This is a genomic window from Paenibacillus sp. FSL R5-0486 (assembly GCF_037975155.1).
Classification (GTDB): Bacteria; Bacillota; Bacilli; order Paenibacillales; family Paenibacillaceae; genus Paenibacillus; species Paenibacillus amylolyticus.
On record NZ_CP150237.1, the window covers coordinates 173,015 to 230,685 of the forward strand.

The 57,671-nt window shown below is 45.2% G+C and carries 48 protein-coding genes, 1 tRNA gene and 1 other RNA gene (2 of these 50 running past the window's edge); 40 read left to right on the forward strand and 10 right to left on the reverse strand.

The genetic code is table 11. The annotated features are described in order from the left end of the window. The 10 genes from MKY01_RS00845 to MKY01_RS00890 form a co-directional block, all read left to right on the forward strand. Positions 1-924, forward strand: the 3' portion of a protein-coding gene (locus MKY01_RS00845) for a tetratricopeptide repeat protein (RefSeq protein WP_339284997.1). Its footprint begins 810 nt before the window's first position; the window shows 924 of its 1,734 coding nt (coding positions 811-1,734); its start codon lies off the left edge, out of view; its stop codon occupies positions 922-924. 171 nt (positions 925-1,095) lie between these two features. Further along, positions 1,096-2,055, forward strand: a complete 960-nt coding sequence (gene trxB, locus MKY01_RS00850) for a thioredoxin-disulfide reductase (RefSeq protein ID WP_036674745.1) — start codon at positions 1,096-1,098, stop codon at positions 2,053-2,055. 162 nt (positions 2,056-2,217) lie between these two features. Continuing rightward, entirely contained in the window at positions 2,218-3,249 is a 1,032-nt protein-coding gene (locus MKY01_RS00855) for an AI-2E family transporter (protein ID WP_036616412.1), read from the forward strand. Positions 3,250-3,696: 447 nt separating this feature from the next. After that, positions 3,697-4,647, forward strand: a complete 951-nt coding sequence (locus MKY01_RS00860; protein WP_017691252.1) for an ROK family glucokinase — start codon at positions 3,697-3,699, stop codon at positions 4,645-4,647. 51 nt (positions 4,648-4,698) lie between these two features. Then, on the forward strand, positions 4,699-5,598 hold the full coding sequence (gene rapZ / locus MKY01_RS00865) for an RNase adapter RapZ (protein ID WP_017691251.1): 900 nt from the start codon (positions 4,699-4,701) through the stop codon (positions 5,596-5,598). A gap of 13 nt (positions 5,599-5,611) precedes the next feature. After that, positions 5,612-6,598: a YvcK family protein gene (locus tag MKY01_RS00870; protein WP_017691250.1), complete on the forward strand. Its 987-nt coding sequence runs from the start codon at positions 5,612-5,614 to the stop codon at positions 6,596-6,598. A gap of 6 nt (positions 6,599-6,604) precedes the next feature. Beyond that, positions 6,605-7,543 carry a DNA-binding protein WhiA gene (gene whiA / locus MKY01_RS00875; protein ID WP_036616210.1) on the forward strand — a complete coding sequence of 313 codons (939 nt, stop codon included), beginning with the start codon at positions 6,605-6,607 and terminating at the stop codon, positions 7,541-7,543. A 255-nt stretch (positions 7,544-7,798) separates the two neighbouring features. After that, positions 7,799-8,068, forward strand: a complete 270-nt coding sequence (locus MKY01_RS00880) for an HPr family phosphocarrier protein (RefSeq protein ID WP_017691248.1) — start codon at positions 7,799-7,801, stop codon at positions 8,066-8,068. Between the two features lie 156 nt (positions 8,069-8,224). After that, on the forward strand, positions 8,225-8,977 hold the full coding sequence (locus tag MKY01_RS00885; protein ID WP_282319731.1) for an SIMPL domain-containing protein: 753 nt from the start codon (positions 8,225-8,227) through the stop codon (positions 8,975-8,977). A 387-nt stretch (positions 8,978-9,364) separates the two neighbouring features. Continuing rightward, the gene (locus MKY01_RS00890; RefSeq protein WP_282319730.1) at positions 9,365-10,462 is read left to right on the forward strand and encodes a DUF4163 domain-containing protein; all 1,098 of its coding nucleotides are present in this window, start codon (positions 9,365-9,367) and stop codon (positions 10,460-10,462) included. Between the two features lie 167 nt (positions 10,463-10,629). Here MKY01_RS00890 and clpP read toward each other — a convergent pair whose 3' ends face one another. After that, the gene (gene clpP / locus MKY01_RS00895) at positions 10,630-11,226 is read right to left on the reverse strand and encodes an ATP-dependent Clp endopeptidase proteolytic subunit ClpP (RefSeq protein ID WP_017691245.1); all 597 of its coding nucleotides are present in this window, start codon (positions 11,224-11,226) and stop codon (positions 10,630-10,632) included. A gap of 176 nt (positions 11,227-11,402) precedes the next feature. After that, positions 11,403-11,477, reverse strand: a tRNA-Arg gene (locus MKY01_RS00900). A 426-nt stretch (positions 11,478-11,903) separates the two neighbouring features. Here MKY01_RS00900 and MKY01_RS00905 point away from each other — a divergent pair. The 12 genes from MKY01_RS00905 to MKY01_RS00960 all read left to right on the forward strand — a co-directional run bounded on the left by MKY01_RS00905 (position 11,904) and on the right by MKY01_RS00960 (position 28,077). After that, positions 11,904-12,929, forward strand: coding sequence for a sugar-binding domain-containing protein (locus tag MKY01_RS00905; protein ID WP_017691244.1), 1,026 nt, complete (start codon positions 11,904-11,906; stop codon positions 12,927-12,929). Between the two features lie 106 nt (positions 12,930-13,035). Next, positions 13,036-14,043 carry a type I glyceraldehyde-3-phosphate dehydrogenase gene (gap, locus tag MKY01_RS00910; RefSeq protein ID WP_017691243.1) on the forward strand — a complete coding sequence of 336 codons (1,008 nt, stop codon included), beginning with the start codon at positions 13,036-13,038 and terminating at the stop codon, positions 14,041-14,043. 151 nt (positions 14,044-14,194) lie between these two features. Beyond that, entirely contained in the window at positions 14,195-15,376 is a 1,182-nt protein-coding gene (locus MKY01_RS00915; protein ID WP_036616219.1) for a phosphoglycerate kinase, read from the forward strand. A 36-nt stretch (positions 15,377-15,412) separates the two neighbouring features. Beyond that, on the forward strand, positions 15,413-16,165 hold the full coding sequence (gene tpiA / locus MKY01_RS00920; RefSeq protein WP_036616221.1) for a triose-phosphate isomerase: 753 nt from the start codon (positions 15,413-15,415) through the stop codon (positions 16,163-16,165). Between the two features lies 1 nt (position 16,166). Then, the gene (gene gpmI, locus MKY01_RS00925) at positions 16,167-17,711 is read left to right on the forward strand and encodes a 2,3-bisphosphoglycerate-independent phosphoglycerate mutase (RefSeq protein ID WP_036616224.1); all 1,545 of its coding nucleotides are present in this window, start codon (positions 16,167-16,169) and stop codon (positions 17,709-17,711) included. A 239-nt stretch (positions 17,712-17,950) separates the two neighbouring features. Then, a complete protein-coding gene (gene eno, locus MKY01_RS00930; RefSeq protein ID WP_036616228.1) occupies positions 17,951-19,237 on the forward strand; it encodes a phosphopyruvate hydratase in 1,287 nt (428 codons plus the stop codon). 211 nt (positions 19,238-19,448) lie between these two features. Continuing rightward, positions 19,449-19,682 (forward strand): preprotein translocase subunit SecG, encoded by a 234-nt coding sequence (gene secG / locus MKY01_RS00935; protein WP_036616231.1) that lies wholly within the window; start codon positions 19,449-19,451, stop codon positions 19,680-19,682. A gap of 560 nt (positions 19,683-20,242) precedes the next feature. Beyond that, the gene (gene rnr, locus MKY01_RS00940; RefSeq protein ID WP_127546337.1) at positions 20,243-23,038 is read left to right on the forward strand and encodes a ribonuclease R; all 2,796 of its coding nucleotides are present in this window, start codon (positions 20,243-20,245) and stop codon (positions 23,036-23,038) included. Positions 23,039-23,298: 260 nt separating this feature from the next. Beyond that, positions 23,299-23,781, forward strand: a complete 483-nt coding sequence (gene smpB, locus MKY01_RS00945; protein WP_036674736.1) for an SsrA-binding protein SmpB — start codon at positions 23,299-23,301, stop codon at positions 23,779-23,781. Positions 23,782-24,369: 588 nt separating this feature from the next. Next, positions 24,370-24,734: a transfer-messenger RNA gene (gene ssrA / locus MKY01_RS00950) on the forward strand. Between the two features lie 200 nt (positions 24,735-24,934). Next, positions 24,935-25,399, forward strand: coding sequence for a hypothetical protein (locus MKY01_RS00955; RefSeq protein ID WP_127546340.1), 465 nt, complete (start codon positions 24,935-24,937; stop codon positions 25,397-25,399). A 1,055-nt stretch (positions 25,400-26,454) separates the two neighbouring features. Continuing rightward, positions 26,455-28,077, forward strand: coding sequence for an AlwI family type II restriction endonuclease (locus tag MKY01_RS00960; RefSeq protein WP_127546342.1), 1,623 nt, complete (start codon positions 26,455-26,457; stop codon positions 28,075-28,077). A 19-nt stretch (positions 28,078-28,096) separates the two neighbouring features. Here the strand turns inward: MKY01_RS00960 and MKY01_RS00965 are convergent, their stop codons facing one another. After that, a complete protein-coding gene (locus tag MKY01_RS00965; protein WP_127546346.1) occupies positions 28,097-29,209 on the reverse strand; it encodes a DNA cytosine methyltransferase in 1,113 nt (370 codons plus the stop codon). Positions 29,210-29,384: 175 nt separating this feature from the next. Between MKY01_RS00965 and MKY01_RS00970 the strand changes: the two genes are divergently transcribed. The 17 genes from MKY01_RS00970 to MKY01_RS01050 all read left to right on the forward strand — a co-directional run bounded on the left by MKY01_RS00970 (position 29,385) and on the right by MKY01_RS01050 (position 46,976). Beyond that, complete coding sequence (locus MKY01_RS00970; protein ID WP_127546349.1) at positions 29,385-30,191, forward strand: hypothetical protein; 807 nt, start codon at positions 29,385-29,387, stop codon at positions 30,189-30,191. Positions 30,192-30,239: 48 nt separating this feature from the next. Next, positions 30,240-30,674, forward strand: coding sequence for a restriction endonuclease PLD domain-containing protein (locus tag MKY01_RS00975; protein ID WP_127546352.1), 435 nt, complete (start codon positions 30,240-30,242; stop codon positions 30,672-30,674). Positions 30,675-30,873: 199 nt separating this feature from the next. Next, complete coding sequence (locus MKY01_RS00980; RefSeq protein WP_255319745.1) at positions 30,874-31,059, forward strand: hypothetical protein; 186 nt, start codon at positions 30,874-30,876, stop codon at positions 31,057-31,059. Between the two features lie 387 nt (positions 31,060-31,446). Next, a complete protein-coding gene (locus tag MKY01_RS00985) occupies positions 31,447-32,373 on the forward strand; it encodes a metal-dependent hydrolase (protein ID WP_164783172.1) in 927 nt (308 codons plus the stop codon). Positions 32,374-32,504: 131 nt separating this feature from the next. Further along, positions 32,505-33,212 (forward strand): uracil-DNA glycosylase, encoded by a 708-nt coding sequence (locus MKY01_RS00990; protein ID WP_127546358.1) that lies wholly within the window; start codon positions 32,505-32,507, stop codon positions 33,210-33,212. Between the two features lie 108 nt (positions 33,213-33,320). Next, a complete protein-coding gene (locus tag MKY01_RS00995) occupies positions 33,321-33,683 on the forward strand; it encodes a hypothetical protein (protein WP_127546361.1) in 363 nt (120 codons plus the stop codon). A 636-nt stretch (positions 33,684-34,319) separates the two neighbouring features. Next, a complete protein-coding gene (locus MKY01_RS01000) occupies positions 34,320-36,341 on the forward strand; it encodes a sensor histidine kinase (RefSeq protein ID WP_339285006.1) in 2,022 nt (673 codons plus the stop codon). Then, positions 36,332-38,095, forward strand: a complete 1,764-nt coding sequence (locus tag MKY01_RS01005; RefSeq protein ID WP_339285008.1) for a response regulator — start codon at positions 36,332-36,334, stop codon at positions 38,093-38,095. The genes MKY01_RS01000 and MKY01_RS01005 overlap by 10 nt, the downstream gene beginning before the upstream one ends. 152 nt (positions 38,096-38,247) lie before the next feature. Then, complete coding sequence (locus MKY01_RS01010) at positions 38,248-39,561, forward strand: extracellular solute-binding protein (protein WP_282319728.1); 1,314 nt, start codon at positions 38,248-38,250, stop codon at positions 39,559-39,561. A gap of 147 nt (positions 39,562-39,708) precedes the next feature. Then, the gene (locus tag MKY01_RS01015; RefSeq protein ID WP_339285010.1) at positions 39,709-40,578 is read left to right on the forward strand and encodes a sugar ABC transporter permease; all 870 of its coding nucleotides are present in this window, start codon (positions 39,709-39,711) and stop codon (positions 40,576-40,578) included. A 15-nt stretch (positions 40,579-40,593) separates the two neighbouring features. Next, positions 40,594-41,469: a carbohydrate ABC transporter permease gene (locus MKY01_RS01020; protein ID WP_339285012.1), complete on the forward strand. Its 876-nt coding sequence runs from the start codon at positions 40,594-40,596 to the stop codon at positions 41,467-41,469. A 3-nt stretch (positions 41,470-41,472) separates the two neighbouring features. Beyond that, the gene (locus MKY01_RS01025) at positions 41,473-41,610 is read left to right on the forward strand and encodes a hypothetical protein (protein ID WP_339285014.1); all 138 of its coding nucleotides are present in this window, start codon (positions 41,473-41,475) and stop codon (positions 41,608-41,610) included. 46 nt (positions 41,611-41,656) lie between these two features. After that, the gene (locus MKY01_RS01030) at positions 41,657-42,298 is read left to right on the forward strand and encodes a polysaccharide deacetylase family protein (RefSeq protein WP_339285016.1); all 642 of its coding nucleotides are present in this window, start codon (positions 41,657-41,659) and stop codon (positions 42,296-42,298) included. A gap of 148 nt (positions 42,299-42,446) precedes the next feature. Beyond that, entirely contained in the window at positions 42,447-43,700 is a 1,254-nt protein-coding gene (locus tag MKY01_RS01035; protein WP_221822323.1) for a mechanosensitive ion channel domain-containing protein, read from the forward strand. A 380-nt stretch (positions 43,701-44,080) separates the two neighbouring features. Next, positions 44,081-44,530 carry a hypothetical protein gene (locus MKY01_RS01040; protein ID WP_339285018.1) on the forward strand — a complete coding sequence of 150 codons (450 nt, stop codon included), beginning with the start codon at positions 44,081-44,083 and terminating at the stop codon, positions 44,528-44,530. A gap of 181 nt (positions 44,531-44,711) precedes the next feature. Further along, a complete protein-coding gene (locus MKY01_RS01045; RefSeq protein WP_339285019.1) occupies positions 44,712-45,956 on the forward strand; it encodes a macrolide family glycosyltransferase in 1,245 nt (414 codons plus the stop codon). Between the two features lie 165 nt (positions 45,957-46,121). Then, the gene (locus MKY01_RS01050) at positions 46,122-46,976 is read left to right on the forward strand and encodes an aldo/keto reductase (RefSeq protein ID WP_339285021.1); all 855 of its coding nucleotides are present in this window, start codon (positions 46,122-46,124) and stop codon (positions 46,974-46,976) included. Positions 46,977-47,093: 117 nt separating this feature from the next. Here the strand turns inward: MKY01_RS01050 and MKY01_RS01055 are convergent, their stop codons facing one another. Then, positions 47,094-50,267, reverse strand: a complete 3,174-nt coding sequence (locus tag MKY01_RS01055; RefSeq protein WP_127546385.1) for an alpha-mannosidase — start codon at positions 50,265-50,267, stop codon at positions 47,094-47,096. A 199-nt stretch (positions 50,268-50,466) separates the two neighbouring features. Here MKY01_RS01055 and MKY01_RS01060 point away from each other — a divergent pair, with 199 nt between their 5' ends. Next, positions 50,467-51,408, forward strand: coding sequence for an AraC family transcriptional regulator (locus MKY01_RS01060; RefSeq protein WP_127546388.1), 942 nt, complete (start codon positions 50,467-50,469; stop codon positions 51,406-51,408). Positions 51,409-51,531: 123 nt separating this feature from the next. Here the strand turns inward: MKY01_RS01060 and MKY01_RS01065 are convergent, their stop codons facing one another. The 6 genes from MKY01_RS01065 to MKY01_RS01090 all read right to left on the reverse strand — a co-directional run. Continuing rightward, positions 51,532-52,215 (reverse strand): ABC transporter ATP-binding protein, encoded by a 684-nt coding sequence (locus tag MKY01_RS01065; protein ID WP_036616278.1) that lies wholly within the window; start codon positions 52,213-52,215, stop codon positions 51,532-51,534. Then, complete coding sequence (locus MKY01_RS01070) at positions 52,215-53,336, reverse strand: ABC transporter permease (RefSeq protein WP_127546391.1); 1,122 nt, start codon at positions 53,334-53,336, stop codon at positions 52,215-52,217. The genes MKY01_RS01065 and MKY01_RS01070 overlap by 1 nt, the downstream gene beginning before the upstream one ends. A gap of 123 nt (positions 53,337-53,459) precedes the next feature. After that, positions 53,460-54,026: a TetR/AcrR family transcriptional regulator gene (locus tag MKY01_RS01075; protein WP_127546394.1), complete on the reverse strand. Its 567-nt coding sequence runs from the start codon at positions 54,024-54,026 to the stop codon at positions 53,460-53,462. 306 nt (positions 54,027-54,332) lie between these two features. Further along, a complete protein-coding gene (pdxA, locus tag MKY01_RS01080; protein ID WP_047841480.1) occupies positions 54,333-55,334 on the reverse strand; it encodes a 4-hydroxythreonine-4-phosphate dehydrogenase PdxA in 1,002 nt (333 codons plus the stop codon). Further along, complete coding sequence (locus MKY01_RS01085) at positions 55,331-56,626, reverse strand: four-carbon acid sugar kinase family protein (RefSeq protein ID WP_339285025.1); 1,296 nt, start codon at positions 56,624-56,626, stop codon at positions 55,331-55,333. Before MKY01_RS01085 ends, pdxA begins: the two co-directional genes overlap by 4 nt. A gap of 95 nt (positions 56,627-56,721) precedes the next feature. Continuing rightward, positions 56,722-57,671, reverse strand: the 3' portion of a protein-coding gene (locus MKY01_RS01090; protein ID WP_036616292.1) for a 2-keto-3-deoxygluconate permease. Its footprint extends 37 nt past the window's final position; 950 of the gene's 987 nt are visible here — the last part of the coding sequence; the start codon falls outside the window, past its right edge; it ends in the stop codon at positions 56,722-56,724.

Sequence of the window (57,671 nt, forward strand, 5' to 3'; positions counted from 1 at the left end):
GGCCAACACGATACGGCTTATGTTCACTTCCGGCGTTTGCTCAAGGACGAAGAGACAGCTGCTGATCCGGCACTTGCTCACTATGCAGCAGTGGCGGCTTATAATACAGAACGTTATGATGCTGCTGAGCGTTTATGGCATCATGTGTCCAAGCTTGATCCGGGTTCCGAAGTATCCCGGTATTATCTGTCAGGTCTTGAGGCTGTAAAACAAGGCGAGCAAGAGCCAGAGAAGCTGAGCTATCACTATCATCTGCCATTTGATGAGCAATTCAGACAGTGGGAGAACTACGGTAGTGGCATACCTGAAGAAATGAAGAATGATCCACTGATTCGCTCATCCTTCTTCTGGGCATTGCGTCATGGTGATCGGGCAACCAAGCTACAGGTTATTCATGCGCTTGGGATGATCGGTGACTATGAGGTGCAACAGGCTCTGCAATCCTTTATTGAAGAGACTGGAGAAGAAAAGGATCTGCTTGAGGCAGCACAAACTGTACTGAACGAATTGAAATCGGCTGAACATGAGGATCGGAATTCTCAGGTGGTTCGACCCTTTTCTCCTGTAGCCTTGAAGTCTATTGGGAAGGTTCCATCCACATCAGAGCAATTGGACACTGGTTCAACCTCCCATTGGCAGGCTGTTGTTGATCGTGCGTTACAGATGTCTGAAGCAAAGGCTGAGTTGCAGCAAGAGATGGAACGGCTCTGGACAGATTATGTATCCCGGGTACATCCGGAGGTTCCGGGTACGAAGCAGATTGAGGGTTGGGCTGCAGGACTTGAATATTTGGCAGCGAAGAATCACAGTCGGCCCGTTACCTATCAAAGCATTGCTGAGCGGTATGGGATATCGGCATCAACGGTTAGCAAGTATGCTAAACAGATTCATTCGGTTTGTAACAGCAAGCCACCACTAGTATAGAAAGTTCGCTTCAACTCGTTTTCAGAAAGACATCATCAGGTGAAGGATACAACAACCGGGAAAACGGGTAAACTTAACGAATGGGCTTTGTAAACGCCTGTAGGGTATCATCTTGGCAAGTTCATCGCTAGTACAACACATTCTCACCTTAATTAAGGAGGCTGTATCTATATGTCTAAATACAGAACGATTGTGATCGGAACGGGACCTGCGGGTCTGACAGCAGCGATATATCTGGCTCGTGCTAATCTGAAACCACTGGTTATCGAAGGTCTTCAGCCGGGTGGTCAATTGACGACGACAACGGAAGTTGAGAATTTCCCCGGTTTCCCGCAAGGTATCATGGGTCCGGAACTGATGGACAACATGCGTAAGCAAGCTGAACGTTTTGGAGCGGAATTCAAAAACGGTTGGGTGGAAGAGGTTGATTTCAGCAAACCACCCTTCAAGGTCAAAGTTGGAGGAATCGGTGAACTGGAAGCTGAATCGATCATTATCTCCACAGGTGCTTCCGCTCGTTATCTCGGTATTCCGGGCGAGCAGGAAAATGTGGGACGTGGTGTAAGTACATGCGCGACATGTGACGGCTTCTTCTTCCGAGGCAAAAAAATCGTGGTCGTGGGCGGTGGAGACTCCGCGATGGAAGAAGCGAGTTTCCTGACTCGTTTTGCAACAGACGTGACATTGGTTCACCGCCGGGATGAATTACGTGCATCCAAGATTATGCAGGATCGGGCTCGCAGCAATGAAAAAGTGAAGTGGGCACTGAACCGTACTCCACTCGAGGTCGTACCTGAAGCGCTTGGTGTCAAAGGGCTGAAAGTGCGCAACAACGAGACGGGGCAGGAAGAGTTGCTTGAAGCAGATGGCGTATTCGTTGCCATTGGTCACACACCGAATACCGGATTTCTGGGTAATGCGATCGCACTGGACGAACATGGCTATGTTGTCGTTAAACCGGGAACAACGGAGACCAATATTCCAGGTGTATTTGCCTGTGGTGATGTTCAAGATACGAAGTATCGTCAAGCTATTACGGCTGCAGGATCAGGATGTATGGCTGCGATGGATTGTGAGAAGTTCCTTGAAGGAAGCATTGTCCATGATTGGAGCGAAACGTTGGATAAATAAGCATTACATGCGTGAGGTTAGGCATATGCTGGGAATAAGAGACAACGGGAAGTCTCATGAAATGAGAGAAGCCGGAAGGCTTCTCTTTTTTTGAAACTACAGTGGGCATGAGATCGTATACATATAGGGCATATTAGCTGTGAGGTGAAGATTTTGGGGGAAATGATAAAAGATTGGTTACAGAATGCGACAGTGAGACGATTTTTGATCCTGCTCTTGTTCTGTTTAATTTTGTTCAGTATGGGGAGTATGCTGCACATGATTCTGCTGTTGTTCCTGGTTACGTATGTCATGAACAGGTTACAGCATTTCATTACAGGTGGTTTAAATCGGTTGTTTCCAATCAATTATAAAGTTGTAGTCATCCTACTCTATATGATTGTGATCGCAGTCATTGTGCTTGGCATTTCCAGATATTCACCACGGATCGTGGATCAGGTCGTTCAGTTGACAAACGAGATTATGAAATTTCTGGATAGTGCAGACGGTGATAATTTTGCGTCCAAAATTGCGGGTTATCTTCAATCCTTCGATATTAAAAATTACACCAATGATGCATTGAAATATATTTTCGCTTTGAGCAAATGGCTGGAGTTTATTCTGCTCGTCATCATTCTGAGTCTGTTCTTCTTGTTGCAGAAGCAGGAGATATCCAAGTTCACGTCCAAGTTCAAAACAAGTAAAATTGGATGGTTCTACAATGAAGTTGCTTATCTGGGAGACAAGTTCGTATCTTCTTTTGGTAAAGTCATTGAGGCACAGCTTCTTATTGCGGTGTTTAATACGGTACTGACGATACTGGGCTTATGGATTCTGGGTTTCCCGTATCTGTTCGCTCTGACCATTCTGGTGTTCATGCTTAGTCTGGTTCCCGTTGCGGGGGTTATCATCTCACTTGTACCGCTCTGTCTGATCGGGTATCAGATGGGTGGACTGAAATTAAGCATTATTGTGATCATCATGATTATTGTTATTCATGCTTTGGAGACGTACTTCCTGAATCCAAAACTGATGGCACACAAGACCAAATTGCCAATGTTCTACACCTTTATCGTACTAATTCTGTCGCAACACTTCCTGGGGATCTGGGGACTGATCATTGGTATTCCGATCTTTGTCTTCCTGCTCGATATTCTGGATGTGAACAAGATGGAGAAGACGGAAGAGCCGGTACGTGTGGAAACGAAGTTATAACGTAGAAAAATCAACTGAGTCAGCCCAATTTCTACAATTTCAGATTTTCATAAAAGTAAGGGAGCCTTCCTGTGGATGGAAGGCTCTTTTTTTGTTGGCAATATCGTCATTAGATAACTTTCTGCATGAGAATGGCAGGTGGCGGGGTGCATAAGATGAGTCACCTATATGAGGGGACGATGTTGATCTTTTATGAATGGAACGAGTGAAGATGCAATATCATGAGTTGAGGCTTCCTCTGTTATGGGGAGGAAGGAATAAAGCGTGCGTTTATAAATGAAGGTAATGAGGATGTATACGTATTCAAAAACGGTGCGTGATGTGGTTCACAACCCCGGCGGAGCAGGAGGTACTAGAGGTCTTCTCGTCTTGACCCAGGCGTATCCTTCAATTATAGTTGGTACGTAGGACTTAAACTATTTTAGATAGATAAAGGTGGCTTGCAGCATGTCTGAGAAAATCTACGTTGGGGTCGATCTCGGCGGAACAGCAATCAAGGTCGGTATATGCGATGAACAAGGTCAGCTAATGCATACGTATGAAGGACCGACTGAAGTGGATAAGGGCGTAGACACGGTCATCGCCAACATCGAGAAGTATGTCCGACATATCGTAGCCGAATCACCTTACAGTTGGGAACAGCTTGAGGGTGTAGGTGCTGGAGTGGCCGGTTTCACGAATGTACGCGAGGGAATTATCGTTCATGCCCCTAACATCGGATTTCGGAATGTGGCCATTCGTTCGATTCTGGAAGAACGTCTGGGCAAGCCAATCAAAATAGATAACGATGCAAACGTGGCTGCACTGGGTGAAGTCTGGGCAGGTGCCGGCAAAGGCGTAGACAACTGCGTATGTTATACACTCGGTACGGGTGTTGGCGGAGGCTTGATCCTGAATGGTAACATTTATCAGGGTTTCTCCGGTATGGCGGGAGAACTGGGTCATATCAGTGTTGTACCTGATCTGGAAGCCATCAAATGCGGTTGTGGTAAAATGGGATGTGTAGAAACAGTATCGTCTGCAACGGGTATTATCCGTATGGCAAAGGATGCCGTAGAGCGCGGGGATCATACGTCACTGGCACTCGTCGACAAGATTGCAGCCAAAGAAGTATTTGATGCTGCCAAGGCAGGCGATGAAGTGGCACAGCGCATTGTGAATCGTGCGGCCTTTTACCTGGGCAAGTCCATGGCTACTGTAGCAGCTGTCATTAACCCGGAGATGTTCATCATCGGTGGTGGCGTATCCAAAGCGGGCAATTTCTTGTTTGATGAAATCCGTACTGTGTTTGCTAAGCTGACGCCAGAACCGTTGCAAGATGGGGTTCAGATTCTGGAAGCTACACTTGGTAATAATGCAGGTATTGTGGGTGCAGCAGGTCTTCTCTTGCGTTCCTAGTATCCTCGTAACAATATATGAAGACAGCAATATGATAAGGAGGGGACATTTATGCTTGAAGGTGAAGGATCACCAGGCACAGGCGCCACGCTCATTATCATTACGGGCATGTCCGGAGCAGGTAAAACCATTGCAGTACAAAGCCTGGAGGATCTGGGTTTCTTCTGTGTGGATAATCTGCCGCCGGTATTGATTCCAAAATTTGCGGAACTAATTGAACAGTCAAACGGCAAGATTGGTAAGGTTGCATTGGTTATCGATCTGCGCGGGCGTGAATTCTTTACGGCTCTGTCCGAGTCTTTGAACTATATTAAAGATCATTTTACCATTCATTGCGAGATTTTATTCCTGGATGCTACAGATTCTGTACTTGTTCAGCGTTACAAAGAAAGCAGGCGCAGACATCCTCTCGCTCCTGAGGGCATGCCGCTGGATGGCATCCGACTGGAACGCAAGATGTTGGAGGAACTCAAAAACTCTGCGACTCAGGTACTGAATACAAGTACAATGAAGCCTGCTCAACTGAAAGAACGCATCATATCCCGTTTTTCTCATCTGGAAAGCCAAATGCTGTCGGTGAATATTACGTCGTTTGGATTCAAGTATGGGATTCCGATTGATGCTGATCTGGTGTTTGATGTACGTTTTTTACCGAATCCGCATTATATTGATCATTTGCGACCGAATACGGGACAGAATAGTGATGTGTATGAATATGTTATGAAATGGCCAGAGACACAGGCGTTTCTGACCAAGCTGCTGGATATGCTGCATTTCCTGATTCCGCAATACCGGAAGGAAGGCAAAAGCCAGGTTATTATTGGAATCGGCTGTACCGGAGGCAAGCATCGTTCGGTAGCAATATCGGAATATTTGGGCAAGATGTTGGGAAGCAGCGAGACAGAAGCTGTTACCGTGAGCCATCGCGACGCTGACCGGGACCGTCATTGAAGAGGGTGAAGGGATGAAAGAGGCCGGACCACGAAGAGAACGTCCGAGAATAGTTGTAATGGGCGGCGGAACCGGATTATCCGTGATGCTGCGCGGTTTGAAAGAGAAGCCGCTGGATATCACGGCCATCGTCACAGTTGCAGATGACGGTGGAAGTTCAGGCATCCTGCGCAATGAGCTACAGATGCCGCCTCCGGGCGACATTCGCAACGTGCTTACGGCACTGGCTGATGTAGAACCATTGCTTTCAGATATGTTGAAGTACCGTTTCAATACAGGCGCGGGGCTTGCAGGCCACAGCTTGGGAAATTTGATTTTGGCTGCAATGACGGATATTTCGGGCGACTTTGTGACCGCAGTGCGGGAGCTTAGCCGCGTGTTTGCCGTTCGAGGTGAGGTATTGCCAGCCGCAGGCCAGGCCGTCGTGTTGCATGCCGAGATGGAAGATGGGACAATTATTACAGGTGAGTCCAAAATCCCTGAGGCGGGTGGACGCATCAAACGTGTTTTCCTTGAACCGGATCACGTGGAGCCGTTGCCAGAGGCAGTAGAGGCCATTCGTCAAGCTGATGCTATTCTGATCGGGCCAGGCAGCCTCTATACAAGCATCCTTCCCAATTTACTCGTACCTAAGCTTGCAGAAGCTGTGGTAGAGGCTGATGCGGTGAAGATGTTTATCTGTAATGTGATGACACAGCCGGGAGAAACAGATAACTATACGGTAAGTGACCACCTTAAGGCGGTACACGAGCATATAGGTCATCAGCTCTTCGACTATGTTATCGTAAATAATGGTGATATTCCGCTGCAAGTGCAAAATAAGTATGCGGAAAAAGGAGCAAAACCGGTTGTACTGGATATGAATGTACTCGAAAGTGCCGGCTATCAGGTGGTTGCAGATACCCTTGTTCTGTTCAAAACCTATCTGCGTCATGATGCTGACAAGTTAAGTCATCACATCTACCAACTGGTACAAAATTGGATGTTACGGAAGAGGTGAAGTCCCATGTCGTTTGCAGCACAGACCAAAAAAGAATTAACCATGATCGAGAGCGAACCGTGCTGCGAAAAGGCGGAACTTTCAGCCCTCATCCGTATGCTTGGTGCAGTGCAGTTATCGAATAAAAAAGTGATCTTGGATATTTCGACGGAGAATGCCGCGATTGCAAGACGGGCATACTCTCTGCTTAAAAAGCATTTTCAAGTGCATACGGAATTACTGGTCCGCAAAAAAATGCGGCTGAAAAAGAACAATGTATATATTGTTCGTATTCCAACCATGGTACAGGAGATTCTCAATAGTCTTCATATTGTATCTGAGGGCTTTCTCTTTACCCCAGGGATCAGTACGGAATTGTTTCAGCAAAACTGTTGTAAACGGGCCTATCTTCGCGGTGCATTTCTGGCCGGTGGATCGGTTAATAATCCGGAAGGTTCCTCGTACCATCTGGAGATTGCGTCTATGTATGAAGAGCACTGTCAGGCACTGGTTGATCTGGCCAATGAATTTCATCTAAATGCCCGGTGTATAGAACGGAAAAAAGGATTCATCCTATATATCAAGGAAGGCGAGAAAATCATTGAGCTGCTTAGCATCATTGGTGCTCATCAGGCCTTGTTCAAGTTTGAAGACGTACGGATTATGCGCGACATGCGTAACTCCGTTAATCGGATTGTCAATTGTGAGACCGCCAACCTGAATAAGACCATCGGAGCGGCGGTGAGGCAAATCGATAATATCCGGTTGTTACAAAAGGAAGTTGGTCTGGAATCGCTGCCTGAGAAGCTTCGCGAAGTGGCGGAGGTTCGACTCGCTCATCCGGATATCAATTTGAAGGAAGTTGGCGAGCTCCTTAAAGGTACAGTTAGCAAGTCGGGAGTGAACCATCGGCTTCGTAAAATTGATGAGCTGGCTGAGAAAGTACGCACAGAACGTTATGGTTAAGACGGAGTAGGGTAAAGTAACAAGGTCGGCTGTTTCTGCTGAACAGAAAGGTCGGGAAAGTCAACCGTTAAGGATCTAGGGGACTTACTTAGGTCATTGGATGTGCTGTGCAAAAGATGAAATTAGGGCAAGATAATGTCCGTCAAAGCACCCTGAGTTTTTTCTTCTAGTGTCCTGCACGGGTTAATGGTATAATGTTGTTTAAATATAATTGTGTATTTAATGTCCAGATTTTATAATAGGGGGTAAGTTTCCATGACAAAGCACCCGGTAGTTGTCCGTTTGAAAACGGGTCTCCATGCCAGACCTGCGGCACTGTTCGTTCAAGAAGCGAATAAGTACTCGTCTGAAGTGTTCGTCGAGAAGGACGACAAAAAAGTTAATGCAAAAAGTATCATGGGGATCATGAGCCTTGCAATTAGCACAGGTACGGAAATCCAGATTAGTGCAGAAGGCGCGGATGCCGAACAGGCTGTAAACGCTTTAGTTAGTCTGGTAAGCAAGGAAGAGCTCGAAAACCAATAAGATATGATCAATCCAATGAAGAAGTCCCGAAAGGGGCTTTTTTGCGTTATTGACGTATTTGCTATCGTCAAGTGCAACATTATGGAATTTGTCCCGTCTGTTAAGGTATCAAATCGTTTAAAGTTTGAGATGTTAACACATAAGGAGGCTATCGTGATGGGTAAACAATGGATGAAACCGTTTGGTGCGGTGCTGGTGGCAAGTACGTTGCTTGTTGGAGGAACAGCATGGGTTGCACCAGGTAACTATGCTTACGCTGCAGAGGTTCAGGGAGTACAACAGAATGTGATTAATGTTGTGGGTAAAGGTGAGATTCAGGTGAAGCCTGATATCGCGTATCTGTCCATTGGTGTGAACAGTAATGCAGAGACAGCTGCATCTGCTCAAAAAGCGAATGCTGCCAAAGTTCAAAAAGTATCCAATTTGCTGAAGAATACGTGGAAGATCAGTGCAGACGACATTCAAACGAGTCAGTTCTCTGTACAACCCAACTATACGTATAGTGAAAAAGACGGACAACAAATTAAAGGATATACAGCGCATCATACGCTGACAGTCACATATCGTCAGATGGACAAGATTGGCGAGTTGCTCGATGCTGCTTCGGGTGCAGGTGCCAACAATATTGAAAACGTACGCTTTACTGTAGAAAATCCGGAAAGTTATGAATCCCAAGTGATTGAAAAAGCTGTTGCCAATGCAGATGTGAAAGCGGGCGCCATTGCAAAAGCAGTTAAACGTCAACTGGGTGCTGTTCTTTCCGTGAGCCAAGGTGATGCCGATGTGCCTGTATTCTATGCAAGCGAGGCGTTGATGTCCAAAGCACAAGATACAGCAGGTGGTACTGAGATTGAAACAGGCCAGGTTAAAGTAAGTACAATTCTGAATATCACGTATGAAATGAAATAAACAAGATCGAACTAAGGATTGTAAACTCAAGAACCTTTTTAAGTGTCATTTGAAGGGTACAACGAAATAATGACAAAGATTTTGTCCTGTGGACAGAGTCTTTTTTTGTTGGAAAAGCAAACTTTGATGAAGTTATATAGAAGGGTACCTTTTTGAAGCAACATGAAATGCTGTATATTGGTATCTTTTTTGTATAGTTGTTCGTGACAAAAAGGTCATATCCCCATATATTTTCCTACTGATATTCATCAACATTGTAACTCGAGCTGTAAACCTTTCCGAAATCGGGTTAATTATAATAGAGAGGTGAGCGTATGAGATATGCGATCAGGTCAGGATTACATACGCAATGATCCCTAATTGTGAATTCAGAGAGGAGTTTTATATATGACATCATGGAAAAAATGGACAAGTGCGTTGCTTGCAACAGGAATTATTGTAGGTAGCGGTTCGGTGTGGCAGGACAGTTCGGTTCAGGCGGCATCGGTATCCTCGAAAGTGACAACCACAGCTGAGGTGACCCTGAAGTCGGGTGGAAAAACACTGACTCAAAAAGGACTTCTTCAAGGTGGTTCAACTTGGGTATCTCTTACGGCAGTTAAAGATGTGGCAGGTGGAACGCTGAAATATGATGCGAAAACCAAGTCATATACGGTAACAGCAGCCAACAATGCGATGACCGTTAGCCTGATGGATGGACAGCCAAACGTTTATATTAACGGTTATTACCCTCAGGTGGAAGCGAAATTGATTCAGGGTCGATTGTATATCCCATTCTCGGCAATGAGAGATTATCTGGGTGTACAGGGGAATTGGGATGCCAAAACCAAAACGTTGACACTCAGCAAGGTGAAACAAAATAGCGTTAAAATTAAAGCGGCAACAGTTAATGTTACTGTAAAAAATGCTGAAGTAGATGTTCAATATCCGCAAGTGAGTGGACTTGCCAGCAAAGAAGCTGAAGCGGCGATCAACAAAGTGTTGAAAGATGAAGTGGATGCGTATGTAGCTGACTTCAAGAAACAGACATCTGAATTCGGCGGTGCAACAGCCAACCGTCCATATGCATTTGAGAGCTCCTATGTAGTGACGTACAACGAAAAAGGCGTGCTGGGACTCATTACACAACGATATGAGGATTATGCTGGCGCTCATGGCATGACATACCGTACGGGACACACCTTTGCACTGGACACAGGCAAGGAGCTTACGTTAGATGATGTGCTGCAAAATAACAAAACCATGCGCGAGACGTTGAGTAAAAAAGTGGGTGAACAACTGAAAGCCCGCGGTGGATACCTCGACGGTTATAAAGGGTTGAATAAAGATCAAGATTTCTATGTGACACCAACGGGTGTAGTTGTGTTCTTCCAGTTGTATGAGTATACGGCGTACGCAGAGGGATTCCCTGAAATGCCATTTACGTATAAAGAGCTTCTCCCTAAAGGCACGGAACCTTTCAGTAATGTATCTGGAACCAAATAAAGAATCATTATTGTGCACTCTTAAGTTTTCTTCCTTATAAAATGAAAAAAGAAGCCCCCATCATAATTATGATGAGGGCTTCTTCTCGTATAGACAACACAATTATATGTTGCTGATTACGTTAGGTGTTGATTATGTTAACGCATAGACCGTGGTCTACGTCACACTTAGATGCCTTGTGATCCTACGTTTTCGATGACTTTATCAATGATACCGTAATCGGCGGCTTCAGCAGCACTCATGAAGTAGTCACGATCTGTATCTTTCTCAATCCGCTCCAGCGGTTGACCTGAACGCTCAGAGATGATGCGGTTCAACGTATCACGCATTTTCAAAATGCGACGAGCGCGGATTTCGATGTCAGAAGCCTGACCTTGTGCACCACCAAGTGGTTGGTGAATCATAATTTCACTGTTTGGTAATGCAAAACGTTTACCTTTTGCACCGGCATTCAACAAGAATGCACCCATGGAAGCCGCCATACCTACACAGATGGTAGATACATCCGGTTTGATGAATTGCATTGTATCGTAAATCGCCATACCGGCTGTAATCGATCCGCCTGGGCTGTTGATGTATAAGTGAATGTCTTTCTCCGGATCTTCCGCAGCCAGGAACAACATCTGTGCCATAATGGCATTAGCCACTACGTCATTAACATCGCTACCAAGGAAAATAATACGATCCTTCAGCAATCTGGAGTAGATGTCGTAGGCGCGCTCACCCCGGTTGCTCTGTTCAACGACCATTGGAATAAAACTCACGTGAAAAACCTCCTTGGAATGTAAATGTTATTGGTGTTTATACTTAAACTGTTACCGTATTACCCACATAATAAACAATTCCAAACAAAAAGTCAAAGAAAGTCAAACTAACTTGCAAAAAAAAGAAACCTTTCCGGTTTCATTGGTTAAATGGGTTATGAGCTGTTAAATAAAAATGGCGCGCCCGCCAAGAATCGAACTTGGATCTCAGGCTTCGGAGGCCTACGTCATATCCATTGGACCACGGGCGCACATTATGTGACAGCAATAATGATTATAGCTCATGAAATATTTAATTGCAAGCAGTTCGTTGTCGTATTGGTTTGGATTAACCTAAAAATGATCATGATGAAGAAGAGTGGATAAAGAGTACATTTAAGTAAATGCTATTAGAGGTTTTGGACATGCCGTATGAAATGTGATTCTGAGCGATATGTAGATTGAATTCATTTGTTTCTTCTATATATGGTATGCGTGAGCTAGTCCTAGATCATGGAAGTCTAAGATTGTGAAAATAGGCGCGTACAAACGCTGCATGCGTGTCGAAATAACACGTTGAAACACTTGCATGTCACGTCAGTTTTAGGTAGAATAGACGTGGGACTTAAAAAGTTAACCCGGGACGTTTTAGGGCCATGAAAGAGAGCTTAGAACGAGAACTTGCGGGAGTGGAAAGCATGCGAACGATTTTAGAAGTACAAAAGCAGCTTCTGCCTGATCTCATGGATATCTTGAAAAAGAGGTATACGATTCTGCAACAGATCATGTTATCGGATGTGATCGGACGGAGAACGTTAGCTAATTCCATGCAGATGACCGAGCGGGTTCTGAGGGCTGAGACCGATCTGTTAAAGGCTCAGGGACTTATTGAAATTGACAGTGCAGGAATGAAGATCAGCGAGGCAGGGTATGATTTGCTGCAGCAGTTAGAGCCCGTAGCCAAAGAGTTGTTCGGATTATCCGAGCTGGAAGAGCGCATCAAGCAAGCATACGGTCTGCAAAAGGTAGTTGTGGTTCCTGGCGATTCGGACGTTTCTCCATTTGCCAAAAGGGAACTGGGCAGAGCCGGAGCGAAGGCTCTCGGCAATATCATGAGTGACAACGACGTTGTCGCCGTTACTGGCGGTTCAACAACGGCCGAAGTCGCAGAACAACTAAATCCGCCAACTTCGCTCAAAGGTGTCTGGTTCGTACCGGCACGCGGTGGACTTGGAGAAAGCCTTGAAATTCAGGCTAATACGATCGCATCCACAATGGCAAAACGGGTAGGGGCGCAATACAAACTCCTGCATGTACCGGATTTGCTCAGTGATCATGCCTATGAATCATTAATCCAGGACCCTAGTGTTCAGGAGATTCTGCAGCTGATCAGGCAATCACGGATTGTTATTCATGGAATTGGTGATGCCGTAGAAATGGCCAAAAGACGCAAACTTGCGACGGAGATTATAGATGAACTTCAGGAGCAAGGGGCCGTATCTGAATCTTTCGGTTATTACTTTAATGATCAGGGTGAGGTGGTACATACCATGCTTACACTGGGTATGCGACTTCAGGATATTGAACGAACCGATGTTGTGATTGGAATTGCAGGTGGCAAAAGCAAAGCTGCTGCAATACATTCCGTGTTACGATTTGGTCAGGAAGATATTCTGATTATTGATGAGGCTGCTGCCGAAGTCATCGTTGCTGAAATGGAATAAGGTTTTACTTTGTATCACAACTATTGTTGTCTTGACGGACTTCACCGTCTGTCTTGAATATATAAGTTTCATAAAAAATTAATCAAAACTTGGGAGGAACTTACTCATGATTAAAGTAGGTATTAACGGTTTTGGACGTATTGGACGCTTGGCATTCCGCCGTATTCAAAATGTAGCAGGCATCGAGGTAGTAGCAATCAACGACTTGACTGACGCTAAAATGCTCGCTCATTTGCTCAAATATGATACAACTCAAGGTCGCTTCGATGGCGATGTTGAAGTACACGATGGCTTCTTCAAAGTGAACGGCAAAGAAGTTAAAGTATTGGCTAACCGTAACCCGGAAGAACTTCCTTGGGGCGACCTGGGCGTAGATATCGTTCTGGAATGTACTGGTTTCTTCACAACTAAAGAAGCAGCTGAGAAACACTTGAAAGGTGGAGCTAAGAAAGTTGTTATCTCCGCACCAGCTACTGGCGACATGAAAACCATCGTTTACAACGTAAACCATGAAATCCTCGACGGTACTGAAACTGTAATCTCCGGCGCATCTTGCACAACAAACTGCCTGGCACCTATGGCAAAAACACTGCAAGACAAATTCGGAATCGTTCAAGGTTTGATGACTACAATTCACGCTTACACTGGCGACCAAAACACGTTGGATGCTCCACACCCTAAAGGTGACTTCCGTCGTGCTCGCGCAGCAGCTGAAAACATCATCCCTAACACAACTGGTGCTGCTAAAGCAATCGGTCTGGTAATCCCAGAACTGCAAGGCATCCTTGATGGTGCAGCTCAACGTGTACCAGTAGCTACTGGTTCCCTGACTGAGCTCGTAACTGTTCTGAACAAAAAAGTAACTGCTGAAGAAGTTAACGCAGCTATGCAAGAAGCTTCCGATCCAGAAACTTTCGGATACACAGAAGACGAAATCGTATCTTCCGATATCCAAGGAATCACTTTCGGTTCCCTGTTTGATGCAACTCAAACTAAAGTTCTGACTGTTGGCGACCAACAATTGGTTAAAACTGTAGCTTGGTATGACAATGAAATGTCCTACACTGCACAATTGGTTCGCACTTTGGAGCACTTTGCAAAAATGATTAAGTAATATCTGTAATAACATAGAGCGGAAACAGATGCTATATTGTTTCCGCTCTTTATATATCTACATTTTGCAAATTTCTCAAAAACACCAGGATTGACGAGGGATTTTAGCTCTTGATTGGTCCACCAAATACATGGGTGCGGAGGAAATACAGATGAACAAAAAAAGTGTACGCGATATCGAATTGACAGGAAAACGGGCTTTTGTCCGTGTAGATTTCAATGTGCCGCTCGAAGATGGTAAAATTACAGATGACAAACGTATTCGTGCAACGCTTCCTACAATCAACTTCTTGATTGAAAAAGGCGCTAAAGTCATTTTGGCAAGCCACATGGGTCGTCCTAACGGCGAAGTGGTTGAATCTTTGCGTTTGACTCCAGCAGCTGAGCGTTTGTCTGAATTGCTTGGTAAAACAGTTGTTAAAGCTGACGGTTCTGTTGGTGACGCTGTTAAAGCTCAAATCGCTGAACTGAACAACGGCGACGTATTGTTGCTTGAAAACGTTCGTTTCCACGCAGGCGAAGAGAAAAACGATCCGGAACTGGCAAAACAATTTGCTGAACTGGCTGACGTTTTCGTTAACGATGCGTTTGGCGCGGCTCACAGAGCACACGCTTCGACTGAAGGAATCGCTCACTTGCTTCCAGCAGTGTCCGGTTTGTTGATGGAGAAAGAACTTGAAGTGTTGGGTAAAGCAATTTCCAACCCTGAGCGTCCTTTCACAGCTATCATTGGTGGATCCAAAGTTAAGGACAAAATCGATGTAATCGACAACCTGCTGAACATTGCAGACAACGTAATCATCGGTGGCGGTCTGACTTACACGTTCTTCAAAGCACAAGGACATGAAATTGGACAATCCTTGCTGGATGATTCCAAACTTGATGTTGCTCTCGGTTTTATCGAAAAAGCGAAAAAATTGGGCAAAAACTTCTACCTGCCGGTAGATATCGTAGTATCTGACGATTTCAGTGCGAAAGCAAACACACAAATCGTTGACATCGATGGTATCCCAGCAGATTGGGAAGGTATCGACATCGGTCCTAAAACACGTGAGATCTATGCTGATGTAATCAAAAACTCCAAATTGGTTGTGTGGAACGGACCAATGGGCGTATTTGAAATCGAGCCATTCTCCCACGGTACTCGTGCAGTAGCGGAAGCTTGCGCTGAGACAGAAGCTTACACTGTAATTGGTGGCGGTGACTCCGCAGCAGCAGCTGAGAAGTTCAAATTGGCTGACAAGATGAACCACATCTCTACAGGTGGCGGTGCATCGCTCGAGTTCATGGAAGGTAAAGTACTTCCAGGCGTAGTGGCATTGAACGACAAGTAAGTTTTAGTAGCCTATAGCATGAAGGAGTTGAAACCCATGAGAACACCGATTATCGCAGGTAACTGGAAAATGTTCAAAACGGTTTCCGAATCCAATGACTTCATTCAGGAAGTTAAAGGAAAAGCGGAAGTTGAAGGCGTGGAAACTGTAATCTGCGCACCGTTTACAAATCTGCCATCCCTGGTAGAAGCTGTTAAAGGCACAAATATCAAAATTGGTGCACAAAATCTTCATTTTGAAGATAACGGTGCATTCACAGGTGAAATCAGCGGCGTGATGCTGAAAGACCTGGGTGTGGATTATGTCATTATTGGTCACTCGGAGCGCCGTCAATATTTTGCGGAAACCGATGAGACTGTCAATAAAAAGTTGCATGCAGCATTCCGTCACGGTTTGACTCCAATCTTCTGCCTTGGTGAGACGCTTGAAGAGCGTGAAGCGAACCAAACAAAAGACGTATGCAAAGTGCAAACAGTAGCTGCTTTTGCAGGTCTGTCTGCAGAGCAAGCGGCACAAGTTGTTATCGCTTATGAGCCAATCTGGGCGATTGGTACAGGCAAATCCTCCACTTCCCAAGATGCGAATGAAGTTATTGCTTACATCCGTACGCTGGTGAAGGATCTGTACAACGAGACGGTAGCTAATGCAGTTCGTATTCAATACGGCGGCAGTGTTAAACCGGAGAACGTAACAGAATACCTCGGACAAAGCGACATCGACGGCGCACTTGTTGGCGGTGCCAGCTTGCAGCCGGCTTCGTTCATCGCGCTTGTTGAGGGGGCGAAGTAAGATGACAGCTCCAAAACCTGTAGCACTGATCATCATGGATGGCTTTGGTCTGCGTAACACGGTGGAAGGCAACGCGGTAGCGCAAGCCAAGAAACCGAACTACGACCGTTTCATGAGCCAATTCCCACATACAACACTCACTGCTTGCGGTGAAGCTGTAGGTTTGCCAGAAGGGCAAATGGGAAATTCCGAGGTAGGTCACCTGAACATTGGTGCCGGCCGGATCGTATACCAGGATTTGACCCGTATCTCCAAATCCATTCGTGACGGCGAGTTCTACGACAATGAAACACTTGTCAAAGCTGTTCGCGAAGCGAAACAAAGCGGCAAAAAGCTTCATCTCTACGGTTTGTTGTCCGATGGCGGCGTACATAGTCACATCGACCACCTGTTTGCTATGCTGGATCTGGCCAAAAAAGAAGGAATGAATGATGTATACATTCATGCTTTCATGGATGGCCGTGATGTTATGCCAGACAGTGGTAAAGACTTCATGCAGAAGCTGATCGCTAAGATTGAAGAAGTCGGTGTAGGTAAAATCGCAACGGTTCAAGGTCGCTATTACGCGATGGACCGTGACAAACGTTGGGAACGGGTTGAGAAATCATACCGCGCCATCGTTTATGGAGATGGACCAAAATACACTGACCCACTCAAAGCGGTTGAAGAATCGTATGAGAAATCCGTATTTGATGAATTCGTTGAACCAACGGTTATCGTTAAAGCGGATGGTGAGCCGGTAGGTTTGGTTGAGAGCGGCGATTCCGTTATCTTCCTCAACTTCCGTCCTGACCGTGCGATCCAGTTGTCGCAAGTATTCACGAACCAGGATTTCCGCGGTTTTGATCGTGGTCCGAAGTTCCCTGTGGGCTTGCACTTTGTATGCTTGACTTTGTTCAGCGAGACGGTTGAAGGTTATGTGGCTTATTCGCCGAAGAACCTCGACAACACCCTGGGTGAAGTCCTGGTACAGAACAATAAAAAACAACTGCGTATTGCAGAAACTGAGAAATACCCGCACGTTACCTTCTTCTTCAGCGGTGGTCGTGATGTGGAGCTTCCGGGCGAAACTCGCGTACTGATCAACTCACCAAAAGTTGCAACGTATGATCTGCAACCAGAGATGAGCGCGTATGAAGTTGCTGACGCATGTGTTCGCGAGATCGAAGCAGACAAACATGACGCCATCATTCTGAACTTTGCTAACCCTGACATGGTTGGACACTCCGGCATGCTGGAGCCTACCATCAAAGCGGTTGAAGTAACAGATGAGTGTATGGGCCGTGTTGTGGATGCAGTACTTGCCAAAGGCGGCGTTGTACTGATCACGGCGGATCATGGTAACGCGGATATGGTGTTCGATGAGAAAGGACGTCCGTTCACAGCTCATACAACGAACCCGGTTCCATTCATCGTTACGGATGCCAATGTAACTTTGCGTGAAGGCGGAATCCTGGCAGATATCGCGCCAACGATCCTTGACCTGATGCAATTGCCTAAACCGGCTGAGATGACAGGTACATCCGTCATCGCTACCCGTAAATAATTCGTTTTAATAGGTTGTCGAATAAGACAGAGTGGAACCTGGAACAAAGCGGGCAGAACCAATCTGAAGAAGCGTTAGCGTTCGCCTTTATCACAGGATTCCAACTTATAAAAATAAGTTCAAAGGAATCAGGGGATAACAGCGATCGGAAGATGGTACTGCGTGCGGAGTGGCCTGGTGAAACTGAACTATTCTGAACGTATTAAAAATAAATTCAAATTTAAAGGAGATTATCACAAATGACTATTATTTCTGACGTGTACGCTCGCGAAGTCCTCGACTCCCGCGGTAACCCTACAGTAGAAGTTGAAGTATACCTGGAGTCCGGCGCAATCGGACGCGCAATCGTTCCATCTGGTGCATCCACTGGTGCCCACGAAGCAGTTGAGCTTCGCGATGGTGACAAATCCCGTTACCTCGGTAAAGGCGTTCTGCAAGCTGTTAAAAACGTAAACGAAACAATCGCTCCAGAAGTTATCGGTATGGATGCATTGGATCAACTGGGTATCGACAAATTGATGATCACTTTGGATGGTACTCCAAACAAAGGTAAACTGGGCGCTAACGCCATCCTAGCTGTATCCATGGCAGTAGCTCGCGCAGCTGCTGACGCTCTGGACCTGCCATTGTATGTTTACCTGGGCGGATTCAACGCTAAAGCATTGCCAGTACCAATGATGAACATCATCAACGGTGGTGAGCATGCTGACAACAACATCGACGTTCAAGAGTTCATGGTTCTTCCAGTTGGAGCACCAAGCTTCAAAGAAGCTCTTCGCGTAGGTGCAGAGATCTTCCACAACTTGAAATCCGTATTGAGCTCCAAAGGCTTGAACACAGCTGTAGGTGACGAAGGTGGTTTCGCACCGAACCTTGGTTCGAACGAAGAAGCAATCACTACAATCATCGAAGCAATTGAAAAAGCTGGTTACAAACCAGGCGTTGACGTATTCTTGGGTATGGACGTTGCTTCCACTGAGTTCTACAAAGATGGTAAGTACACACTTGCTGGCGAAGGTAAATCTTACACTTCCGCTGAGTATGTTGACCTTCTGGCTTCATGGGTTGAGAAATACCCAATCATCACAATCGAAGACGGTATGTCCGAAGATGACTGGGATGGTTGGAAATTGCTCACTGAGAAATTGGGAGACAAAGTACAACTCGTTGGTGATGACCTGTTCGTAACAAACACTGAGCGTCTGGGCAGAGGTATCAACGAAGGTATCGGTAACTCCATCCTGATCAAAGTTAACCAAATCGGTACATTGACTGAAACATTTGATGCAATCGAAATGGCTAAACGCGCAGGATACACAGCTGTAATCTCCCACCGTTCCGGTGAGTCCGAAGACAGCACAATCGCTGATATCGCTGTTGCAACTAACGCTGGTCAAATCAAAACGGGTGCTCCTTCCCGTACAGACCGTATCGCGAAGTACAACCAATTGCTCCGCATTGAGGATCAACTGGGTGAACTGGCTCAATACAATGGTCTTAAAGGATTCTACAACCTTAAAAAATAAGCTGGATATCCAGCTTTTACAGGCAAGCCGGGTAACCGGCTTGTCTTTTTTATTGCAACGAAGTAATGGTATAACGTAAGGATCACGCAGATGGTGAAATTTAGGGCATTGTATAAACTGTACTACTTGTAGTACAACCATAGCTATGTTACAATTAAAGTAACTGTTTTTATGGTGAGATGTATGCCCACATGGGTAGGAGGTGGAAAGAATGGATATTGCTTTGAAATTGCTGCTCGTTGTTTTCTCGATCGGTCTAATCACTGTAGTATTGCTGCAGCACGGGAAAAGCGCTGGTTTGGCGGGTGCCATCTCCGGTGGTGCGGAACATCTTTTCGGTAAAACGAAAGCGCGCGGATTGGATCTCTTCCTGCAACGTGCAACGGTGGTACTGGGTGCAGGATTTATGATTTTGTCTATTGTTGTTACGGTGGTTTCCAAGTAAGATTCGGAACTGCTGTTCAATGAATAGCTTAAGCTAATGGCTTAATTGATGAACCTTCGTTTCGTGAAGAAACGGGGGTTTTTTAATAAATTCTTACGCGTCCAAACTTTTCCAACAATTTAATCTATAGACTCCATGATTTTCGGTCTTCTTCTCACTTCTGTTTGGTTTTCCTTCCTTAACATGCAACACACCCCTATCATGTATGGTATGTCCCTCGCTTATTCGTTACGCGAACTCACTCCCTATAATGAATGTCATGTGTACAGAAAATTTTCGGATGTAGTCCTTTTCCAGATGCGCACAGCACGTGTATCGCATAAAATGCTGTAGAGATACGTGAAAGCGTGATTTTAGAGGAGCGCCCGGCAACTGTGGTTTTTTTGCGAGGTACGGATGGGCCGGATTGAATTCGTGTATACTAGGGTATGAGATAGTATGGTTGTACTACTACACTCTTCACAGCAATGATATTGTATTGCATGAAAAAGGTAAGAATTCCGATACATAAAGAGATGAGACTTGCTTACACTTTTATGTTTCCCGAGGTGAATATATTAATGATAACAGAACAACAATTGCTCGACTTCATGCGGGAAACCGCTTATAAACCTATGACTTATCAGGAGTTGGAACAGCACTTCGCTATTGAAGATGCAGCTGATTTCAAAGCCTTTTTGATTATGCTTAATACGCTGGAGGAATCCGGTAAAGTTTTGCTGACCCGTAACAATCGCTATGGCATGCCAGAGCGCATGGATTTGGTACGTGGACGTTTACAGGCTCACGCCAAAGGTTTCGCTTTCCTTATCCCTGAGGATCGGGAGCACCCGGATGTGTACATTCACGCCAATGATATGAAAAGTGCGATGAATGGTGATACGGTATTGGTTAAAGTCACATCTCAAGGACCTTCAGGTGGTCGTTTGGAGGGTGAGATCGTCCGTATTGTTACTCGTGCTGTGACACAAGTCGTTGGTGTGTTCCAGAGCCATGAGGTGTACGGATTTGTCATTCCGGATGATAAACGGATTAATCGCGATATTTTCATCCCACGTACCAACTTTGCTGGGGCGGTTGATGGACAGAAGGTCGTAGCCAAGATCGTCAGCTATCCGGAGGGCCGTGCGGCTGCCGAAGGTGAAGTGATCGAGATTCTCGGTCATAAGGATGAGCCGGGTATTGATATTTTGTCCGTCATTCGCAAGCATCAGTTGCCTGAAGCTTTCCCTGATGAAGTGGTAGAAGAGGCGGAAAAAGCACCCGACTCCATCACGGATGAAGAGATTGTACAACAGGGTCGCCGTGATCTGCGCGGACTTAACATTGTCACGATTGATGGCGAAGATGCCAAGGATCTGGATGATGCTGTAAATGTAGAGAAACTGCCTAACGGGAACTACCGTCTGGGTGTTCATATTGCCGACGTTGGCTATTATGTGCAGGAGAATTCCAAGCTTGATCAGGAAGCCTACAACCGTGGATGCAGTGTGTATCTGGTGGACCGGGTTATTCCGATGCTGCCACAGCGTCTGTCCAACGGGATCTGTAGTTTGAACCCGCAGGTAGACCGCTTGACACTGTCTTGTGAGATGGAGTTTAACGACCAGATGAAGGTTGTAAAACATGACATTTTCACAAGTGTAATCAAAACCAAAGAGCGGATGACGTATTCCAACGTCCGTAAAATCCTTGAAGGTGAAGAGCCGGAATTGCTCGAGCGTTATAAGGATCTGGTAGATGATTTCCATCTGATGAAAGAGATCGCTTTGAAGTTGCGTGCTATGCGTATGCGCCGTGGTGCGGTTGACTTTGATTTTGAAGAATCCAAAATCATTGTGGACGCAGAATGCAAACCGGTAGATATCGTGAAACGGGAGCGTTCGATCGCAGAGCAAATCATTGAGGAATTCATGTTGGCAGCGAACGAAACAGTGGCAGAGCATTTCCACTGGTTGAAGGTTCCTTTCATTTATCGTGTGCACGAAGACCCGGATCAGGAAAAACTGCAAAATTTCCTCGCCTTTGCGGCGAATTTTGGACACCAGGTCAAAGGACGTGGCAATGCGATTCATCCACGGGCGCTTCAATCGTTGCTTGAGGATATTAAAGAAACGAAAGAACAAACTGTGATTAGTACGATGATGCTCCGTTCGATGAAACAGGCGAAGTATGATTCTGAAATGTCGGGTCACTTTGGCCTCGCGGCAGAATTCTATAGTCACTTTACGTCTCCAATTCGTCGTTATCCCGATCTTGTCATTCACCGGGTGATTCGCGAAGTCATTGAAAATAATGGTGCATTGCCGGAGAACCGTCAGGAGTATTTGGCAGCACGTATGTCCGATATTGCGCAGCAGTCTTCTGAACGTGAACGTGTGGCGGTAGAAGCTGAGCGGGATACGGAGAAAATGAAAAAAGCCGAGTACATGCTCGACAAAGTAGGCGAAGAGTTCGAAGGCATGATCAGCAGTGTGACCAGCTTTGGTATGTTCATTGAGTTGGAAAACACGGTTGAAGGCTTGATTCGCCTGAGCGCACTCACGGACGACTATTACCATTTTGACGATCAGCATATGGCTCTGATTGGTGAACGTACCTCGAAAGTCTTCCGCATCGGTGATGAAGTGAAGATCCGTGTGGCACGTGTAAGCATGGAAGAGTATACGATTGATTTTGAAATGGTAGATATGAAACCTCGCGGTGAACGTCCTGGCGGCTTCGGTGGCGGACGTGGCGGTAAAGGTGGACGCCCAGCAAGTGGTGGCGGTCGCGGCGGTGTCAAGGGTGGACCGGGTGGTTTCAGCGGTTCACGTGGCGGCAAAGGAGGCTCATCCGCTGCTGGAGCCAGCCGTGGTGGCAGATCAACGGAAGAAAGCAGCAAAGGTGGACGTGGCGGTCGCGGTGGAGCAGCGAGTGCAGGCGCGGGCGCAGGCTCATCTGGTGGCTACGCAGGTAAAGGCGGCGGCAAACCAAAAGGTGAGCGTCGTGCTGGTGATGCTGGAGGATCAACTGGCCGGGGCAAAGGTGCGGTGAGCTTTGGTTTTGGCTCAGGTAAAGGCGGATATAGCTCTACATCGGGTGGATCGGACAGTAGTTCAACCGATGGACAAGGAAGTGGCCTGAACAGCGGCAGCGGTCGCGGTGAAGGAAGCTTTAAATCCGGCAAGGGCGGCAATAAAGGTGGCAAAGGCGGAAGTGGACGCAAAAACACTTCGTCAAGCGGCGTATTTATTGGAGAGAATGCAACTCCTGGTGGCGCTCAGGAAGGCGGAGCACCACGACGCAAGCGGAAGAAGAGCAAAGGTGCAGCTGGTAACGGCACGGCAGCTTTTGTACGGAAAAAGAAAAAATAAAGCTAACGTAACTTGGAGAAATGGATTACAAGTCGTTCCTCCAGGTTAAGCGTTGGAGAAAATAGTCACTTCAGCCGGTGTGTTGTTTCGCACAGTCTGAAAGTGGTGTAATGAGGAGGGGCGGCAGAGGTCGCCTCTTTCTTGATTTTAACAGCCGTACTTGCTACAATTAGGGTCTGGCACGTGGTACCTTGGTGCAACATTGGGTGCGCTGCTATAGAGCATGGTACCGGCTTATTTTACGGAGAAGGAGTGAGGACATGGGTAAGAATGATGGACAGAGTAAAGTGCTCGCACAGAATAAAAAGGCTTCCCATGACTACTTCATTGAAGATACGTATGAAGCGGGCATGGTGCTTACCGGAACGGAGATCAAATCTCTTCGTAACGGCCGTGCGAATATTGGTGATGCATTTGCCACGATTCGGAACGGTGAGATTCATATTCACAATATGCATATTAGTCCTTTTGAACAAGGGAACCGAAATAATCCGCTTGATCCAACACGTACGCGCAAGTTGTTGATGCATAAAGTGCAGATTCACAAGCTGCTCGGGCTGTCGAAACAGGATGGGTACAGCATTGTTCCGCTGAAAATCTATATCCGCAATGGTTATGCAAAGCTTTTGCTTGGACTGGGTAAAGGTAAGAAGCAATACGACAAACGTGAAACTGCCGCGAAGCGCGATGCTCAACGTGATATCCAACGGGTACTGCGCGAGAAGCAGAAGGTTGCACGTTAAGTGGAGAACTGGGCGGCTTTACTTTAGGTGTATAAGTTAGTTTTTGTGATGAAGCTAGGAAGATTGATGTATGAGTTAAGGAGTCTCAAGGTTTGTCCTGCAATGGGCAAGCTTGGGGCTTTTTTTATTTTTATTTGGGGATGGTGATTTGGTGTGAGTTGCTGTGAAGTGTATTGTGTGGTGATTTCCTTTGATATGTGTTGAAGGGATGTCGGTAGGAGCATGGAGCTTGGCGCGTTGATGAATCTAATTCTTAGCTTTTGCGTAGTTTGCCTGAAACGTGGGTAAGATACTTAGGTGCCGTTGTTCGTGAGCCGATCTGGGTAAACTTTACTTCCGATTGGCGACGCGGTATAATATGTAGACGATTGAGCCTGTTGTATTGGATAACCTTGTACACATGCTCAGCCTGCTGGAATGTCTTCCAGCAATCTGCACTATTTCGGTGATGTGTCCTGTGTTATGATTACTCATGTAGCAGACAGGAATGCCGAGTTTGAAAGAAGCATCTTTTTACCTTGGAGGAAAAAGATGTGTAGCACCTTTGCTCCGTATTCACGGATTAATCCTGGAGCCCTTCTTCATTGAGGGGGCGTTTATGGATTCGACGGGGATAGTTCGAGCATGGGTAGCGGGTAGTGGGGACGCGTCCGCTTTATCAACGCTAAAGCCTATTAAACGGCAAACAACAAACAAACTACGCTTTCGCAGCCTAAGAAACTGTGTGCGTGCTTCTACCCTGCATCGCCCATGTGACAGGGATAGGGGCTAACTAGTAGTGGGATACGCTGTCACATCTCCGCCTGGGGTGTGCTGAAGAAGACAATCAGGCTGACCCAACGTATAGCCGGTTACGGGGCGATACTCGGGTGACATCAAAACTGTGACTACACCCGTAGAAGCTTATGTGCCGTTATCTTCGGACAGGGGTTCGACTCCCCTCGCCTCCATTAGAGTCAAGAAACCATCAACCAGTGTTCTGGTTGGTGGTTTTTTAGTTTATGATATAATAAACAGAAATTTAAATTGTTTTTTTTAAATAAATTTATAGTACATACCTACGCAAAGAGATGGATGATAAAGTCATATCAATCGGGTTAATTCTGATGCGATTCTATAAGAAGTTAATTTTATTGAAAGGAATGTTAAATAAGTGAAAAAAAAAGTTTTAGTCATTACTGGTACCATTATATTGTTCATATCACTTATTATTGGAGTATCTAATGCTTGGAAAAGTAATATGGATTTAAAATTTGAAGAGGAAAATGAAATTACTGAAATCAGTCCTAATACATCTAAGGAAACACAAACACTAACTTGGGATTTGATGGGTGATCAAGTAGACCCTGTGAAAGATTATTTTGTTTCAATAGGGTATCCACACATTAAACTTAATGTAAAAAATACAGGAGTACACTCTTTTAGAGTAGAGGTAAAGCACAACATTAAGAATACAGTTATTTTTGATGAGAACGTTACAGCAGGAGCAACAGTAGAATTAATAAATAATGATCATATGCCGCTCGTTCCTTCAGGTGCCTATACAGTAACTATTTATGGTGGATTAGGATTACCCAAAGGACAAGTTCTTCTTACACAATCAAAGGAACCACTCTAAAAGATTGTGATCCTGTATTTTTAACATACAGATTAATATGTGGATATCCTATCTGTATTGTCCAATCACCATTAGGGTCAGCAGTAGTGTTTTTTAATAAATCCAATTCGAGTTTTTTATTTTGGATTGCATAAGGAGTAAATACATTATCCTCAGTCCCTACCTCAGATAATGCATTTTCATTTGCTGTTTGATGGCATTAGCTTTAAAAGTTCTGTATCTAATGGATATAACCTTGTATTGTTTGATGCTAATGTTTGTAAATATACAAGTGAAGAATCAGATGTTTTGTTATGTGAAGAGGTGAAGTACAGTATTCGCGGAATTAATGAGGATGTGGTATTTGACGAACAAGATTTTGAGGAGTATTAATTGTATTACGGGGCGATACTCGGGTGACATCAAAACTGTGACTATACCCGTAGAAGCTTATGTGTCGTTATCTTCGGACGAATGTTCGACTCCCCTCGCGTCCATTAGCCAAATCCACAACTTGTAGCATAAAAATGAGTTAGATGAGCTGGGCCTTGAGAGCTTGTTAAATTAATGCAAATTGCTGGCCTCTACTAATGTTTGATAATACAATATTTAGCACGGGCAGAGATGGATTCCTTCTAACGGAGGAACATCTTTACACGGATCTCACTTGGCTGGTCCGTTTAAGTGTACGGGAGCAGAACTTTTACCTAGAGAAATTTCTCTTATCGTTTAAGGTAGCGCTCTATTTGGTTTTGCGAAGGATGATGTATGATAACCAATAAGCAAATTTGTATTAAAAACCCCATTTTTCAAATCAAAGAGTTATACATATGATTCAATTAACGGAATTGAATTAAAAGGAATTTCCAAGCAAATGTTTATTAACGGCTTTGATGTCACGATAACGATGCTTTCGACTGATGATGCAAAGATGAAATTTTGTGCAATGTTAAACCGAATGAGAAACGACTTAGTAATCTAAAATAATATATTGGACATAAGCTATCAACATTCGTGATTAGATAAATGAAGAGAGCAGATGTTGAGGATATAACAGATCACACTGGAGGTTTGAAATGAGGGAACGATTACTATGGTTTATTACTCGGCCAGAAAGAGATCCAGCTACACATTTAGAAGCATTGCTTGCATTAAGAGATGCTACAGATAATTTCAAGGTAAAATGGAGTGGTAACAGAGAAGCGCATTTGAACTATGAACAATCATTGATTAAATATGGTGTTAAGCGAGAAAATATTAGTCGTGACGGATCAGGAGGAAGAACTTGGGCTGCGATGCTTAAAACATTCGCGTATTGTTATACAAATACAGAAGGATTCCTTGTTCCAACACGTGTAGGACAAAGCTTATTAAGTAAACATAAAGTCGCAGAAAACATTAAAAAACAAATTTTGACTCTTCAAATTCCAAATGCGTACTTCTTAGAATCTGGATTTAAGCCGAAGTTTGCGGAAGGGTTTCAAATAAGACCAGCCCGATTTTTAATGAAACTTACCAATCAAGAATCACTTAATTATTATGTCACCAAAAAGGAGATTACATACTTTGCATTGAAAGCACAGAAGGATACTGATCTAGAAAAAGTGACCGAAGAAATTCAAAAGTTTCGATTGGCCACTCCTCTTGAACAAGAGAGCATGAAGGCAGAAATAGCTCAAATATTTGATCACCGAGAAAGGTCAGATAAAGGAGCAAGAGCTTTTGAAAGTGCTCATTCTGATGTGGCTCACACTTTTATGTTGATCTGCAATTATACAGGATTGGTTGAATACATTAGGGGTGATGCCTTACGAATTGATCCAGAGAAAAGCCAAGAAATACAAGAAGCCGTGGAATTTCACGATGAAAGATACCCTTTCAATACAAGATACATGATATCACTGGAGCGAATGGCGGAAAGTAATGGACTTGATGTTGATCGTTACAAGGCTTCAAAAATGGGGAGTATCAAACAAGCGACAAATCGAAGTAAAATGCAGAGGAAAATTGATCGAATGCTGGAAGGTATACCGAATCCATCTGTATTATCAGTTAATGATTTGAAACAAATTTTGGAATCAGAACTTCCAAGCCGTGAAGCTGAGGTAGCTGCCGAAATGATTGCTTCCCAAGAGCTTGCCTCCATAAGTTCAGAGTTCGTTAGGTCCTATTTGGCTGAGACAAATGATCGAATATTTGAAGATAAAACAGCAGAGATATTCAAGGCTTTGGGCTTTGAAGTTGTAATGAGGCCGAAATCTGTTAACCTTGTTAGAACAGAGGTAGAGATACTTTTAAAGTATGGACTAAACAGTTGTGCCATAATTGATGCTAAGATGTACCGTCCTAAATTTGCTTTACCTGCACATCTGATCTCGCACATGGCTTCTGAATATATACCTAATTACGATAAATTTGAGGGACGAGATGTGAAGTTCTTTGGGTACGTTACGGTTGCAGACTTTGGGGGAGAGAAAGGCTTAGAAAAAATCACCCGAACTGTTTATGAAAAAACATTACCTGGTAGGAACATTCAAGGAATCATGATTACTGCGTCTGCGTTACTTGCCTTTTTGGATTATTGTATGGAAGAAAACTTAAATAATGATGAGCGAGTTGAACTATTTTTAAGATCTATTAAGAATAAGGGTTACAAATCTTTCGGTCAGTTGTTAAATAATATTACCTCCCTTGTATAAGAGGGAGGTAATATATTGATTATACAATTACGAGTTCTTTTAATGCAGTCTGGCTAAGTAACTGGTCAATGTCCCATTTGGGTTTAACTGACTCATATTGAACACCAGCATACGTTTTTAAAACGGATTCCACTATTACTTTTGCACCTAATGGTGGAACAGCCATACCCACTTGCATTCTAACGCTTTCTTTACCACCAGTAAAAATAAAATCATCTGGAAACGTTTGAATTCTTGCTCGTTCCCTGTTGGTCAAAGCTCGGGGTTCAGACCAGTGATACATGTGGGTTCCGCCCCCGCCACTTCCTGTGACGGTATACGATGGTGAATCGGGATGAAGACGTCTGTATATTTGACTCATTCGAGCACCCTTTACATTCAATTGTAAAGTTTCAGGTATCCCTTTATACCAGGCATTCTCTCCAGGTGGTATATAATTGAGCATATCAATTACCTTTTGGGTATGACGGGTATACTCGTGATTGAATGCGTCAGAGGGTATAGGGGGATCGAGTAGAGCTTCAGATGCTGTGCGGTATGGTAGCAATCTCTCTGGTCCATGAGTTGGGGCTGGGACTTTGTACTCCATATTTAAGTCATCTCTAAAACCAATGATTATTATTCTCTGTCTAGCCTGAGGAACACCGTAATGAGCAAAATTGTATAAGTGTGGGGTTAAGCGATATCCAGCGTCTTTCATCTCCTTTAGGATTTGAATAAATGCCTGTCCGTCATTTGCACTTTGCAGGCCCCCGACGTTCTCTGCAATAAACCACTTAGGCTTGTATAAATTCAATACCTTAATGCCGTAAGTATACAAAGGACCGAAAGTGCCGTCAAAACCCTTTTTCTCTCCAACCAGCGAAAAATCATTACATGGAAAACCATATATAAAACAATCAATTTCTCCAAGCTGTTCTAAGTCGAGTTCGCGTACATCACCATGTTGCACTGTTTCTGGATTTTCCGGACAAATGTTCTGTCGGTACGTCTCGCAGGTATCTTCTTTATAGTCATTAGACCATTTATGTTTAACGGTGTACTCTATTCCATTGGCTACGACTTTAGCCATTTGAGCACCAAGCGCAAATCCACCAGGTCCATTAAACAACTCGCCTTTTCTAAACTCCATTAATAGGACCTCCTTGCAATTAATAATAATTATATCATTATAGAAACACTTGTTCTACATTCGAAATGTTAAACCTCTGTGTACGTAATTCTATATAAAAGAGTAACATACAATTAGTCATTTTGCAGCAAGATTTTTGTGTAAATAATTGATTCAACATTTAGGAGTGAAGTTTATGAATCGTCTTTTTAAGGTAGATCAAGAAAGTGTTAATAGATGCTATGATTTTGCAAAACAGTTATATGATCAAAGCGCAGCTAGTGAAAAGCAATTCGGGAGGTCTTTCAATCGAATAGAAAATGACTACATAGCTGACCATGTAAGAGGAAAAGTAGTTGAGTTTGCTTACAAATCATTTTTTGAAAAAAAATATGGGTTTAGCTTTGAGGTTGATCTTAATATTTACCCAGATCAACTGCAAACCGATGATAGTAATGACTTAGCCACAATAATCTTAGATGGAAACGAACTTCACAACAATACTAAAGTCGATATAAAAGGTGTAAGTGAAAAGGGGCAATGGCTTTTAATTGAAAAGTATAAATTTAATGCGGATATTTATTTAGTCGGAAGAGTTAATTCAATAAGTGATAGCAAAAATTTTGAAAAAGATCCGTTTAGTTATAAAAATAATGCATGGATCGTAGAAGTAATAGGTTTTGCCAGTCGAAAGGCTATTGTTGATAGCTATGATCGACCTTACTTTTCTTTCACACAAGGAAGTAAGCTATATAGCAAGTGGATATACAAAGATCTTGAGAAGAAGTATAGAGAAGGTAATAATGCGGAGTACTTTTCTAAAGTGCTGGAAGAGTCGATTGCTAAAAAGAAGATAGCTCATCCCGATTGGAATGTATTCATTGGAGCTGAATTATATAATGCATTAAACTATGGAATGCCCTTGTTATGGTTAAGAAATACTAACACAGATTGGGAGCGCTTAGTCCAGTATATAAAAGGCGGTGTAGTTGTTAAAGAATAAGATATTTCTGTTATACTAATATGAAATATATTATTGGGAGGTATACGTATGGGGATAGATTTGGGTAATTTAGACGAGTATAGTTTTTTTGACTTACAATTGACCGAAAGAGCTACAGGTTACGTTCATCGCAGAGCCGGACTTAACTGGGGGCAACGGGCAGGGCGTGAACCGAACCAGGCGTATATACCTGTATCGAAACGCGTTCATAATGTTGACCCCAAATTCTTCCCTCCTAGAAATAGCGTTTTTGAAATACATACTGATGATGGGAACACGCTTGTATGCAAAATGGCCCAAGACTATAGAAAAGCTATTCAGACATGCCAAAACAACAGCATAATGGGTAGGTATTTTCGAACACGCCTTGGTGTTCCTCTAGGAGAAAGAGTTGAAAACAAACACCTCAGGGATTATGGGAGATACGGGGTGAGGATTTATAAGATTGATAATAACAAATATTATATGGATTTTAGTGTGTGAGTTTGACGAAGTAAGAAGTAGCACTATTTAAAAGAACGACTAATTATAAGTTGTTCGAAATATCAATAAGAAACAAGTAAACAAAAGACCTTTCCATACTTTTTGGAAAGGTCTTTTGTTTACTAAAAAACATATGGAAATTGCTAAATAAAACAATTATGAAATTGTTGTTTACTATATCGGCCTTGAGGATGTTCAAATGCATATAGATCGTGTTGCCTCTCGTGTTGAACAAGGTGGACATTGGATTGCAGAAGAAGACATTCGTTATCGATACGGCCAGTCATTGAAGAATCTTAAACCGGCTCTAGCCATCGCAGATCAGGTTATCATCATTGATAATACATTCTTCGGACAATTGTTCGACTCCCCTCGCCTCCATTAAAGTAAGCAAAATCCACCAACCATTGTTCTGGTTGGTGGATTTTTATTTTATGATATAATAACCTAAATTATATAAATGGAGGAAATCGAGGTATATATAGGTCAAAAACAGCTCCCAGAAATTATATCAGGTACATTTAGGTTCTGAAACGTATATAGGTATCTATAGCCAGCTTTAGCTAGACCGAATTATGATAAGAGAAAGTACATACGAACCAACAATTGTTGTGGGATCTAAGAAAGTAGATTGGATACATCCAAACGGAGACTACTCCCTGCAGACCTTTGGAAAAGGTTCGACTCTCAGGGTCTTTTATATGAAAAAATAATTTATAATGTTTAACATTAAATACAATATTTATAATAATAGAGTAAAGGAGTAGTTATTTTGGATCCGTATTTATATTTGTTTTTTCATGTTCTATCACATGCTCTTCTTGGGGCGGTAATTGCATACTGCTTTTTGCCAAGGGATACATGGAAAAATCTTATAATATGTCTATGTTCGGGTGCTCTGTGTGGAATAATTCCTGATATTTTTGGGGATAGAAGTGTAGCTCCATGGTCCCATTCTATATTGTTTACACCCCTTTTAGCTTTAGGTATAGCCTGTTTGACAAAACTGTTCTATAAAAAGACAAGTTTCAAATTAATCTGGGGATCTTCTATTTTATCTGTCTTGTTTGGACACTTATTTTTAGACTATATGGGACATGATTTACCAGCATTCTATCCACTTAGCGATAAATCATATATTATGGGAGCCATTACATTGGGAGATCCATGGATATGGTTTCCGTTAATTATTGGTCTTGGATTGAGTGTTTTTTTGAGGAACAAGCCTAAATTACCTGTAATTACTTCGATACTATTCATATTGGTATATTTAGTTTTTCGAATAATATCAAAAGAAATAATCGAGCACAAAGTTCAAGTTCAACACCCGGTTCCTGAAAAGTCATATATTATAGTGGAGCCCAATAGTCATTACGAATTCCCTTTAGATCCCAGAAAGTGGTTGGAGTTCAGGTTTCGAGTCATCAGTCCTCATTTCTCTAAAGTTGGTGATGCGGGTATATTGGGAGAGAAATCAGACAAACTATTCTGGTACGATTTTTATCCAGTAGCCTTTGAGATTAATTTATCAAGAGGGAAATACATTTTAACAAATTCACAGAATTCTAAAGTTGTCCTATCTGTTACTAAGGAATGGAAAGAAGCGGGTTCTAACTTTATTCAGGGAAAGTATGATGGAAACATTTTTACCTACAAAGAAACCACCAATGGTCAGTGGGAAGAAGTTATACCACAATAGTTTTCTACAGTTTCTATCCACCATCAACCAGCGTTCTGGTTGGTGGTTTTTCTGTTTATGATATAATCTTTGTAAAATAAGCTGATGCAAGCCCGATTTACTCTGTAATCTCCCAAAGGAGGAAAAGATGCATGAGCCAAACGCAGCAACAGATTCGCGAGTTTGTTGCAGGGGTACAAGCATATGTGTCGCCAGTAAATGTGATTAATCCTTGGAGAGATTATGTGACGGGCTATGATATCGGCCCCGAAGCGGTGAAGATTCGTTCTGAACATTTGGTCAGGTATTTGGAGCCAAGAATGTCCAAGGCTCGGTACATTTTTATTGCTGAAGCTGTGGGATATCAAGGGGCGAGGTTCTCCGGCGTACCTTTGACGTCCGAGCGAATGGTTACCGGGAATCACTCGCTGGTGAATCACCAGATGATTTTTTCAGGTGAGCCGGGTGTCCGAACAAGCCTGCCCAATATCGTCAAACCTAACCGGAGTCAGGCACTGTATGGATTTGCAGAACCGACAGCATCCATCATATGGGGCGAAGTGTTATCCAGTTCAAGGTGGAAACCAACGGACTTTATATTTTGGAACATCTATCCCTTTCATCCATATCAATCTGCCGAAAACAGGATGACGAATCGAACGCCGACTTTGGCAGAGTTGGAGGATGGTGTGGTATTCGCCAGACAGCTTATGCAACTGAATCCTGATGCTCAGATCGTGGCTATTGGCAGAAAGTCAGCAGACACGTTAAGCTCCCAACTCATTAAACATCACCATGTTCCTCATCCTGCAAATGGAAGGGCAGTACAATTTCAAAAAGCAGTAAGGTCAATTATCTAGCCCATTTTGAACTGGAGAAATGTAAGGCTGACATATGCATTTTTATCGTTCAAGTGCCCTACACATAATGTAATGTCCTATCATATAAAGATTGGTTGGTGAAGCTAAATGAATGAAAAATACTGGCTTGTGGTGCAATATCCGCTGAAGAGCGCGCAGGGTAGCAAACGAGATCATTGGTTGAAGGAAAAGGTGATGGAATATCTGGAAACCGTTCTGACCCAGGCGGAGTTGGGAGAGGTGGATGGATGTGACCTGGGCAGCCGTGTGACTAATCCGAAGGAATATGTAATGAACATTTTCTGTGTGGTAACGGACGAAAATCGGAGCATAGCGCTGATTAAAAAAGTGCTGAGAGAGAGTCGGTTGGATTATACCCGCATCCAAATCGCTACGATGCCATATGGCACAGAAGGAAGCTACACGCTGAAATATGCCTCCAAAAAAGGCGTTACCGAATTCTCGCTTTGATCACGATTCGCTGTTTCTTACCATAACGAACTCTGTACTTGTCCTGCCCGAGGGCAGTTTGCCCCCAACATTTTCCCCACTTAAATTCATCATACGAGAAGACCATAATTGGACTTCCCAGCCTTAACCACTCGATCAACACTCTGTAAGTAGTAAGATTATGCCCGTAGATATTGTAATCTTGCTCAAAAGTATGCGCATCTCAAGCTAGACGTTTATCATCGTCTTTTGTGTGTTCAGATCCTTCGCGTCCCCCGCTTCACTCTCCAATCGGCACAAACTCCAACTTATTATCTGTATCTCCAACATTTTATAAAGCAGTACTTCTTGCGGCTCCAATTAGGGGCCCCTACCCGCAGCATTCACCACGATCAGATCTCCAAAGCCTCATTCTACTTCACTCAGTCAAGCTATATCCAAGCGATAAAAAGAGTTGAGCCTCCTCCATGCACAGTCCTATAATATACAATTGTATAAAATCCGAGAAGTGGTGGATATCACAACAGGTCATCCGATCACAACCGATAAACCCATCACACATCGGAACCAAAGGAGGGTCACAGTGAATCAAAGAGCAAAAGATGCAACAACAGATGAAGGAGCAAGAGAAGTAACAGAAGGGGGTGAAAAATAGAAGTGAAAGCAACAGCCCAATCAGATATTGAGAGCGATGCAGAAGCAAACGCAAATGCAAAAGCGAACACCAGCGCAATGAAGACGAATTGGACTCCCCGTTTCAAAGCGTTCATTCAACGCAAGCCCAAGACACTCGCTTTTAAAATTCCGTTTGCCTACTTTGTCATTATTCTGCTAACGGTGGCGTTTAGTGCGTTGGTTTTGAATCGAATCTCGGAAAATGACGCGCAACGAAAGATCAATGAAGCATCACTGCAGACAATTACATCCATTGAGACCAACGTTAATCTGATGATCGAGAACGTGAACAATTATTCGAAAATGATTTTCTCCGATCCCAACTTGCAGAACCTGCTGCGGCAGGGCAATGTGTACTCCAATTTACAGACACAGTCCAAGGTCAGCGCGTATTTGACCAATCTTATGCAAGCGGTTCCAATTATCGATTCAGTATATATTTACGATAATTCGGGGCACCGATTCTCGGTTGGTACACAGGAATGGCCCACGTTTATGGAAGCGAATGTGAAGGAAGCGCCGTGGTACGAACAGGCACTGAAGCATAACGGAAGATATCTGCTCAGGCTGAATGGTGGCAACAACGACAGCGGAGTCTCGGCAACGGGGGAGAATGATGGGCAAGAGGTGGTCTCGTTTATTCGCCTCATTCGAGATTTGGATGATACGTCTCCACTTGGATTTCTGGTCATGAACATCAAGGGAAAATCCATTGCTCAAGCCTATGCCAACCTGTCTGCACCGGATTCATTTCAGGTGGCCATCCTGGATGAGCATCAGCGGGTGATTGCAACCAACGCTACCGATGGAAAGAAGGCCGTGCCTGCTGTATCCGGCGAATCCATATCTGTGGCTTCTGGACAGGAAGGGATGCACGAGATGTTAGAGGCCAATCAGGCCAAGTTAAAACAAACATTTCAAGAGCAATCCTCCGGCTTCATCACCTTGCAATCAGGTGGTCAGGAATATGCGGTTACCTATCGTTCGTCTGGTGATGATCAGTGGAAATTCATCAGCATGAGCCCATACCAGGCTACCGATACCCGCAATAAATCCATGGTGATGCTTGCGCTGATCCTACTGGCGGTAAACGGGACTGTCTTTTTTGTCAGTTCATTCATCATCTCGCGCAGCGTCATTAAGCCGATTCACAAGCTGCTTCGCTCCATGCAGAAAGCACCAAGCGGCAACTTCCGCAAAGTGACGGTTGAGCTGAACAGTTACGAATTCGCACAGCTATATGGAGGTTACAACCAGATGATCGAGCAGATTGAGCAGATGTTGAAACGCATCATTCAGGAGCAGCAGACGATCCGCCGAGCAGAGCTGAATACACTTCAGGCGCAGATCAAGCCGCATTTTCTATACAACACACTTGATTCCATTACCTCCCTGGCAATGTCGGGTATGAACGAGAAGGTATGTGAGCTGTTAGAAGCGCTCGGAAGTTATTATCGGCTGAGTGTCAGCAAAGGGCGTGAACTGATTACACTGCACGAGGAGGTTGAGATTGTACGCAATTATCTGACGATCCAGCAGGTGCGATACCCCGGTGTATTTGAGGTGCAGTACGATATCGATTCAGGCTGTGAACGAGTGATGATTCCCAAGCTTGTGCTCCAGCCGTTGGTGGAAAATTCGCTGTATCACGGTATTCGTCCCAAAGGCAGCCCGGGCACGATACGCATCCAAGCTCGTCGATCCAAGGAGGGAGTACTTCTAACGATCACTGACGACGGAGTCGGCATGTCCGAGGAAGAAGTGAAGCAGATTCAACGAACAGAAATGAACAGGTCTAATCGCTCGAACTCATCTAACCCATCTAACACTTCTAATCCTACCTATAACGCTAAACACAATCCAAGCTTTGGCTTATGGGGGACGATGGAGCGGCTTCGCATTTTTTATGACAGAGAAGATGGACTCAAGCTGCAGAGCGAAGTTGGAAAAGGAACCACCATTATCATAACGATCCCGAAGGGAGCCGATGAATCATGGAACTAACTGTGGAACCATTAAAGGTATTGATTGTGGATGACGAGTACCTCATCCGTAATCTGCTGCGCATGCGTATCGATTGGGAGCAGCAAGGCATGAACATCATTGGCGAGGCCTCCGATGCTGCAGAGGCTTTGGAACAGGTCGAGCTGTTGCGCCCGGACATCGTGTTCACGGACATATACATGCCCAAGATGGACGGCATTGAACTGAGCGGCATCCTCATGGAGCGTTACCCAAACATAAAAATCGTGGTAGTGACGGGACATGATGAATTTGAATATGCTCGTCAGAGTGTGAAGCTGGGCATATCCGATTTTATTTTGAAACCCATCCGTGCTTCTGAATTATTACAGGTTACGACGAAGCTGCGAGTGGCAATCGAGCAGGAGATGGGGCGTGAGTACGAGCTGATGAAGCTGCGGGAGGAGATGAAGCAGAGCTTGCCTTATCTCAGGGAGAGGTTTGTGAATCAATGGTTAAGTGATGTGATGCCTGAGGACGAACTACAAGAGAAGGCGCGTTTCTTTGGCATTCCTATCTCATCTGGTGAACCAGGATCACGCATCGCAGTAATGGAGGTGGAGGTTGCTGTACCGCAAGCGAAGATAGCTGCACCAGAGGTATATCCACATCTGTCCGAACCATATCACCAAACACTCCAAACACACCAAGCACAACGAGGGTCTCAACAACAACAACAACACGATCAACTCCATTTAAGCCAGCATCAGACAGAAGCCCACCGACAACCCGCTGAGGAAATACATATTTTGCTGCGAATGGTAGGCATGAAGCAAGTGCAGGCATTTTATCCGCAGGATTCGCAAACCATTATCATCATGGACCCGCATAACCGGATAGTTGTGCTCTCATTTGGTGAGGATACGGAATTTGCCAATCAGGTGCAACAGCTTCAGGAAGAACTTCAACATACACTTAAGCTCAAAGGGTGTGAAGTTGATGTGACCGTAGGGATTGGGCAATGGCAATCAGGATGGGGAAGGGCCTGTGTGGGATACCGGGAAGCTTGTCGTGCACTCGATTATCAGGCGTTTGTGGGGAAAAATCAGGTTATTTGCTTCGAGGATCTGGTCATCGAAGGCGGTAAGAGGCCCTACCACTCGGATGCTCAGTTGCTCCAACAACTGCAATTTTACGTCAGTGTTGGTGCGGGGGAAGAAGCCGTATTGTTGCTGGAGCGTATGCTGTCTGTGCCGTTCTCGGACGTTTCACAGTTTCGGATGGCAGCCATGGATGTGGTTACGGAGTGCCAGCGTGCCGCCATAGAGCAACAGCTTGAGGGAGAGTACGCATTGAACAAAGAGGCCGTTGCGGCCATTTTTACAGCAGGTCATCTGCCTGAACTAAAAAGCATGTTGGAGCAACATGTCCGCACGGTATCGGATGTCATACAAGCCAAACGACAGACCAAGGAAGGTAATCTGATCGACCGGGTGATGGCTTATCTTGAAGAGAACATGGGCAATGCGGAAGTGGGGCTTTCCAGCACCGCGGCTGCTTTTTACGTAAGTTCGGGCCATCTGGGCCGGCTGATGAAAAAAGAAACCGGGCAGACATTTGTGGAATATATGACGCAGCTTCGTATGAGAAAGGCCGAAACGTTGCTGAAGCAGACCGATTTAAGGGGGTATGAGATTGGGCAGCAGGTAGGCATCCCGGACCCGCATTATTTCAGCGTCTTGTTCAAAAAACATATCGGTCGGTCCATGAACGAATATCGGAATGTAAAAACCTGAAAAACGAGAATGTACCCCCCACACTACCAGTTCCAATTCCACATATGTTCGAATATTACAAATCGATGCCTGTTTTCTAAATGGAGAACAACGCACAGTTCGCCTAAAATATGGGCTAGAACGAACTAAAACACATAGGGAGGTCCCTAGAGATGAAAGCGCTATTAAAAAAATCAGCAAGTCTAATTCTGACTCTGGGAATTGTAAGCAGTCTGGCGGCATGTTCATCCGGTTCATCCGGTGGTACACAGGGGGAAAGTAATGGCAAGATCAAGCTGACGCTATGGGATCAATCGGTTGGCAATACCGATCCTTCGGCCAAGCTGCTGCCCGAGATTGTTGAGAAATGGAACAGTGAGCATCCGGACATCCAGGTTGAACGTACGGGCACGACAGGAGAACAGTATAAAACCAAAGTCAAAACATCGATTGCGGCTGGTGAGGCGCCAGACCTGTTCTATGGCATGGGTGGCGGCAGCTTCATGCAGCCGTACATCAAATCCGGCAATGTGCTGGAAATCTCAAGTTACCTGACGGACGATATCAAAGAACGAATGGGTCCGGGAATGGCTGAGGCCATCAATATGGACGGCAAAATCTACACATTGCCCGTGTACACACATATCGCCAACCTTTACGTGAATACAGAACTGTTCGAGCAGGCGGGTGCCAAGATTCCGACCACCTATAACGAATTGCTGGATGCAGTCTCCAAGCTGAAAGCGGCGGGGATCACCCCGGCTGTGATTGGAGAAAAGGACCGCTGGCCGGGCATGTACTGGTACGACATTATTGCGATGCGTCAGGCAGGCAATGCTGCGGTGATGGAAGCCTTTAAAGATCCGTCGAAATGGGATTCGCCCGACTTTGTAGCCGCCGCGACCAAAATGCAGCAGCTTGCACAAGCAGGAGCATTCAACAGTAGCATGTTCAGCATGAGCTATGACGAGATGCTTGGGGCATTTAATGCAGGCAACGGGGCGATGATGTTCCAGGCCAACTGGGTGAATGCAGGAATTGAGGACCCGTCCTCCGCTGTCAAAGGCAAAGTGAAAGTGATTCCGTTCCCGGTATTTGAAGATGGCAAAGGCACAAATACCGAAATCTTCGGCGGAGCCGTCGATGGTTTCTACATCAACCAGAATACCAAGCATTCGAAGGAAGCCGTGGAATTCCTCATGTATCTGAGCGAGCAGCTTGGTACACAAGGTTTCCTGGCTGGAGCCGGCCTGCCAAGCTGGAAAACAGATACACTCGACACGTCCAGCCTGTCCTCCCTAGATTTGTCTGCGGCAGATATTATGAAAACGGCGACCTCATTCATCGCGTGGTGGGATAACATTCTGCCAGCGGAGTCTGCCGAAGCGCACAAAAACCTGATTGCCCAGCTGCTTGCCGGCGATGTAACACCGGAGGAGTTCTGCAAACAGATGGCACAGCTCAAACCAACAGAGCTGAGCTTGTAGGTCGCGCAGGTTATTATGTGCGCAACTGTAATCCTTACATGTGTACGCTTTTGAGCTTGCCAAGCTGAAGCCTGCTAACAATGAAGATGAACCCAAACAAGGCGTGGTCCGGTATATCCCGGTCACGCCTTTGAGAGGAGAACAATAATGAACTCTGTATTTTCCAATAAAGGCACGATCGCCGTCTTTGTACTGCCGACGCTGCTTCTGTTCTGCGGCATTGTGCTTATTCCGATCTTTGTCTCCAGTTATTACAGTCTGCTGGACTGGAACGGCGTAGGCAGGGGTACATTTATCGGCCTGGACAACTATGTAGAGATGTTTAAGGATACCCGTGTGCTGAATTCGATCAAGAACTCCCTGTTATTCGCGGGTGCTTCGGTGTTCATTCAACTGCCGATCTCGCTGGTGCTCGCACTGATTCTTGCGTCCAACATCAAGGGAGAAGGTTTCTACCGGACCGTGTATTTCATCCCGGTGTTGATCTCAACGGTGGTTATTGCCCAGTTGTGGTCAAAAATCTACAATGCCGATTATGGTCTGCTGAACGTGCTACTGCAAAGTATCGGCTTATCCAGCCTGGCACAAGATTGGCTGGGACAGAAGGACACCGCGCTGGCGGCATCGTTTATTCCGACCTTGTGGCAGTACGTGGGGTATCACATGCTGCTGATGTATGCAGGTGCGAAGTCCGTGTCTCAGGATGTGCTCGAAGCTGCTCGAATGGATGGTGCTTCCCGTATTCGCACGGCGTGGTCCATCATGATCCCGCTGATGAAGCCAATTTTGAAGGTAAGCCTTGTTTTTTCGGTCATCGGTGCATTCAAGGTGTTTGACCTGATCTATGTGCTGACAGGTGGTGGGCCATTTTACACCACTGAAGTGCCAAGCACGCTGATGTACGCTACCATTTTTGATACGTTCCGGTACGGATATGGCAGTGCGATCTCGGTCTTTATCATTGTGGAGTGTCTGGTGTGTACGATCCTCATTAATTCATTGTTCAAAACGGAGTAGAGGGAGGCATAAGGCATGAGTACCGTAGAAGTCATGTTGCAAAAAAAGCCCAAGCCGAGGTCCATCTCCGGACCGATCGGGAAAGTGTTCCTGCAAGCGTTTCTGATCCTCGTTGCGATTGTGCAGATCTACCCGCTCATCTGGCTGGCGCTGTTTTCCCTGAAGGATAATAGTGAGATCTTCAGCGGTGATGTGGCCGGGTTGCCCAAAGCGTTTCTGTGGAGCAACTACACCAAAGCAATGTCCGACGGCCATGTGCTGACCTATTTTATGAATAGTGTGCTGGTTACTGCGGCCTCCATTGTCTTGGTACTGATCCTGTCCTCCATGACGGGTTACGCAATCACAAGAATGAACTGGAAGCTCAGCGGGTTGACGATGACGATCATTTTGCTGGGCATGATGGTGCCGATTCATGCGGCGCTGCTGCCATTGTTTATTATTTTGAAGAATCTGAGTCTGCTCAACAGCTACTGGTCTCTGATCATTCCCTATGTGGCATTTGGCATTCCGATGGCTGTATTCATTCTGGGCAGTTTTTTCAAAAGTATCCCAAGAGAGATGGAGGAGTCGGCGGTTATCGACGGCTGCGGCATATACCGGACGTTTTTCTCCATTATCCTGCCTCTGGTAACCCCGGCTATATCAACGGTAGCCATCTTCACATTTCTGTCATGCTGGAATGAGCTGATGTTTGCAGTTACGTTTATCAATAACACGGCTTATCAGACATTGACGGTGGGCATGATGTCGATGGTGGGAACGTACATTACGCAATGGGGTATCATTGGTGCTGGACTGATGATTACGACGGTGCCGACGGTGGTCATCTATCTGCTGCTGAACAAACAGGTGCAAAAGAGTATGATCGCAGGTGCGATCAAAGGTTAGCTGGTGGCTGGACTGGAGGACGTGGCGGTAGAAGGGCTTGCTGTTCGCTCTCTGTACTCTCTTTCTGGTGGATATCGGCTGATTCAGGATTTCGCAAGGTGTGATCTCTGGACTGGACCGGAGCCTGTGGTCATGGAATAATAAGGGGGTATGTAGCCAGGCAGTTGCAGAGAGGGGTCATTATAGTATGGTCAATATCGCGATGGTAGAGCAGGAGTCTGTTCGGGAAAAGGTTGTGGCGTTCACGTTTGATGATGGGCCGCATCCGGTCTATACACCTCAAGTGCTTGAGATATTCCGGCGTGCCGGTGGGCAGGCGACGTTTTTCATGATTGGCCAAGAGATAGAGAACCACCCGGAGATTGCGGTGGAGGTGCATCGTGAAGGGCATGAGATTGCCAACCATACGTACACGCATCCAGATCTGACCAAGTTGACGCTGGAGGAAGCCGGGGAGGAGCTGCAACGCGCAGAAAATCTTGTTCAAGAAGTTACGGGGCAACCTGCCCGCTGCTTCCGCCCGCCGTATTTTGGCGTAAACGATGATATACTGTCTCTGGCGGCGGAGCGTGGATATCGGACGATTGGTGCGGTGAACGGTGATGCGAGGGATTGGGACAATCCCGGTGTTGAGCACATTCTGGAGCATACCCGGTCTGCGGCGAAACCTGGCAGCGTGCTCATATTCCATGACGGGTACGGGGATCGTTCCCAGACGGTGGAGGCGGTTCGTGTGCTGGTGGAGGAACTGGTCGCGGAAGGGTACCGTTTGGTGACGGTGAGTGAGTTGTTAGACATTTCTCGTGATCATGATATAAAGACGACATAATTAAGTGGACCCATCATTCTTTGAATGACAGGGTCTTTTTTTAATATATATAATACATAGGAAGAATGAAGTGGAGGCACAAACTTTGCTTGCCCTCTCAAACTACTTTATAATAATAGGCTAAACTAGATTATGTCAGGAGGAAACAATGGACTTTATCAGAAATCAACTAGAAGAACTCGGCATGAGTGGACCCTCCATTGGTTATCTTTCAAACATCATTATGATTATTTTTATAGCAGTGATCTCGATATTGGCGAATGTGATTGCTAAGCGAGTGGTACTGAAGACGGTCCATCGTATCGTAAGTAACAACCGTTTCAAGTGGGGCCATATTGTGGTTCAGAAAAATTTATTTCAGAAGCTGTCGCATCTTGTGCCAGCCATTATAATCTATTATTCTGCTTATATTTTCTCGCCCTATCAGGCCATAATTGAAAAATCAGCAATGACCTATATGATTGTAATCATGATTACGGTTCTGAATGCTCTGCTGAATGTATTCGATGATATCTATCGTACCTATGAGGTGTCGAAGATTCGCCCAATCAAGAGTTACATTCAGGTAGCCAAGATTGTCCTGTTCATTATCGGGGGTATTATCGTCATCTCCAGCCTGATCGGACAGAACCCGCTCATTATCCTTAGTGGACTTGGGGCGTTATCGGCGGTATTAATGCTCGTATTCAAAGACTCGATCCTGGGCCTCGTGGCGGGTGTACAGCTATCGTCGAACGATATGGTGCGCGTTGGTGACTGGATCGAGATGCCAAAGTATAATGCGGACGGTGACGTCATCGACATTACATTAAACACGGTAAAGGTTATGAATTTTGATAAAACGATTACGATGATTCCAAGCTACGCCCTCATTTCGGATTCGTTCCGTAACTGGAGAGGCATGCAGGTGTCCGGCGGCAGAAGGATTAAGCGGAGTATTTATATTGATATCAGCAGTATCCGTTTTTGTACGGAAGAGATGGTGGCTGAATTTGAGAAAATCCACTACCTGACTGATTATGTCACGGCAAAATTGAAAGAAATTCAAGCGTACAACATGGAGCACCAGGTCAACACTGAAAGCAACGTGAACGGCAGACAGCTCACAAACGTTGGTGTGTTCCGGGAATATATCCATCAATATTTGAGGAACCATCCAAAAATCAATAAAGATATGACGATGATTGTGCGACAATTAGCACCGGAAGATCGCGGGCTGCCTTTGGAAATCTATGCATTCAGCAATGATATTAACTGGGGTGTATATGAGAACGTTCAGGCGGATATCTTTGACCATATCTTCGCGGTGGCGTCAACATTTGGACTACGGGCCTTCCAGAATCCAACCGGACATGACATTGTGCAACTGAAAGAGGATAAGCAATATGCGCGAGAGTACTAAGAAGATTTATTAAAATAGATGTGACGGCCACCATATTGGTGGTCGTTTTTACGTTTGGATGCCCTCCATTTCGGCCACGGGTGAGGATACGTGGAGTCTTAACAAGTTGGCTAATTTTAAAATCACAGGAACACATCCAAATGTTTTATTTATGAGACTGACGGCACAGTTCTGGAATCGGGATCAAATACAGTTAGCAAAACAGAATTACTGTAAAAACAAGTAGACAATACATATATTTTTCATTATATTATAATTAATTCCATATTTTGAAAGGAGTGATTTGGAGCTTTTTCTGATCAGGCGTGTCTATGAACGAGGGAAAAGCATGAATTCTCTTTGGCGTGCTAACTTTTCAAAAGAAATGGAGGGAGAATGAAATGAAGAAAACATTGTATTCTGCTATTATGATAACGCTTTTATCAGGATCGATTGTGGGTACGGCCTTGGCGGATAATTACGAGTCGAATGACACTTTGAGCAGCGCGTATAAAATCCCAACGCAAACGGTGGCCACTCCCTACGGTCCGGCTTACTGGGGTGGAAGTGCTTGGTCTTATCTATCATCCCCGACAGATGTAGACTACTTTACATTGAGAGGGCATGGCAAATCTGTCGTGCTGGGTTCTCCTTCCGGCTATGATTACGATCTGTACGCCTATGACAGCGCTGGAAATTTGGTTGCTTCTTCTACGAATACGTCAGGAGCGGATACAGTTCTTGTCGACTACAATAATGTATATTTTAAAGTGATAAGCAAAGATGGACGATACAGCGATACCGATGCTTACAGCGTAACCTTTTATAAAAGGGATGTCTGGGTGCCGTGACCAGCTCGTGAGAGTAAAAAACGTTAGGTATCGTAGACTTTAATGCTTCCGTCTCATGAATAGGAACTCTACCGCCTCAATGAGGTAGTAGAGTTTTATTTATTCAAGCCAATGGTCTGGAAGAATGGGTTACCATATCCCCCACTTGAGTGCATTGGAAAATTTAATGGAGGTGAGTGCCGTGGCACGTGTATTAGTTGTGATGATCCCTGCAGAAGGCCATATCAATCCGTCGCTTGGATTAATCAAGGAACTGGTAGAGAACGGTGATGAAGTGGTTTACTGTTGTACCGAAAAATACCGGACGAAGATTGATGCGTTAGGCGCACAATTTAAGGCCTATTCCTTCAACGAGGCAACCCTGCTCAACAACCCTGGTATGAAGCCATTTGAACTCAAGCATCCTTACCAATTTTTATATATGATATTGGCAAAAGTTATTCAACGGTTTATTCCAGATGTTCTGAATCTGATCGAACTTGAAACCTACGATTATATCATTTTTGACTCCATCATAGGCTGGGGAGGACAAATTCTAGGTGAGAAGTTAGGTATACCAACGGTATGCTCAACCAGCACCTTTGTTTTTGTGGAGCCTCTTGGATCAGACAATCAACTGAATGATGATACGGAGGAGGTCAAGGAGCTATATAATAGCATCGTGGAAATGTCCCAGCAAATAGCTTCCCAGTTCGATGTGGCTGTACCTTCCCTGGCGGAACTTTCAGGGCATTCAGGACAACTGAAGATTGTCTATACAAGTCGTTATTTTCAACCCATGGGGGACAAGCTGGACGACAGCTTTGTGTTCACCGGCCCATCCATTATCCCACGCAAGGATGCGCCAGCTTTTGCAAATGAATCTCTGCATGCTCTTTATAAGCAGGTCGTTTATATTTCGATGGGAACCATTTTAAATAAAGATCTTGATTTTTATAAGCTTTGCTTTACGGCCTTTCGTAATTTGCCTGTGCAGTTTATATTATCTTCTGGGAAGGATACCGATATAGAGCCCATTGCTGATCTCATTCCTGACAATTTCATCATAAGACCCTATGTCCCTCAATTGGAAGTGTTGCAGTGTGTAGATGCTTTTCTAACACATGCAGGCATGAACAGTACCAGCGAAGCTTTGTATTACAATGTACCATTAATCATGCTTCCGTTAACATCGGATCAGCCGCGTGTAGCAGGCCGGGTACAGGAGTTGGGAGCAGGGGTCATCGTGGACAAAAATAACCTTACACCCGATGTGCTTAGAAACGCAGTATTAGAAGTGCTCGGTAATGCCTCCTACAAGGAGCATGCTGAGGTTATTGGGAAAACGTTACGCGATGCTGGCGGGTATAAGCAGGCTGCTATGGCTATTAAGAACTTTATAGGCAATCAACCGATATCGGCCACGCCCATCTCTTCGTTTGAATGAAAAGGAGAGCGTTCTTCATGAGAGCTAGAAGAGGAAGCCGTCACCCGACTAAAACGGAGTGGTGACTTCCAATTGATTCAAGCGCGTATGGAGGGGTAGATAAACGGAGAGGGGCATTATTTTTACCATATTGTTCGTATACCTTTTGCAAAGGAGAGTCTTCAGATGAATCATCAAATTCCGGAATATACATTGAACGATGGCTTGAAAGTGCCTGCAATTGGATTTGGTACCTATAGTTTAAAAGGTGAAGAAGGCGTTGAATCGATCGCGTCCGCAATGGATACGGGTTATCGATTAATTGATACGGCGTATAACTATGAGAATGAGGCAACGGTGGGCAGAGCAATCAAACAAAGCTCCATCGCCAGAGAAGAACTGCTCATTTCCTCGAAGCTGCCGGGGCGTTATCACGCTCATGATAAAGCACTTGTGGCGATCCAGGAATCCCTGTACAGAGCGGATCTGGATTATTACGACCTGTATCTGATTCACTGGCCCAATCCGAAAAAGGACATGTATGTCGAGGCCTGGCAAGCACTGATCGAAGCCAAAAAACGTGGATATATCCGATCCATTGGAGTCAGCAACTTCCTGCCTGAGCACAATGATCGGCTGATTAAGGAAACGGGGATAGCGCCGAGTCTGAATCAGATTGAGCTGCATCCGTTCTTTGACCAAGCCGATCAGCGGGAACAGGATAAAAAGCATGGCATCGTGAACGAATCCTGGAGTCCGATTGGACGTGGCAATGATGCCGTACAGGATATTCTGAAGGATGAGAACATTCTTCGGATTGCGGAAACGCATGGCAAAACGCCAACCCAGATCATTCTGCGCTGGCATGTTCAACTGGGTTCCATTCCCATTCCGAAAGCCGGCTCCTTGCAGCATCAACAGGAAAATATCGATATATTCGATTTTGAGTTGAGCACAGAAGAGATGCAGGTCATCTCTGTATTTAATCGTCCAGATGGACGTTTGTGGGATCAGGACCCAAGCGAGTACGAAGAATTTTAAAGAACGACAAATGAAGGGCTGCTCTCATGTCAGATATGACAGGAGGCAGCCCTTTATTGCTTTATTGTTGAAGCATATTAAGCAATGTTGCAGTTTTTCATGTTGCGTAATTTCTGTTTACTGTTCAGCAGGGATACGGAAGGTCAGAATCTCATACGGTTTGATATCAAAAGAAATTCGACCATTTTTCATGGCGCATTCCGCTTCGTTATTCTCGAGCAAATCACACGCGTACGCCGTAGCACCTGCTCCCTCAGGCAATTGCAGGGAAGCACGGCTGCGGCGGCCATGTGCTTCGTAGACTCGGATGATCATATCATCGTTGTTCTCGGCTTTTTTGATAACCTCCAGCACGACATTATCCTGATCGACCGATGCAATTGACCATGTTCCCGGCAACGTACCGGTTTGCGGACTTACTTCACGGGCAACCAGCGGACGGTTGAGATCATAAGCAGCTTGGATGACACGTCCTTCACGGAAGTCGCCCTGATGCGGATAGAGCGCGTAGGTGAATACGTGCTGCTCTTTGTCGGCATTTTCATTCGGGTACGTTGCGCTCTTGATCAGCGACAGTCGCATCACCGAGTTATGAATATCATATCCGTATTTGCAGTCGTTCAGCAGAGCAACACCGTACCCGTTCTCCGCCAGATCGGCCCACTTCTGCCCGCATACTTCAAACCGGGCTTGATCCCAGCTCGTATTACGGTGGGTAGCACGCTCAACGTTGCCGTACTGGATTTCGTAGACGGCCTTTTCACTCCAGATATCCAGCGGGAAAGCGGCTTTCAGCAGCAAATGCTCCTGCTTCCAATCCACAAACGTACGGAAATCAATCCGGCGCGTGTGCGCATAGAAGATGATCGTCTGCTCAATGACCGAGTCCAGGAACTGTCGCTTCACTTGAAGCACGGAACGTACCGGCCCACTTTCAACCCACTCCAGCGACTGCAGGTCATTAATCTCCCACATATGCTGTTCATAATAATCGTCAATGTTCCATGCCTCGTATTCCGCAGGTCGATCCTCGAACACTTGCAGCACGTTACCACGCTTGCCAGACTGAAGCAGCTCACGGCCCTCCAGCTTGTCCCATACGGATGTGAACTCGGCACTTTCATTCAGGTGAATATCGTACCAAGGTGTATGGATGTGGCGCCGATCTGCTTCCCACTGTGCAACCGATACGCCCGCAACAAGCTCGTCTGTCAGATCTGGTGTAATTCGGAAGGATTTATACCCGGATGCAGGCACGTTCTCTGCAAGGAATACAAGTCCGCCTTCGGGAGTCCGCTGGCTTGGTACAGGGCGATCTCCATCATAGACGGTTACTTTTCTCGCAAAAGCAGGCAGTTCAACCACATCCGTCCGTACAAATCCGGTCGTGTTGAATACTACAATGGCTTCGCCATCAGATGTAATTTGGCTTGCAATGCCGTTCAGCGCACTGTCTTTCAGCTCATCCGTGACACGCAGAACTTCTTCATATTGCTCCTTGGAATCCACATATACCTGCTCAATGGAGCTGCCCGGGAGAATATCATGGAACTGGTTCAGCATCGTCAGCTTCCATGCATGCTCCAGTGCATCGGTTGGATAGGCCGCCTGTGCATTCGCCTGACGATGAATCATGGCATACAGCTCGGCATCGGCCAGCGCAAATTCACTATGACGGTTGTACCGTTTGTTACGCGCCATGGAAGTATAGGTACCCCGGTGATACTCCAGATACAGCTCACCCGACCAGCGAGGAACGGAAGGAACATCAGCCAGATTTTGCTCCAGCTTCTCGAAAAACTCGCGTACAAAGGTACGTTTCACCGCAGGTACACCCGGCAATCCGACATCAAGTCGTCTGCCATGCTCCAGCATCTCTTCGGTTGGTCCGCCGCCGCCATCTCCGAATCCGAAACATTGCAGGACATCTGCATTGATGTTTTTGTTCTGGTATCGTTGCCACGTGCCTTTCACTTGCGAAGCATTAAATCGTCCATTATAGGTCGTTTCGAAGCGACGCTGCCTGAAATCAGGGTGTTTGTCATAGTCTGTTGCTGTGATAAAGTGGGTCAGGACCTCTGATCCGTCGATTCCTTTCCAGTACATCGTATCGTTTGGAATTTGGTTTGTATCATTCCAGGCAATTTTGGTTGTCATAAAATAATCAATGCCGCTCTTGCGCATAATCTGCGGCATAGCTGCACTATAACCAAATACATCCGGCAACCAGAGCACACGGTTCTCCACACCGAATTCTTCCTTGAAGAAACGTTTCCCGTATATAATCTGACGAATCATGGATTCACCCGAGATCAGGTTACAATCGGCTTCCAGCCACATTGAACCTTCCGCTTCCCAGCGGCCTTCGGCCACCTTTTCTTTGATTTTTTCATATAGGGACGGGTAGTCTGCTTTCAGGTATGCATACAGCTGGGGCTGAGAGGACATAAAGGTATACTCCGGGAACTTGTCCATCAGATACAATACACTCGCGAAGCTACGAATGACCTTCTCCCGAGTCTGATCCAGCGTCCACAGCCATGCCACATCGATATGCGTGTGTCCGATACAGTGCACGGTAGGGATGTGGTCAAAGGCAGGGCGGATATCACCATAGACATGATCTTGCAGATATCGGCGCGCTTCCAGTACCGACGCATGGAATTCTGCACTGTTTTCCTGACGCAAATCCAGCAAATTCACGGCTTTATTCAGATGTTCGACCAACTTCAGGCGCTCCAGATCATCCTCACGCAACAGATCCGCAGCATCCAGCGCAGCCTTGAGATCGTAATACAAATCGGAGACTTGCTGATGATGCTCGGCGATATATACATTTAGAAAAACATCCGCAGCAGACGTACTGCAATACGCATATAATGCCAGTTCGAATTCATCACCTTTTGCCGCAGCGGGTGTCAGGTCAATTTCCGTATGGTTCACGTCTAGACCGCAGATCAGTTCCCCATTGAGGAATGCTAAGAATTGCGGATTATCGTAATTCCAGATGTCATCAGCACCAGTAACGATGGTACACACGACCTTTTTTCCTTCCAGATGATCCGGAATTCGAATGCGGGTTTTAAAGCAGCTGTGTACATCTTTGCCACCCCAGCCATCACCCTTACGGAATACGTTCCAGGAGGAAGGGTCCTCATGCACCAGTTCCCAGGAGTGGTATCCACTTTCTTTATGATAAAGCTCAGGGATATATGTCTTTGAGGTTAGTCGTGCACGTTCCAAGTGTTTCACAATGGTATGGATTCGAGTATATAAGGAATTCATTTTCATGTTGGTTTCCCACCTTGGTTTGTAGTAAGTACAGGCTGTAGTCGTTGTTGGAGTGATAATACTGCAAGCGCTAACATATCAACTCTATCATAACAAAAGAGAAATGGGCGAAACTATGTATTGTATGCTGAAAATAACGTCTTTTTATTGCATTTCATGCTAAAATAAAATCATTAGAATCAGGATAGGGGACATGTCCATGACACCATCGGTTTTGGCATACGAGCAAGGATATGCGATCCATGTGAACCAGCCTGGAGATTCACTTTTTTATCATCTGGATTATGACGAGCGCTCCCATGAACTGAATATGGAATTTCAGCATTTCCATGATTTCTATGAAATCTGTATTCTTCTGGATCGAACAGCTGCGCACATCATTGAAGGCAGTTTATATGAGATCCAGCCTCTGGATATCGTTCTGCTGCGGCCTTCATTGCTGCATAAAACGCAATATCCGAAGGGTGCTCCGCCGAAACGATTGATGATTACCTTTGCCATGCCACGTAATACACCTGGTCTTGAGAGCGGTTACACAGAGCTGTTTTCGATTTTTAATAAACCGGTCCCGATATTCCGATTTACAGAAGAAAGACGCAAGGAAGTCCTCGCGCCGATCAATGATATTTTTGCTATATCGCAGCAGCCTTCTGTCCTTCAATCGGTTATGATTCATAGCAAGTTCGTGGAGTTTCTCTGTGCTCTTCATCGTTACTCACCAGAGAACGGGTATGTGCGTGAAGAGACTGGATCAGCGATGTCCAGGCGCATGTATGCCATTGCCTCTTATATTCACAGCCATTATCAGCAGGATTTATCTTTGGACGAGGTATCCAAGCGCTTTTATGTAAGTGCCCATCACTTGTCTCGCCAATTCAATAAGGTTACCGGCTTCACCTTCACAGAGTACGTGCAGATGACCCGTATTCGGAATGCCCAGCAAATGCTGCTGAATTCGAGTGAGAAAATCACAGATATTGCTGCACAGTGTGGGTTCACAAGCTTTTCCCAGTTCAATCGCATCTTCAACAAACAGAACGGAATGTCACCAAGTGCATATCGCCGAAGCAGACGTTCGCAGAGCGAGCGTGAAGTTATACTTGTGGGTGAGAGACCCGAACCACTTGGGAGCCTAGAGTGAGTGGGACGAGGAGAGTGATGGACAGACCTAAAATCTACTTAACATGTTACTCTTTTCTGAATAGAAGCTTTTTATAAAAGAAAGAATAGAGAAGAGAAATGGTATATTGTTTGGTCCATATATTTACGATTCAGCTAGGGACAAACCGCCATCATACATCCGATATACTCTGTCACAATATTCAAGCATACGCTCATCATGGGTAACCATAATGGCCGCCTTTTGGCGTGATTTCACTTCTTGCGCGATTAGACTAACCACTTCATGGGCTCGTTTGGTATCCAAACTGGCGGTTGGTTCATCGGCTAAGATGATGTTGGGATTATTCATTAAAGAACGAGCAATGGCTGTCCGTTGTTTCTCACCACCGGATAACTCTTCGGGAAAACTTTTTAACTTCAAACCCAGCCCCAGTTCTTCCAGCAGCTTGGAGGCAAATGCCTTATCCTCTTTTTTAATCGTCCCGGTCATCCTTTTTACAACTAGCAGTTGATCCAGAACATTTAGATAGGGAACTAGATTTGAAGATTGCATAATAAATCCAACTTCTTGCAGCCTTATATTAGATAGCTCTTTCTCCGTAAGCTTCGAAATATGATTTCCGTTTAGTTGAATATCTCCTTCGGAGGCTTTCAGCATGGCCCCAGCAATAGATAAGAATGTACTTTTACCAGAACCAGAAGGTCCGACTACAGCAACAAACTCCCCCGGTTCCACGGATATGGATACATGATCAAGCGCGGTGATCCGATTGTTTCCTTCGGCATAATACATGGTGACTTCCCGCATGTGCAGTCCCTTACTCATTATTCAACCCTCCCGAGCGCCTTAAGCGGATCAATCTTAGTAATTTTGCGAACAGATACCAGTGAACTTAACATAGCAATAACCAGCAAGATAATAGAATAATTGAAGACAAGACTGGTTTCCAGCTTAAATGGCATTCCTTTTGGCATAATTGCTGCTGTCCCATAAGTTAGCAAGATTCCAACAACAATACTAGTCAGCGAAAGTACAAACACTTGCGAGATAATGGCTTTTCCCAAGAAACGGTTACTAGCGCCTATCGCTTTCATAATGCCAAACTGGTTGGTTTTTTGCATCGTAATGACATAGAAGAATACCCCGAGTACAAATGCAGAGATCGCGAGTAGAAATGCAAGCATCATTAGAATCGTACCGTTCTCTTCTTTGTATCCTGGCATTCCTTGTACAGCTGCTGCTCGGGTAACTGTATCTGTGCTGGATAACTCTTTATTTATAGCTTCTGGATCAATATTCTCGCCTTGTAACATGATCGCATTAACCGGTCCGGCAATTCCTTTATCTGAACTTGGAGCCGCGAAGGCAATCTTCCGCCATTCAGCCATTGGGGTAAATACGGATGCAACGTGGTTATACGTCTGATTCTCCACATATCCGATAATTGTCAAGGATTCAGTCGTTCCATCCAGTTGAAACGTGTCCCCAAGTTGATAGCCCTCATCTTTCATGGTTGAATTCACCACGACACCCGTAGGGTTCTCGGAAGACAGGCTTTTACCTTCTACAATAGCTGGTTCCAAAAAGCTTCCTGGGTCAATTCCTATAATCGCTATATCGACTTTATCTTCATTCTTGGTACTCGTCTCTTTCATTGCTGTTGCCATCGTACTTCCCATAGGGGATGCAGCATCCACATTAGGAAGTTGTTCCGCCTTCGCCACCAGTTGATCTGACAGCAGTGACTTGCTCATGGAAGACTGAGCTCCTTCTTCAAAGATGACATAATCAGCCTTCATGGTCTTGAATGTTGATGCGGCTAGCGTAGATAATCCATTTCCCAGACCGGATAAAATAAATACCAACCAAGCCATTAGTACGAAGATAATGATAATCATCAAAAACTTCATTTTATTATGCATTAACTCCTTCATCGCTAAAAACATGTTCTGTTCAACTCCTTCTCTATCTTTTTTTGACACAAGTGTCAATTTAGATGCGCGGCCACGTGGTCTTCATTATTAAACGATATAAATGACACTTGTGTCAAATTAAAGCCAAGAATAAAGTTAGCTCTTGGCTCCTCCGATCCACATTTGGAACAGCAGCTTTCCCCAATCAGGCGTAGGGATATTTAGCATATTAGGCGTATTAATTAAGTTAAAAAAAACACCAATAAGTACAGGTAGAGGAATATCTTGTCGCAGGGCTTGATCCTGCTGAGCGCGTTCAAACAAGCGTGATAATTGAATTTTTAGGGTCTTATGTGCTTCCTCAATAAATTCAAGATCTCTCGTTGCCGCAGCAGAATTAGTTGTATTAATTTTACTGGCATCTCCCAGAAGTTGATGGAGCGTAGATTCTTCTGCGTAGATCAGAAGCAGTTGCTCAAGAGCATCCATTGGATCTGTCTCATCAATGGCTAATGAATTCTCTAATACGGTTGATATGGAGCGCTTCATACAAGCAGCAACAATCTCTTCTTTATTAGAGTAATACTGATATATCGTGCTTCGGGCTCCGGACAGATGCTGTGAGAGCAGCTTGAGATGAAAACCGTCATAGCCATGCTCAAGTACTAATTTTTTAGTTGTGTCCAGTAGCTCTGTTTCAGTAAAAGATTGTTTTCGTCCCATTAAATCTCTTCCTTTTTATCATTTAAAATCGGTGTGAACTTCACGTAATCGATGTGTACTGCAGGTCTACAGGAGTTCTCCACTTTACTTGCTTATTATGATCAGTTTAGCATATGTTTGATGGCCATAATACCAACCAAGACTCTTGGTCTGAATAAATGGGTGGACGATATACAAAAAGGCAAACCCTTGAACTTACAGAGGGTTTGCCTTTTTCCTTCTATTTATCGAATACCGAATATATACCGATACGAATACAATTGATCTTACGATCAGACTCACGCATGTACCGAATAAATCTTGATGTTATCCTCGATCCTTCGGCGCCAGCTCAATAGCAGAGCGGATGGCAGCCAGCATGCTTTTATCATCGGCGATATTTTTACCAGCGATATCGAAGGCTGTACCGTGGTCAACAGACGTACGGATGATACCGCCTTTCAGACCAACGGTGATGTTCACGCCTTCTTCAATGCCCATTACTTTGATCGGTGCATGGCCTTGGTCGTGATAGCAGGCTACGACGATATCGAAGTCACCTCGACCAGCGCGGAAGAAGAGTGTGTCCGCCGGGAGTGGACCAACGACGTTAATGCCTTCCTGCTGTGCACGTTCGATACCGGGCTGAAGCTTCTCTTCTTCTTCTCCATTACCGAACAAGCCGTTCTCTCCAGCATGAGGATTGATTCCGCATACGGCAACGCGCGGATTCTCAAAGCCTGCTTTTTTCAACGTATCATGAGCAAGCTTCACGACGGTGTAGGTTCTTTCCGGGTTAATACTTGCAATGGCATCGATCAGACCCATGTGTGTTGTCAGGTGAATAACGCGCAGATTCGGCGTGGTCAGCATCATCGAGAAGTCTTGTGTATCCGTCAGGTCTGCCAGAATCTCGGTGTGCCCCGGATACAGGTGCCCGCCCTGATGAAGAGCTTCCTTGTTCAATGGCGCGGTGCAGATGGAGTGAATCTGCTGTTTTTTGGCAAGATCAATGGCTTTGGCGAGAAACTGGAATGCTGCATCTCCAGCCACGGCAGATACTTTACCGTATTCCAGATCCGCAGGAACGAGGTTCAGATCAATCACATCCACAGTACCGAATTCATACTTGGCTTCAGAAGGCTCTTGAATCGCGTTAACGTTCAGACTTGAACCGATGACAGGCAACACACGCTCCAGAATCTTTGCATCACCGATAACGAGTGGATTGCACTGATTGTACATCTCTTGATGACCCAGTGCTTTCATAATAATCTCCGGTCCAATACCTGCTGCGTCGCCCATCGTAATTCCAATTGTAGGTTTCATACGAGAATACCCCCTTTTAATTTTTGAATCGCATGGATAAAGACATCCGGTTTACCGAATCCGCCTGCTTTGGTAATCACATGCAGATCATCAATCCCTATAAACTTGGAGATCGGCACGCCGATTTCAAGCTCATCCAGCAACTCGAAGCCGCTAATATTCCATTTCAGACAGATTTGTTTTGCTGTATCGCCACCGGTCATGGATACCCCTTTGAACAATCCCTCTTCCAGCAGTCTGGCACAGATCTCACCCATCGCAAGTACAATCTCGTTGCTGACTTCCGTGTGATTGAGACCACGAATTTCGCCCGTTGCTCGTGCCAGTTCGATATCCACCTGTTCAGCGGTGGAGTAGAGGACAACATCTTGTCCTTCCAGCGCTTTGTCTCGAACCTCGTTATATACACGTTCCATCTCTTCCGCGCGGTCTGCGGTTGCGGATACCGCTTTGAAAGAATGGAAGGAGACTGAAGCTACGCGGGACTTGCGCATCAAGCGATGCAGCTGCTCTCGGGAGTTTTTGTTCACGCTGCCAACCACCGTTAGGATTGGACCGGGATTCTCCGGGATATCAAGTGACGAAGCCCTGGATTCCAACTCGTAATGTGCGGGGAGGTAATTGGCAATGCCCGCCGAACCTGCCCAAGTAAAGGTATACTCCAACTCGCGAGTCATCTGCAGGATCAGTTCCAGATGGCGTTCTTCAGTGGAGTCCACCATCACATACGGAATGTTATTTGTTTTCAGCTGCTCCAGCTTGGTGCGAATATGATTCTGCCCGGCTTCCAGATCGGCGACGGTGATCTCGCCAACTTCGTACTTGGTCTGTTGTTTCAACAAGTCCGGAAGGTAGGAAATCGTTACAGGTGTCTTCGGATCATGGGCAATTTCAGTATCTGCCAGCGGAACGCCGTTCAGGTAATGGATTCCTTCCAATATCGTCCGGTTATTTTTTGGATAACCCGGGGCAATCATCATAAAGTCCGGCTTTACGACATCATATACAGCATCAATCTCGATGCCGATATTACCACGCATGGTGGAGTCCATTTTTTTGAAAATCGTCTCAAATCCGTTGTTCGTCAGCAATTCAGCAGCCTGATATACACGGTCATAGGCTTCCTGCGAGGATATGGAACGACTATCTGTATCAAAGACAACGGCATCGTAACGTGTAAGAGGTCCTTCATCTATATTAAAAAGAACACTGGTCTTCAAGCCGTGACGGGCAAGCTGCACCCCGCTGTCATTGGCACCGGTCAAATCATCTGCAATAATGGCTAATTTCATGCAGTCATCCCTCCTTGTAAGCACAATTTAATAAAAAGTCTGTTCAGATCATCCATTAAGCACAGATTAAGCACATTAAATCAGGTGATACCCATTTATGTGGTTGGTCGTTGATTGTATTTCTCGACTCCGCCTGATTTCTCCAGTCGTTTGGAGAGGAACCCGATGAAGATCGGCAACAGGATGGCTGTTGTTACAACGCTCGCTGCAATTTGTACCGTAGCAATCTCGGCAATCGGGCCAAATGAAGCATTAGCAGCCACGATGGCAGCAGGTGTACCTACGGCATTCCCGGCTGTTGAACCTTCGGAAGCACCCACGATGGGGTTCCAGCCGATGGCTTTAAAGAGCAGGAAACCGATTCCGCCCGTTAATAACACGGTTAACACACCCAGTAAAATTCCGCTAAGACCACCTTGAATGATGGAGGAGAAGCTAATGTTCATACCCAGAGCAAATGCAAAGAACGGAACAAGTTTGTCACTGCCTTTATGCAGCCATTCCGCCAGATTGCGGTCCAGATTACCAATAATGACACCAACGATGAGCGGAAGCAATACCGCGACAAAGGCCATAGGGGAAAACATACCGTTTGCAAAACCCATCGCACCAAAGATGGAGAGCGCTACCATGGTCAGGAAAGGACCATCACTGAGAGCCAGGAAAGGGTAGGCTGCTTTGTCATCTTCTTTCCCGTATTGGCCGGCGAGAGCAATGTACAAACCGCCATTAGAGTTAGTCATCGCAGCAATAATCGCAAGCGGGGCCAGACCGAGAAATAACCCGTTTGAATCCGCGAACAAAATAGCGATAAAACCAAGGGCTGCACCAATCACCCATTTGAACGTAAGCAAGGTCAAACCTTTGCCGACAGAGGAACCTGCTGTTTTAAACGTAATCTGTGTACCCGCAATGAACAGGAACAGGGCAATCAACGTACTGGCACTGTTAACAAAAAGTGCTTCCGTGAATCCGCCAATGCGCAGGGCATTCGGGAAGAATGTATTAATGGTTGCACCAAGTAACAGGGGAACGACCATCATAC

Excerpts from the sequence above, each read along its gene's own strand:
- MKY01_RS00890 (WP_282319730.1), top strand. The coding sequence starts at position 9,365 with ATGACATCATGGAAAAAATGGACAAGTGCGTTGCTTGCAACAGGAATT.
- MKY01_RS01040 (WP_339285018.1), top strand. The coding sequence starts at position 44,081 with ATGAAGAAAACATTGTATTCTGCTATTATGATAACGCTTTTATCAGGA.
- MKY01_RS01050 (WP_339285021.1), top strand. The coding sequence starts at position 46,122 with ATGAATCATCAAATTCCGGAATATACATTGAACGATGGCTTGAAAGTG.
- MKY01_RS00965 (WP_127546346.1), bottom strand. The coding sequence starts at position 29,209 with ATGGAGTTTAGAAAAGGCGAGTTGTTTAATGGACCTGGTGGATTTGCG.
- rapZ (WP_017691251.1), top strand. The coding sequence starts at position 4,699 with ATGCTTGAAGGTGAAGGATCACCAGGCACAGGCGCCACGCTCATTATC.
- MKY01_RS00870 (WP_017691250.1), top strand. The coding sequence starts at position 5,612 with ATGAAAGAGGCCGGACCACGAAGAGAACGTCCGAGAATAGTTGTAATG.
- MKY01_RS00970 (WP_127546349.1), top strand. The coding sequence starts at position 29,385 with ATGAATCGTCTTTTTAAGGTAGATCAAGAAAGTGTTAATAGATGCTAT.
- MKY01_RS00960 (WP_127546342.1), top strand. The coding sequence starts at position 26,455 with ATGAGGGAACGATTACTATGGTTTATTACTCGGCCAGAAAGAGATCCA.
- MKY01_RS01060 (WP_127546388.1), top strand. The coding sequence starts at position 50,467 with ATGACACCATCGGTTTTGGCATACGAGCAAGGATATGCGATCCATGTG.
- MKY01_RS01055 (WP_127546385.1), bottom strand. The coding sequence starts at position 50,267 with ATGAAAATGAATTCCTTATATACTCGAATCCATACCATTGTGAAACAC.
- MKY01_RS01030 (WP_339285016.1), top strand. The coding sequence starts at position 41,657 with ATGGTCAATATCGCGATGGTAGAGCAGGAGTCTGTTCGGGAAAAGGTT.
- MKY01_RS01065 (WP_036616278.1), bottom strand. The coding sequence starts at position 52,215 with ATGAGTAAGGGACTGCACATGCGGGAAGTCACCATGTATTATGCCGAA.
- MKY01_RS01010 (WP_282319728.1), top strand. The coding sequence starts at position 38,248 with ATGAAAGCGCTATTAAAAAAATCAGCAAGTCTAATTCTGACTCTGGGA.
- whiA (WP_036616210.1), top strand. The coding sequence starts at position 6,605 with ATGTCGTTTGCAGCACAGACCAAAAAAGAATTAACCATGATCGAGAGC.
- MKY01_RS00880 (WP_017691248.1), top strand. The coding sequence starts at position 7,799 with ATGACAAAGCACCCGGTAGTTGTCCGTTTGAAAACGGGTCTCCATGCC.
- pdxA (WP_047841480.1), bottom strand. The coding sequence starts at position 55,334 with ATGAAACCTACAATTGGAATTACGATGGGCGACGCAGCAGGTATTGGA.
- MKY01_RS00860 (WP_017691252.1), top strand. The coding sequence starts at position 3,697 with ATGTCTGAGAAAATCTACGTTGGGGTCGATCTCGGCGGAACAGCAATC.
- tpiA (WP_036616221.1), top strand. The coding sequence starts at position 15,413 with ATGAGAACACCGATTATCGCAGGTAACTGGAAAATGTTCAAAACGGTT.
- MKY01_RS01035 (WP_221822323.1), top strand. The coding sequence starts at position 42,447 with ATGGACTTTATCAGAAATCAACTAGAAGAACTCGGCATGAGTGGACCC.
- MKY01_RS00885 (WP_282319731.1), top strand. The coding sequence starts at position 8,225 with ATGGGTAAACAATGGATGAAACCGTTTGGTGCGGTGCTGGTGGCAAGT.
- MKY01_RS01070 (WP_127546391.1), bottom strand. The coding sequence starts at position 53,336 with ATGTTTTTAGCGATGAAGGAGTTAATGCATAATAAAATGAAGTTTTTG.
- eno (WP_036616228.1), top strand. The coding sequence starts at position 17,951 with ATGACTATTATTTCTGACGTGTACGCTCGCGAAGTCCTCGACTCCCGC.
- trxB (WP_036674745.1), top strand. The coding sequence starts at position 1,096 with ATGTCTAAATACAGAACGATTGTGATCGGAACGGGACCTGCGGGTCTG.
- gap (WP_017691243.1), top strand. The coding sequence starts at position 13,036 with ATGATTAAAGTAGGTATTAACGGTTTTGGACGTATTGGACGCTTGGCA.
- MKY01_RS01075 (WP_127546394.1), bottom strand. The coding sequence starts at position 54,026 with ATGGGACGAAAACAATCTTTTACTGAAACAGAGCTACTGGACACAACT.
- smpB (WP_036674736.1), top strand. The coding sequence starts at position 23,299 with ATGGGTAAGAATGATGGACAGAGTAAAGTGCTCGCACAGAATAAAAAG.
- secG (WP_036616231.1), top strand. The coding sequence starts at position 19,449 with ATGGATATTGCTTTGAAATTGCTGCTCGTTGTTTTCTCGATCGGTCTA.
- MKY01_RS00990 (WP_127546358.1), top strand. The coding sequence starts at position 32,505 with ATGAGCCAAACGCAGCAACAGATTCGCGAGTTTGTTGCAGGGGTACAA.
- MKY01_RS00915 (WP_036616219.1), top strand. The coding sequence starts at position 14,195 with ATGAACAAAAAAAGTGTACGCGATATCGAATTGACAGGAAAACGGGCT.
- rnr (WP_127546337.1), top strand. The coding sequence starts at position 20,243 with ATGATAACAGAACAACAATTGCTCGACTTCATGCGGGAAACCGCTTAT.
- MKY01_RS01020 (WP_339285012.1), top strand. The coding sequence starts at position 40,594 with ATGAGTACCGTAGAAGTCATGTTGCAAAAAAAGCCCAAGCCGAGGTCC.
- MKY01_RS00905 (WP_017691244.1), top strand. The coding sequence starts at position 11,904 with ATGCGAACGATTTTAGAAGTACAAAAGCAGCTTCTGCCTGATCTCATG.
- MKY01_RS01005 (WP_339285008.1), top strand. The coding sequence starts at position 36,332 with ATGGAACTAACTGTGGAACCATTAAAGGTATTGATTGTGGATGACGAG.
- MKY01_RS00855 (WP_036616412.1), top strand. The coding sequence starts at position 2,218 with ATGATAAAAGATTGGTTACAGAATGCGACAGTGAGACGATTTTTGATC.
- MKY01_RS00980 (WP_255319745.1), top strand. The coding sequence starts at position 30,874 with ATGCATATAGATCGTGTTGCCTCTCGTGTTGAACAAGGTGGACATTGG.
- MKY01_RS00995 (WP_127546361.1), top strand. The coding sequence starts at position 33,321 with ATGAATGAAAAATACTGGCTTGTGGTGCAATATCCGCTGAAGAGCGCG.
- MKY01_RS00975 (WP_127546352.1), top strand. The coding sequence starts at position 30,240 with ATGGGGATAGATTTGGGTAATTTAGACGAGTATAGTTTTTTTGACTTA.
- MKY01_RS01085 (WP_339285025.1), bottom strand. The coding sequence starts at position 56,626 with ATGAAATTAGCCATTATTGCAGATGATTTGACCGGTGCCAATGACAGC.
- gpmI (WP_036616224.1), top strand. The coding sequence starts at position 16,167 with ATGACAGCTCCAAAACCTGTAGCACTGATCATCATGGATGGCTTTGGT.
- MKY01_RS01015 (WP_339285010.1), top strand. The coding sequence starts at position 39,709 with ATGAACTCTGTATTTTCCAATAAAGGCACGATCGCCGTCTTTGTACTG.